Raw genomic sequence first — 57,671 nt, forward strand, 5'->3', positions numbered from 1 at the left:
AATGAATGGTTTATTTTATTGGTTATATACATATTTTAGAATTTCAACAGTCTGATAACAAAAAGCCGCTCAGCGGCTTTTTGTTATTTTTCCAGGAATCGAAACAGCCTTTTAGCATTCCTGCTAATTTTAAAGTAATATAGAGAAAGATGATTAAAGACAAGGAGGAGCATGATGGAGCCTGTCAAAATTGATGAAGTACAAAAACTGATTAACAGCTTTGCCAACAAGGAAGTATATATCCATTTAGAAACAACAAACGGGTCGTACGCTTCTCATTTCGACGAAAAATTCTTTAACGCAGGAGCATTTATCAGAAATGCAAAAGTCGAGTATGAACTCGGAAAGATTATTGGAGATCCACCATCAAGAGTCGGGTTAAAGCTTGGCAACCTTGGGTGGATTTATGCACAGGGTATTACACATTATGAAATGGACGATAATGGCCGCCTGCTGATGGCAGGTCACGACCACCAGGGGAAGCTCGCTGTATCGTTACAAATAAGCGAAACACCTTTTGAATAACAGAAAGGAGTCAGGAGTATGATTGAAAAAGAAAATCACGTCCTAGTCGTGTTCCCTCACCCGGACGACGAAGCTTTTGGCGTTTCCGGCACGATTGCATCACATATCAAAAAAGGTACTGATGTCACGTATGCATGCCTGACACTTGGCCAAATGGGAAGGAACCTTGGTAATCCCCCATTTGCAACAAGAGAGTCGCTGCCTGACATTCGTAAAAAAGAATTAAAGGCTTCTGCCACAGCAATGGGACTCTCTGACCTGCGCATGATGGGACTGCGTGATAAGACTGTAGAATTTGAAGACGATGAATATATGGTCAGCATGATGCAGTCATTGATCGATGAAACAAATCCATCGCTTGTGATCACTTTTTATCCGGACTATTGTGTTCACCCGGATCATGAAGCGACAGCAAGAGCAGTTGTCAGAGCTGTTCACCGTATGAAAGAAAGCGAGCGTCCGAAGCTTCACTGTGTAGCCTTTGCCAATGATACTGGCGATGCACTCGGGGAGCCTGACGTCATCAATGATGTGACTGAAGTGATGGATATTAAACTAAACGCCATGCGTGCGCACATCTCTCAAACAGCATGGATGCTTGAAGACCTTGAAAAAAGACTAGGAGAAAATGACCCGGAAGCGATCCAGTGGGTCACGAAGGAAAGATTTTTCAACTATCGTTTTGATCAGGGATATGAATGAAATAATGCGCTCGTTCAATCATGAACGAGCGCATTATTTTTTAACCCTTTAACTCTTCTATTGTAGGCAGTGCAGTCATTGCACCTTTCACAGAAGCTGCCAGTGCACCTGAACGGCTTGCCAGCTGAACCATTTCTACTGCTTTTTCAAGCTTCAAATCATGTACTTCACCTTCATATTCATGAAGTGAATAAAGCATTCCTGAAACAAACGCATCACCCGCACCAGTCGTATCAATTGCCTGAACCTTATTTGCAGGGACGTGCCGGCGGTCACTCTGAGTGAAAACCCAGCTTCCTTCAGCTCCCATTGTAATCAATAGCAGTGGTATACCGAACTGTTTCATCACCTCTGCACCTTTCTCAATGTCATCAGTTCCAGTTAAAAATTCCAACTCTTCTTCTGAAATTTTAACGACGTCAGCCTGATCGAGCATGGAAGAAATGGCACTTCTCGCTTCTTCTTCATTTGACCAAAGTGACATACGCAGGTTCGGATCATATGAAATGATCATCCCTTTTTCGCGTGCAAGCTCGACAGCTTTTTTAGTCGCTGTTTTAGCAGGCTCACTGATCATGGAAATTGAACCGAAATGAAATACTCTTGCTTCTTCAAACAACGCCGTGTTAAGTTCATCAGCTGTCAGAAAGCGGTCTGCACTCGGATCTATGTAAAAATCAAAGCTGCGTTCTCCGTTATCGAGCGTGACAAATACGACACCCGTGCGATGTTCCTGATCAAACAGCATATAGTCTGTATTCACACCATAATTCTTTAAAGTGCGCTCCAGGAACCTTCCCAGTACATCTTCTCCAACTTTACCCGCAAAATAAGACGGCAGACCAAGACGCGCAACGCCAACAGCTACGTTAGCAGGCGCTCCGCCCGGACTTTTATAATAAAAATCATTTGTTTCATCTGTCGGAATAAAATCAATTAACGCTTCTCCCAATGAGATTACGCCTTGTTTCATATATAGCACTCCTCTATACTTTTAAAAAAGTGTATCACATCGCTTAAAAAAGCGTAAGACGCACATACTGCTCCGAAAACGATTAGACGCAGAACAAAAAACAGTTTCTTCCTTTTCACTGATATCTGAAAACCGGACAAAAAATAAGCCGCTTCCATTAGAGGAAACGACCAACCCTTATACTCTTGCTTCTGTTTCAGTTAACTTACGGATCGCTTTTGCGACACCTTCTTCACGATTTGTCGCAGTCACATAGCGGCAGATTTGCTGAATATCCTCCGGCGCATTTCCCATTGCAACAGACCAGCCGGCAAGTTTCATCATAGAAACATCATTGTAGTTATCTCCAATTGCCATCACATCTTCAGTATTGATACCTCGTTCTTTTACATACCATTCAAGCGCGATGCCTTTTTGCGCTTCAACGCTTGTAATTTCCAGGTTCTCTTTACCAGAAGAACTGATCGCCAGACCACCCATTTCACTTAAAATTTCTTTTGCCTGTTTTAATTTTTCAGGTTTTGAAGAAAACGCAAGAAATTTATAGACCGTTTCTGAAGAATTAAATACTGCATGATAGTCGTCTACTACATTCACATGACCATCGTCATAACGGCTTTCTGCTTCTTCTCTTACGTTTGGAAGAGGGGTATCAGGATTTGACGTCAGAAAGATATCAATCAGAAGCTGAACACCGTGTTCTTTATGGTTGGTGTATGTCCCATTTTCAGTGTAAATCTCGAAATAGATATCGAGCTTTTCAAGCGCATCTGCAGCCTCTTCAGCTTTCTCAGCGCTCAGACCCCTTTTAAAAAGCTGCTCTCCAGCTGCATTCCGCACCTCAGCACCGTTAACGACAATTAAAGGAAGGGAAAGACCGGCAGCTTTTAGTGGTACAATCGCTTCATTATAAGCTCTTCCTGTGGCGATAATGACCTCAATTCCTGCTTCTTTCGCTTCTCTAATTGCTTCAATTGTATCTTTACCTATTTCATGGCTGCCGTTCAGCAGCGTGCCATCCATATCAGATGCAATTAATTTAATCATCTTTTCACCTACTTATTTTTAATTTCTTTATTGTATCACAGGGGATTAACTGGAAACCTTTTCACTGCTCAGCCTTTACAAACACTATACAATCTCTAAATGAATAAATTGATTTTTGACAAAAATAAAAACAGCAGATACCTGCTGTCATGAACACATCTGCGCGCGTAATCCCCGCTTTTCAACTTCTTCCTCTAAAAGCTGTACAAAATCCTCCGCTAGATTTTTCCTTTTTGCAGTTTTAAGTGCCTCGAGTAATTTTTCATCTGTTAAATGGCTAAGTGTATTCACTCAGCATCACCTCAATTTTTTATTTATAACTCCATTTTTCCCAAATTTACGTTCTGATAAACCTGCACCCCCGGGAATTAAGTATTTTTAAACGTTGTGAATATTGAAATAATAGAATGAAAGTGTTTAAATTAGAATGCAACCGCTTACTTTATTATTTATCACTAAATCATTGATTTAACAGGAGGTGTGAATTAAAATTAACTGTGTCTTATTTTTATTCATTTTAGTCGATTAAAGTACATAGAAAAAAAGGAGAAAAACGATGAATACTTTTACAACCAAAGATTATTTGCGCTTTATTATCCCTTCAGTTATCGGGATTTTCCTATTCATGATGCCTCTTCCTTCCGGAGATGCAGTAACCATTCCAATAGCGATCCTTTCAGATTGGCTCCAGGGACTAATTGGTGGTTTAATTCCCGCTATCATGACATTTATTATTGTGATTACCGCCGTGTTATCTTTATGGGCACGCGCAGCAAAGCCGGCTTACATCATTGAACATGACTTCAGACATAACCTTTTTAACGTGACATGGTTCTGGGTCATCGTAAGACTCCTGGCAGCAGTTTTCGCACTCATTACTTTCTTTCAAATTGGCGGAAGTTCAACAGAGTTAATCTGGTCTGAATATACGGGTGGACTGCTGCTTGGAGAAGGCGGACTGATTACGCTATTATTCTCGCTATTCCTGTTTGCAGGACTATTCCTGCCACTACTGCTTAATTTCGGTTTACTTGAATGGTTTGGTACGCTGATGGCGAAAATCATGCGTCCTTTATTCAAACTGCCGGGACGCGCTTCGATTGATTCTCTGGCTTCATGGCTTGGAGATGGAACGATTGGGGTTATGCTGACGAACAAACAGTATGAAGAAGGTCATTATTCCAAGCGTGAAGCTGCAATCATTGGTACAACGTTCTCAGTTGTATCGATCACTTTCAGTATTGTCGTCATTGAAACTGTTAATCTTTCAGCATACTTTGTTCCATTCTATTTAACCGTAGCACTGGCAGGATTTATCGCAGCGATCATTATGCCGCGTATCCCGCCGCTGTCATTAAAAAAGAAAACTTATATTTCTGAAGCGGAAGAAGAAGATACACTTGAAGATGTTCCGGATAATAAGTCACGCTTACAACACGGAACTGAAATGGCAATTGCTACTGCAAGAAAAAATAATAGTGTCAGTCACTTTTTCAAAAGTGGAATGAAGAACGTGCTGGATATGTGGCTTGGTGTTGCACCAGTTGTCATGGCATTCGGTACAATTGCACTGATCCTTGCAGAGGAAACCAGCTTCTTCGTGATCCTTGGCACACCGTTTGTGCCAATTTTAGAGCTGTTACAGCTTCCTGAAGCTGCAGATGCTGCTCAGACAATGGTAGTCGGATTTGCGGATATGTTCCTGCCAGCTTTGATTGGTGCGGATATTTCATCAGAAATGACGCGTTTTGTGATTGCGGCTGTTTCCGTAACTCAGCTGATTTATATGTCAGAAGTCGGTGGCGTACTGCTCGGTTCAAAGGTTCCGGTAAACTTCCTGGATCTTGTTCTGATCTTCTTATTGCGTACACTCATTACACTCCCAATCATCGCAGGAGTAGCACATATCATATTCTAAATCATACAAAAAGACACTTACGAAGTTGTAAGTGTCTTTTCTTGTGAGTATAACGGCAACTTCACAATCGCGTTTGTTCCTCCCTCAGGAAGATTTTCAAACACCAGCGTTCCGCCATGTGCCTGCACGATCCGATGACAGATTGTAAGACCGAGTCCCATCCCCTTCTCTTTCGTCGTATAAAAAGGCTCAGATATTTTTTCAAACATTTCTTCAGGGATACCGGGACCTGTATCACAAAGTTCTATTTGAATCGTACGTTCATGGACAGAAGGTTTAATCGAGATCTCACCGTCTTTATCGATTGCTTCGATACTGTTCTTTATTAAATTGATAAACACCTGAACAATCTGGTTACGGTCTCCGTGTATGTACCGATTGTCAGTAGTTAATCTGTTCACTTTTATTTCAATATCTCTTGAAGCTGCCTGATGCTTCATAAAATTAATCACATATTCTACAGATTCGCAGATTGAAAATTGCTCCTGCTTCTTAATTTCCGGCTTTGAAAGGACCAACAGCTCTTCTGTAATCGCATGTATTCGATCAATTTCCGACGCCATCAATTCCACACGCTCTTCAGAAAGGGTTCCGTTTTCCTTCATTAACTGAACGTACCCCTTTAAGCTTGTAAGCGGATTTTTTATTTCGTGTGCAATGCCTGATGCAAGTTCTCCTGCAACCGACAGTTTTTCACGACGCAAAAGCTGTTCTTCGGCAGCTTTTTGCTGTGAAATATCCCGCCCAATCGTAATGAGTGCTTTCCGACTGCCGTCTTTGTGAAAAATCGGCACTTTTATCACATCAAATGATTTGTACTCACCGGACTCTACGTAAAACGATTCCTCACTGCGGTCAGTTTCTCCTTTTTGCCATGTCTGTTCGTCAGTCAGCACACAATAATCGAACGCTTCCTTGAAAAAGGGGTTAACATCGCCAAGTTCCCCATCTGTTTTTCCAATATAGTGCTTTCCCTTCAGACCATACAGTTCAAGTCCAAAATCATTCGTTCTGATCCACCTGCCCTGACCATCTTTAAAGCACACAAAATCAGGCATTGACTGAATCATCGCAGACATTTTAAATTCTTCTTCTTCCATTTCTTTAAATAAGTTGCGTAAAGAGGCAGCACGTCTGTAGATCATAACCGCCAGCCACAGCAATATAATCGCCACTGCAATTTCAATCATGATATAGGTTGAAGTCGAAAACCACGCATTTATTCCTGATACAATAAAGATGATTTGGACGAAAAATACAATTCCAATAATACCAACCAGGCCTTTAATTTGTGAAAACGTGTAGGATTGGAGCATTTTCTCACCTGCCAATCTTTAAAATTAGTTCGAACACAGTCCATATGTATATGGTTAATAAATCCTTAAAAATGCCCTAAAAAGAACCATTCAATACTATCATCATACCATGTCGAATTTTGAAGGAAAAGGTCGAACCAAATAAAGGCTAATTTTTTCTTCTGAAAAACTTGTAGAACATAGATTTTTCGATTTACCCGTTAAAAAAAGCTGCTTCAGCAGTCTCCTAGAGAACACTGAAACAGCTATTTATGAGCTTAGTTTGTAATCGTGGTTTTAAGTTTTGAAAGCATGTCTGTCGTCATTGAAGCTAGGTCATGCTGCGCTTTGAATCCCCACTCTGCTTTTGCTGCAGAGGCATCAATTGCATCCGGCCAGCTGTCGGCGATTGCCTGACGGACAGGGTCCGGCTTGTAAATCATTTCAAATGACGGAATGTGCTTCTTGATTTCAGCAGCGACCATTTCCGGCTCGATGCTCATTGCTGTTACGTTAAAAGCATTGCGGTGCTCTAATTTCACAGGATCTGCTTCCATCAGGTCCACAATCGCCTGCAACGCATCAGGCATGTACATCATATCCATAAAAGTGCCCTTATCAATATAAGAAGTATAACGGCCTGATTTCAGTGCTTCATAGTATACTTCCACTGCATAGTCTGTTGTTCCGCCACCAGGTGGTGTTACATAAGAGATCAGTCCCGGAAAACGAACACCTCGTGTGTCCACTCCAAAGCGCTTGAAATAGTAGTCGCAAAGAAGTTCTCCTGACACTTTGTTCACGCCATACATTGTTGTAGGACGCTGCACTGTATCCTGCGGAGTATTGGTTTTAGGTGTATCAGGTCCAAATGCACCGATTGAGCTTGGCGTAAAGAACTGAAGCTTGTGTTCACGCGCTGCTTCGAGACCGTTCATTAGTCCTCCCATGTTCAAGTTCCAGGCCATTTGTGGAAATTGTTCAGCTTTAGCAGATAGTAGCGCAGCCATATGCATCATTGTATCTACTTTGTATTTAGATACGATTTCATTCATTTTCTCTCCATCAGTTACATCCAGGATTTCGAATGGACCTCCCGTTACAGCTTCTGTATCTGCTGTACGGATATCTGATGCGATCACATTATCTGCACCATATTCTGAACGAAGCTTTGTGATCAGCTCTGAACCAATCTGTCCAAGCGCCCCAGTTACTAATATACGTTTCATTTAAAACCCTCCATTGCTATTGAATATTAAAAGAACATTTGTCCATATGAGAAAAACAATTAAAGTTGATATTTAGTTAATCCTTTATTAATTTAACATAAAACGCTTGAAATGTTTATACCGGAAGGACATTTTATTTGTTTTTGCAAAAGTTTGCGCTCGTGACATCGGGGAAAGGTTCGTAGAATTTTGAGTGGTGTTCGCAGAATAGACTGAAGTGTTCGGAGAATAAACGTGGTCGTTCATAGAATCATATGCATGGATCGCAGAATACTGGTCATAGTTCGTAGAAAAGTGAAATTTGACCTATCCCTTTAACTGGTCTACACCACAAAAAAACCAGCCCGCAGGCTGGTTTTTTCAGTCAATCTATTATACTTCCTGTCCTTTTCCAACAATCGCTTCAGCAGAGTAGTCTTTCGCCTTATGTTCACCTGATTCTATTTCTTCAATATAGTGACATGCAGCCTGGTGACCATCTTTCATAATATCAACTGTTCGCAGTTCAGGAACATCTGTTTTACACTTATCAGTCGCAAATGGGCAACGCGTGTGGAAACGGCAGCCTTCTGGCGGATTGATTGGAGATGGTACATCCCCTCTCAGTGTAATACGGTCTTTTTTGTGGTCAGGATCCGGAACTGGGATCGCTGATAATAATGCTTTTGTATAAGGGTGCTTAGGGTTATCAAACAATGAATGTTTGTCCCCGATTTCAACAATTTTACCAAGATACATGACGATAATACGATCAGAGATATGACGTACAACCCCAAGGTCATGGGAAATGAATAGGTACGTCAGACCGAACTCTTCCTGTAATTCTTCAAGCAGGTTCAATACCTGTGCCTGAATGGATACATCCAGTGCCGATACTGCTTCATCACAAATAATAAGCTTTGGATCAACAGACAGCGCGCGTGCAATGCCGATACGCTGACGCTGTCCGCCAGAGAATTCGTGTGGATAACGGTCAGCCTGGAATTTCTGAAGACCTACTGTTTGAAGTAAATCTTCAATTCTTTTGCGGCGATCTTTCTTAGGAACCGCATTTTGAATATCCATCGCTTCTTCAATCACGGCAGAGACAATCTGACGCGGATTAATTGATGCATATGGATCTTGGAAAATAATCTGAAGATCTTTACGCATTGCACGCATTTCTTTGCGGCTCAGCTCAGTAAGATCTTTTCCTTCAAATGAAACCACGCCTTCTGTTGGCTCGTCCAGTCGCAGAATTGCACGGCCGGTTGTAGATTTACCACAACCCGACTCTCCTACAATACTGACTGTTTCACCTTCATAAACTGTAAAGCTGATATCATCAACAGCTTTAACATGGTTTACTGTACGACCGAAAAATCCGCCTTTAATCGGAAAATATTGTTTTAATCCCTCAACCTTTAGCAGTTCTTTCTTCGCTGTCATGGACATTCACCTCCGGATCGCCGTCCCACTCATCTGAGTAGATCCAACAGCGAATCTGATTATTATTTTCATCGGCTACAAGCTCTGGCAGACTTTCGCGGCACAATTCTGTCGCAAATGGACATCTTGGTGCAAAACGGCAGCCTTTTGGCATGTTATGCGGACTTGGTACTGTGCCATTAATTGGCTTTAATTTTTCCTGTTCAATGTCATGTCGCGGCAGAGAGTTAAGAAGTCCAACTGTGTATGGATGCCTTGGATTTTTAAATAGTGTGCGGACATCTGAAAATTCCACTACCTGTCCTGCATACATAACTGCAACATAATCACATGTTTCAGCTACTACACCCAGATCGTGTGTAATCATCATGACGGACATATTTAGTTTATTCTGAAGCTCACGGATCAGGTCAAGAATCTGCGCCTGAATCGTTACGTCAAGTGCTGTTGTCGGTTCATCGGCAATCAGCATATCCGGGTTACATGACAGTGCGATTGCGATCATCACACGCTGTCTCATACCGCCTGAAAGTTCGAATGGATACTGATCCACACGTTTTTCAGGTGAAGGAATGCCAACCAGCTTCAGCATTTCGATTGCTTTCAGCTTTGCTTCACGTTTATTCAGTCCCTGGTGAATACGAATTGATTCCATAATCTGCTGACCGACTGTGTATACAGGATTTAAAGATGTCATTGGCTCCTGGAAGATCATCGAAATGTCATTACCACGGATTTCACGCATCTGCTTTTCTGAATATGTGAGAATGTTTTCCCCTTTAAAACGGATTTCTCCGCCTTTAATTTCACCTGGCTTGGCCAGAAGGTTCAGAATCGATAAAGCTGTAATACTTTTACCTGATCCTGATTCACCAACAATACCGATTGTTTTACCGCGTGGCAGTTCAAAGCTTACACCGTCAACTGCTTTCACTTCACCTTCATCTGTAAAGAATGATGTCCGAAGTTCGCGGATCTCTAAAATATTTTCTGATGAGTTCATATTGTCACCCCTCATTTCTTTTAAAAATCTTTAGTTCAGATCTATACGTTTATTCAGGAATCTGTAAGAAATATCCACTAATAAGTTTACCATTACGAACAGAACGGATATAACAAGTACTGTACCCTGTACAACCGGGAAGTCACGCTGTCTGATCGCATCGATTGTCAGACGGCCCATTCCGTTAATTGCAAAGATTGTTTCAGTCAGTACTGTTCCGCCAAGAAGTGCACCGAATTCAAGACCTACTACCGTTACAACCGGAATCAGTGCATTTTTAAGTGCATGCTGATAAACAACTACGCGCTCTTTTACACCTTTTGCACGGGCAGTACGAATGTAATCCTGACTGATGACTTCAAGCATACTCGATCTTGTCATACGGGCGATAATTGCTGCCCCGGCAGTTCCGAGTGTAATAACTGGAAGAATAACCTGTCTCCAGTCGTCTCCCCAGCCGGATGCACGCATCTGGAGGAACGGCTGCAGCGACTCCGGAATCCAGTTACCAATAGCAAACCACTGAATCAGCATCAGACCGAGCCAGAAGTTCGGCATTGAAAGTCCAAAGAGTGCAACGACCATAATGGCAACATCAGTTAATGTATAGTGGCGTACTGCAGATACGATTCCTGCAATCAGACCCATGAACACACTTAAAATCGTACTATAGACTGCGAGTTCAACCGTTACCCAGAAACGGGCGCCAATCTCATCGGCTACAGGACGGCTGCTTCGTACTGAGGTTCCTAAGTCACCAGTGACTACGTTACCGAGGAATGTTCCATATTGAACATGTAGCGGATCATTTAATCCAAGCCTTTCACGAATCTGTTCAACCTGACGTTCAGGTGCTGCTTCCCCGGCAATAATCTGCGCAGGGTCACCAGGAATCAGGTGCATCAGAGAAAATACAAGTATCGTAACCCCTAACAAAACGGGGATCGTCTGTAGTAAACGACGGATAATAAATTTCGTCATGTCAAAGCACCTCCAGTTATTGTTTCATTTTCGGATCTAGTGCGTCGCGGATTCCATCTCCAAAGATGTTAAATGCCAATACGACAAACACAATCATCATGCCAGGGAAAAACGCCACGTGCCATGCATCATAGATGTATGCACGACCTTCAGACAGCATCGCTCCCCATTCAGGCATTGGCGGCTGTGCACCAAGTCCAAGGAAGGAAAGTCCTGCTGCTGTCAGTACAGCAGTTGCAATACGAAGCGTCGCCTGAACAATAATAGGAGACATAACATTTGGCAGTATGTGACGAAAGATAATTCTGAAATCTGTAGCGCCAAGTGCACGAACCGCGTCTATGTATTCAAGCTTCTTAACAGAAAGCGTTGACCCACGGACAATACGTGCAAATGCAGGAATAGAGAAAATACCTACAGCAATGATTACGTTTTGAAGACTTCCTCCAAGTACACTTACGATTGCAAGTGCAAGCAGGATACCTGGGAAAGCAAGAAGAACGTCCATGACACGCATGATAAGGTTATCAATACGCCCTCCATAGTAACCGGATATAATGCCGAGCGGCACCCCGACCACAAGACCAATGACGACTGATGTAAAACCTACATATAAGGTAATACTCATTCCGTGTATGATCCGAACAAAAATATCTCTTCCGAAGTTATCTGTTCCAAACCAAAATTCAGCTGACGGTCCTGCAAGTTTATTTGCAATGTCAGTTTCGTTTGGGCTCTTAGATAAAAACATTGGTCCAAAGATCGCAACCACTATGAAAAAGACAATTAAATAACCTCCAACCAGTGCTGCTTTATTCTTTTTTAGTCTTTTCCAGATCATTTTATAATTTTCAATTCTGGGATTGACTTTTTTAGCAGTTACCGGATGGTTAACCGTATTTTCACTCATTTTTTACACCCTCTCTTTTACGTATGGATCGTTTTGTAAAGTAATAGGAAAGAACTTTACGCACCTCAACAATATTACCGCATTTTCAACAAAAATGAAACTATTCTAATATCTTTTTTTATGAAATAATTTGCATAAAATTCAACGTGAAAACTTTCGTAAGGATAATACTTCCTGCACTATTAATATTAGAATAATTTTATACGAATGTAGTATTTGAGTTACATGTTTTGTTTGGTTAAAAACACTTTGTTATCAAGTGTAGAATAGTAATGTCAGAATTTTAACTACATAGTCTGGTGCAGATTATTTCAGCTGTGTAATCGCTTTAAATATGCATTTCATTTGGAATAAACTCTCGTATAAACGTTTGAGTGATTCGTTATTTTAGCAGAGTAACGCTTTAAAGCTAAAATAATTTGTATAAACTATATTAATATAATTAAAGGTTTTTCCAATATCGTGAACATGCCGTCATAATCTGTTAAATATTACTGCAACTATTTTTACACACTTGTAATATTTCAGAATTTGCGATATATTATTTTTTGAATATTGCGCTATATGAGGCAATTTCAGAGACAATTTATGGGGGGTAATTTATTTGACAAGTAAAAAAACGCTTTGGGCATTTTTACTGACGCTTGTACTGGCTATGTTCCTTGCAGCATGTGCTGGCGGAAGCGACGATGCAGATTCAGGCGACGGCGGTTCTACTGACGACGGCGGTTCGGAAGAAACAGAAGATGGCGCTACTGCTGACGGCGGTTCTGGCGGCGACTTAATGCTGAATGTACTATCTGATGCTTCATCACTTGATCCACACGGTTCAAACGATGTTCCTTCATCAAACATTCAGGCTAACATCTACGAAACACTTGTATTCCAAAATGCAGACAACGAAATTGAGCCACTGTTGGCTGAATCTTGGGAATCTGTAGACGAACTTACTTGGGAATTCAAGCTTCGTGAAGACGTAACTTTCCACGACGGTTCAGCTTTCAACGCTGATGTTGTGAAAGCTAACCTTGATCGCGTTCTTGATCCGGACGTAGCATCACCACGTGGTTTCCTTTATGAAATGATTACTGAAGTTAATGTAATTGATGAGTATAATGTACAAATCAAAACTGAATTCCCATTTGCTCCTTTACTTGCCCACCTTTCTCACAGCGGTGGCGGTATGATTTCTATGGATGCAATTGAAGAAGATTATGCAGCAATGGAAGGCGGCTCTGAGCCAGGTTCTGTTATTGCTCAACAGCCAGTTGGTACTGGATTCTTCAAGTTTGAAAGCTGGACTCCAGGTGAAGAAGTTGTTCTTGCTAACAACGAAGAGCACTGGGATGGCGGCGCACAGGTTGATACTGTAACGTTCCGCGTAGTTCCTGAATCAGGTACTCGTGTAGCTGAACTTGAAACTGGTAATGCACACATTATCGATCCACTACAGCCAAACGAAGTTTCACGTGTTGACAGCCTTCCTGATGCATCTGCACAGATCCAGGGTTCAACATCACTTTCATACCTAGGATTTAACACAGAAAAAGAACCTTTCAATAATGAACAGGTTCGTCAGGCAATCTCTATGGCAGTTGATAAAGCATCAATCATCGAAGGAATCTACGATGGATATGGTGTTGAAGCTGTAGGTCCAATCCCTCCAGGTGTATTCGGTTACGACGATAGCGTTGAACCACTTGAATACAACATGGAAGAAGCAAAAGCTCTTCTTGAAGAAGCTGGTTTTGCAGATGGATTCTCTACTTCTATCTGGACAAACGACAATCCACAGCGTATGGATACTGCTGTACTAGTTCAGGAAGCACTTGCTGAACTTAATATCGAAGTTGAAATTGAAGTAATGGAATTTGGTTCATTCCTTGATGAAACTGCTGCGGGTAACCACGACATGTTCATCCTTGGATGGTCAACTCCAACAGCTGACGCTGACTATGCAACTTATGCACTGTTCCACTCTTCACAGGTTGGAGCACCGGGTAACCGTTCATTCCTAGCGGATGACGAAGTTGACCAGTTGCTTGATCAGGGTCGTCAGGAAACTGACCAGGACGCTCGTTCTGAGATCTATGCTCAGCTTCAGGAACGTCTTGTAGAAGTAGCACCAATGGTTTACATTCACCACCAGGAATACCTGACTGGTGTAAGCGATAAGGTTTCTGGATTCTCTACACTTCCAAACGGCCTTTACCAGCTTAAAGATGTAACAATCTCTGAGTAATCAGATATGATAAACCCCCCATCCGGAGCGATCCGGATGGGGGGTTTTTATTATTGTCTTCAAATTTAAAATCACTTTAAGAGATGGTTGATGTTCTCCGCCTCATTGAGACGCTTTCCGCGGTCGGGCGCTGGAGTCGCCCCCCTTATGCTCCGATCATCAGCCTTACAGAAGCAACATTTACCTTTAGTATGTCAGTAAAGTAAGTAAAAATAACATTAAAAAAAGAAGATGTAACTTAATTTCTTAAGTTTCACCTTCTTTTTCAGTAGAATAAATTTTAGTAATTACAGGTTCATTGTAGTGGAAGGCGTGGACTCCGGGACGATTAGCCTGTCAGCAGAGACCCCGCAGTCGAAGACGAGGAGGCCATATCGGACCACAAAGCGGTCCACCGATCCGGAAAGCCTACGTCTGAAGCGTAAATGAACCGGCTTTTTCAGTGGCCTCGTCAAGACCCGGGGTGGACTGTATAGAAATACTTATACTTATTTAATAATCTCTAATTCCTTACCAACCTTCTCATACACTGCAATTGCTTCATCAAGCATCTCTTTCGTATGCGCTGCGGTTGGCATATTTCTTACACGTCCTGTACCGCGTGGAACGGTTGGGAATACGATTGATTTTGCGTATACACCCTCTTCAAACAAACGTTTGCTGAATTGCTGAGTCAGCTTTTCTTCACCAATAATACAAGGTGTGATTGGTGTTTCACTTTCCCCGATATCAAAGCCCAGCTTTTTCAGGCCATCTTTAAGGTAACGTCCGTTTTCCCACAGTTTATCGTGGAGTTCAGTGCTGTCAATTAAGATTTGAAGTGCTTCAGTAATTGCAACGGTATCTCCTGGTGTTAATGCAGTAGAAAATAGGAATGGACGTGAACGGACTTTCAGTAAGTCAATCAGATCCTGTGTGCCGGCTACATAACCCCCAACAACTCCGATTGCCTTGGATAGTGTCCCCATCTGGAAATCCACTTCTTTTTCAAGTCCGAAATGTTTAACCGTTCCTTTACCTTTCCCCATTACACCTGAACCGTGTGCATCGTCTACATATGTGATCAGGTCGAACTCTTTTGCAATTTCAACGATTTTAGGAAGTTTTGCAACGTCTCCATCCATTGAAAATACGCCGTCAGTAATAACCATCACTTTGTTGTACTGACCTGATTCTGTTGCTTCTTTCGCTTTTGCACGAAGATCTTCCATATCTGAATGTTTCACACGGATAATTTTTGCTTTAGAGAGGCGGCAGCCGTCAATGATAGAAGCGTGATTCAGTTCATCTGATAGAATCGCATCATTTTTATCCATAACTGCTGAGATCGCAGCCATATTGCAGTTGAAGCCTGACTGGTATGCAATTGCAGCTTCCGTACCTTTGAATTCAGCCAGCTTTTCTTCAAGTTTCACGTGCACATCCAGTGTACCGTTGATTGTACGGACTGCTCCGGCACCTACACCATAATGATCAATTGCTTTTTTTGCAACTTCTTTTAAATGGTCATTGGTCGCAAGTCCAAGGTAGTTATTTGACGACAGATTAATCAGTTTCTGGCCGCCAATCGTGATCTTTGCACCGTTTGGACCTTCCACCGGATCAATTTCATTATATAGTCCCTTTTCTTTTAAATCGTTCAGGTTGTCCTGTAAAAACTGATGAAGTACTTTAGACATTACATTTCCTCCTCGTTTACATTTGTCCTTCTGAAAAGAACATATTTTGTTGTTTTAAAAGTATTTAACACAGTTTTTATTTTAACATGTTTATGTATTGCGGACAAAGTAATGATGTTGTACATTCTATCATTTACCGACTTTCACTATTTGTATACACGGATCAAAAAAGAGACTGGGACAAATTAAATATGTCTCAGTCTCTGCTGTAATCGGTTCACTGCGCTGCAGGCGGATGCTTTTCGCGTGGCGTGCGCTAAGCCTCTTCGCGCTGCGGGGTCTTAGCTGTCACGCTTCTCACGCTGGAGTCACCGCCTTCCGCTTCGTTCACCTTTGATTATACTTATAATTCTGATGTATCCATGGTATTTTTGTTGTTTTCTCAATCTCTCTTAACTATCTGTTATTCTTATTCCCTTTCGTCAAAAGCTCATAAGTGAATTCAATCGGACTTGTGATACCTTCCGGCGCTGCATATGTCGTAATCATTTTAACGTTGTTGTTTTTAAACAGCTGATTCAGTTTGAGTGCATCCTCATCTGTTACGTTAAATGGATCGACGTGCCACACTTTCGGGTGCGCATTCCCTTTTCCGCGTTCTTGAATGAATGTAACTGTGTATTCAACAAATTCTTCATTTATTTCAGCGAGTGAAGTAAATGGGTCAACAGTTGATCCATCAGCTTCGAAGTCTGCTGCTTCAACCTGAATGTTATCAACATACCACCCCTCATTGCTGTATGCCCAGTCTTCCATGTAGCGGAATGAGACAAGGACTTCTTGACCTGCATATTCACTTAGGTCGAATGATTCGTTTGTCCACTCATCTACTTTACCAGTGAATCCTGGTACGTTTTCTATAATTGTTGGGTATCCACCTTCAGCAACCTCTGTACGTGTATTTTCGTTTGCTAGTGAAGTCCATGTTTCTCCGTTATCAGTTGATACCTGAACAACGCCATAGTCCCATGTTTCTTCAATGTCATACAGGTGATCAAATGTGAGCGTTGCTGAATCAGTCCCTGTTAGATCAGCTGTGAAAATCAGCTCGCTGTCATCTTCAGCACCATTCTGGCTGTAAAGCACCTGGTTGTCCGGGTTTAATGGATCTTCAACTGTCTGCCACTTCTGGAGGAAATCTTCTCCGTTAAACTTGAAATCTTTCACTTTGTTTGTGAAATCAATTGATTTAAAGTCTCCGCCCCATGCAGGTACTCCTTCTTTTTCTACTGCCAGTGCATTTTCATAGCTGACAGTTGTTCCACGCTTAGTTCCTTCGTTATCTACTGGAAGGTCACGCAGGTTAATACTGTCAAATTCGTAAAGCCCTTTATTTCCTTTTCCATCATCAAGAGCAAGTGCTGTCATGAAATTTTGATATACTTCTTTAAATGTCATATCAATTCCGTTAGAAGCAAATACTTCATTCACTGAGGCAATCCCCTGGGACTCTGCAGTCGCAAGTTCACGGATTAATTCCTGGCCATACTTATCATATAGGTAAAGAGTGAAAAGATAGACCTGACCATAATCTGCAATGGTTTCCGGTCCAGTAGAGGCACTATTATGTTCATCCCAGTTTACAAGTGAGTTCTCAGGGTGATCAAGGAAGAAGTTAATTGATCCTTCGCCGTGACCATATCCACCAAGATATTCAGAGAATGTTGACATTCCTTCATTCAACCATGTTTCCTCAGCTGCATCATTATCTGCGTGTATTAAATGCTGAAGTTCATGAATTGTTGTTGCATAGAAGGTTGACTCAAGACGCTCTCCCCAGTTATTAGTATCAATTGTAATCATATTTCGATCCGTATAGTTTTCTAGTGTCTGCCAGAAGAATCCGGCTACGAAGAACGGATATTCAGAATCATAATAAGCATCATCTTTTACGTTATCGATCATCATCATCACTTTGTCGCTGCCTTCATAATAGTCGTCAGGCAGCCCGACCATCCCGGGAACCGTAGCGTTTGATCCATCAAGCTGGTCAGGTGATCCAAAGAAGTCTGTTGCGACCGGGTACATATTGGAATCGAATTCATCCTTCAGTTTATCTACCTGCTCCTGTGTAACAATGTCAGTTCCACGAGGGTCTCCTTCTGGGTAACTGAGATCATTTGCTACCCAAACTTCTACGTTTTCACCGACGCTTCGCAGAGTGAATTCTTTAAAGGCTAAATCACGATCAAGAAACAGCTTCGTTCCACCGTTATAAGTAAAGTTCTCTTCTGATTGACCAGCAGAACCTGCAGTTTCCTGGTCAGCCTGCAGCTTGTCTGCCTGCTCTTTAATTTTCTTTTCCGCCTGCTTTAAAAAGTCCTCATCTTCAGTCAGACTTTGAAGATATGTATCAATATCCTGCTGGTCACCGTATCGTTCTGTATCCCAGTTTTTTGTATCTGCAGGTGCAGCTGATGCTGTTCCTGGTACCATCGCGGCCGGTGCTAACAGAGACAGTGCAAGTGCACTTGAAGATAGTACTTTTAATACCGGTTTCTTCTTCATATTATTTCCCCTTTCGAACTATATTTCCATGCGTTTACAGCTTAACATGCAAAATTTTCAGAAAAAAGTGAAATTTCACACGGTAATTTTTTCCTATATGGTGACAATTATGCGTTAATTCATTTATTTCGATACCCAAATAAACTTTAGTCCTGATCCAAATGGATTAGTCTGAATTCTGAAAAGTATGATATACTTGTACTGAACTTGAGAGGAGGAACGAGAATGATGAGTCAAACCTTTTATTTAAAAGAAAAAGATCAGTCGTTAACCGTCCTGACACCAGTCCGTCTGGCTATTCACGTTCCGTGTACGATTCTTGAAGCACACGATGAGCATCATCATTTATATCACCTATATTTTGAAGACCAGCAATTCCTTGCCGCTAAAAAAGTGAGCCGCTCCAAAAGGCGCAGCTACACTGAAGAAGCGTTCACACAGGGAATTGTTTTTTTATGCCCGCATCCTCTTGCAGAGCAGCTTGCAGAACCTGAAAGTACGCTAACTAATAGGACATTTACAGCACTGCTGAAAAAAATAGAAGACAATCCTTTAAAAGCAGTCGAGATTTTCAGCTGTTTTGATGGCTTAATTAAAGAAGAAAAATTATTTAAAGTCCTCAGAGATCATTACTATACTTATAAACGCGATGGCAAATTCCAAAAAGCAACGATTATATACGAAAGAATTAAAGCCATTTACCCTGATCATGAATGGGTTCAGTCGATCAGACCGGATAAAATGGATTTCAGCAAAGATAGAAGAAAACTATGGGAGGAACGTAAGCTGACGGACAACTTTTCAGTACAGTATCAGCTTGCTGCTGCGGAGGAGGAATACAGAAGTAAGCCAAGTCCCGGCACCTTCCAAACTTTATCAGCTTTTACAGGCAGCCATTACTCTTCTTCTCAGGCACAATTACTGTTTGAGCGACTGCTCGCAGATGGCTTTGATGAGCCTGCAAGAAACTCTTTTAAAGAATTCATCAGAAATGAACAACCTGCAGAAGCGCTTCAAATACTTGTAACGCATCCCTTCAAACTGAAGGCTTCAGATGTACGGGATGTGAGAGCTTTACTCCAGGACCAGGACAACCTTGCAGAATTATCTCTTGAAGATCTGTGTAAGAAGCTTTCACCACTGCTGTCTGATCATCCTGAAGAGCTCAATCAGATCATACTATCTGCACTGAAAAATACTGCAAATCGTGACATTCACGATTTGGAAAAACAATTAAAACCAGTGGCCCACCTTCCTGTTTTTAAAATCGTCAGTCAGCTGACTGAGATCGCAGAGGATCCGGAACAGCAGGCGAAAGCAGGCTTCCTGTATAAAGAAATCGGATTTTATCATGAGGCGATTGACTGCTTCTCTTATGAAATGGAACTGAATCCGGAATCGAGAGAACCTGTCGAACAGCTTTCCCAGACTTATCTTGCAGCGGGACTGACACATGAATCCAAAACATACCAGCAGCTGCTGAAAACGATGGTCTCATAGTAAAAGGACATTCCAATGCGGAATGTCCTTTTTATTTACCTGTTACCCTTTCCACGGCCTGCAACTTCTGGTTAATCCATTCCCGGTCCATAGCAGGCATTTGTTCAAGTTCTGCTTTTTCAATGACATATTTCGCAATATCTCTCAGTGAAGTAAGATGCTGGTGCGGAGCGTTCTCTCCTGCAAATGCAATCGCTTCAAGCATCGCAGTGAGTACAGACACATCCTCTTTGCCATAGTGACGCAGCTGAAAAAACGTTTTGTACAGTATATCTCTAAATGACGGCAGGCTGACTTTCACGATGCCATCTCCGTATTGATCTGTCATAAGAATTGCACGCACGGGAAGCTGCGCCATGTTTCCAAGCAGCCTTCCAATATGTCTGATGCTGTCATTGGCAGTATTCGGATCGTTAATTCCCGGTGAAATCGCACGCAGCGCAACCTCCACCATCTTTTGAATAGCAAATACCGGATCCTGCCTTACGTCTCTTTCATTTCCGATCAAAAAGCTATCAGCAAGCGGCAGGTCTCTAACCTCAGGAAGTCTTTCAGGACGGACGAATACGGTCAGCAATGGTGTTGCTTTATGAACATACTCACCGATTGGTACATTAACTTCAATTTTCACTTCATGCGCCGCTGCTTTTTTAGCAAGCTGGTCTAAATCTATATACTGAACGTAGCCGTAATCCTGTGCCTGAACCTGAAAATACGTCTGACCAACATTCCAGTTTTCACCCGAGTGTTCCAGTGAGACGTTTGGTTTTTGCATCAATTGAAAATAATAGTCTGTTACATCATCCGTGTCATTTGCCAAACGTTCAATTAAACGGCTTGCCTGAATATCATTCGCTACGTGGTGAATAAAGATCGCAAAAAACACGAGACACATGATGGCGATAAAGACACCGACTACACCCGCAATGACCGGTTCATCCGAGAAGCTGTCTCTCATAAACAGCATCGAAAGCGTAGAATAAATAAATCCACCCATAAAGATACCCAACACTCTGAGTGTAAATGGATCTGTAATAAAATTCTTAATTGTTTTTGGTGAGTAAAGTGAAGCATATGTTGTCAGCACAACCATTATTGTTGAAAATGTAAATGTAGTCATCGTTAGAAGTGCAGTAATAAGTGCAGTCAGGATTGCCTGCGCAAGCTCGACTTCAGTATAAAAGATCATCGGTAAATCCGAAACGGTTCCCCCGTAATTGATATCAATGTATCCAACAGCTGCTGCCAGCAGTACAGCCAGCAAACTATATCCAGCGGGTCTGAGCCAAACTTTGTCTTTTAAACTGATCCACCATTTCTTCATTTGGCATTACCCCTTTTTCATACTTATTTCTCCTAGCCTGACGCTTGTATATCATCACTGTGAGTCTTACATTCAGTATAATTTACATACTATGTTTTGTCCTGCTCTTTCTGCTGATGCAAGCCTTGTTCCCATCGGCTATAATAGACTGTATAAGCAACATTCAGGAGGAAATAATGGATATTTTTGATATAGCAAAACTCGCCGGCGTTTCTAGAAAAACGGTCCAACGGGTGTTGAATGATTCACCCCAGGTAAAAAAAGAAACGCGTGAACGCATTCTTCAAATCATGAATGAACACAACTACCACCCCAACGTCTCTGCAAGACGATTAACAAAAAAGAAAACGCAGACGCTCGGGTTATTTATTATTCAGGATCCTGAAAAACATAACATTTATGCAGATGACCTGTTTTACAGCACAGTCATCAGCAGTATGATCAGCTCCTGCGCGGATCGCGGCTATAATGTACTTGTCACAACTTCTACCATTGATGACACTTCCCCTATCTTAAAGCTGTACAGGGAGAAAAGCATTGATGCAGGAATGATCATCAGCTGGTCAAGTGTACAGAAAACGGTAAACGAAATCAGACAGGCCGGCTTTTTAGTCGGTGTGTTTGATCAGAACAACCTCGATGCGGACCAGCAGGATATACCTGTTCCAATTCTTTTAAATGAGGAGTCCTCACTTCATGCAACTAGCCACCTTATAAAGCTTGGGCACCAGCGGATCGGGATCATTACCGGTGAACAGGAAAACCGTGCAGCAGTTGAACGTCTGGATGGTTACAAGCAGGCTATGCAACAAGCAAAACTTGAAGAAGGTCCTGTTTATTTCGGGAGCTTCGTTGAACAGGCTGGCTACGAAGCAATTACAGACTGGATTGGAAAAGGCACCCTGCCGACAGCTGTTGTCTGTTCAAATGACCTGATTGCAATCGGAGCATTGAAGGCATTGGGTGAACACGGTATTTCCGTCCCAAAGCAGATCTCATTGATTGGTTTTGATAATATCCGTCTCACAGAATACACAAACCCCTCTCTCACAACCATGCAGCTTCCGAGAGTGGAAATGGCTGAATATCTGGTGGAGCAATTAATCAGTCATGTTGAATACGGTGTTCCTGCGCCTGTAAAACCTTTTACGGCAGCATTAATTGAGCGGGATTCGTGTACTGAACCCTTTTCTTGATATACACCTTTAAATAAACTGATTTTTCACACTAGATCAATAGTACCTTTTTACACATAAAGCATTCATTATCGCAAAAACATGTTGTCAAAGATGATGAATGCTTTTATAGTTAATATCAAATGTCCCACGTAGGACAAAAATAAAGGAGGCAATTGAATGTTAAAAAAGAGTAGTGCACTGCTGTTAGTCTTCTCGCTATCTATGTCCAGTTTCGCAGGCACAGGTTTTGCCAAGAAAGACAACGTTAACCTGAAAAACGATGTGCTGAGTAATGAAGTCATTAAAGGTGATCTTCATATTACACCAGCTGCCGGAAAAAATATTACACTTGATAACGTCACAGTTGAAGGAACCGTCTACATAAAGGGTAAAGCACCTGAAAGTTTAACGATCAATGACTCTTCCCTGCAAACTCTTTTTGTAAAAACGTCTCCACATGATTCAACTTTTACAGTGTCCGGTGATTCAACTATAGAAGAAACGCTGTTTGATGGAAACGGTTCTCTTATAGAAACTGAGCTTACCGCTGATGGTTTTAAGGAAGTTTCGCTACTGAATGGTTCATCGCTGGATCTGTCAGGAGAATTCACTTCAGTTACTGCTGAAGGTAAGAATAAGGGTCAATCTAAACAACTGAATGAACTATCAATTGATGGTGTGATTGAAACCTTATTTTTGAATGCGCTTACAGATGTGGAGCACCCGCTCGACAGCCTGATTAAGTCACTTGAAGTATCACAACTTGCTGCCGGTTCATCTTTAACCGGTGAGGGATTAATTGAAAATGCTGAACTTGAAACGGCATTTGAACTCAATGGTATTTCGACACAAAACCCGGAGGATTTCGTATCACCCTGGTCATTGATCTGGCATGACGAATTCAACGGCAATGAAATCGATCGCTCTAAATGGACGTTTGAGATCGGCAACGGATTTTATGATGCAAACGGAACATTCGTGCCTGGATGGGGAAATAACGAAAAGCAGTATTATACTGACCGTCCTGAAAATGCACGAACTGAAGATGGAAACCTTGTCATCACAGCGCTTGAAGAGGAATATGAAGGCTTTTCATATACATCTGCGCGTCTGAATACAAAAGGTAACTTTTCGAAAACATACGGAAAGTTTGAAATGAAGGCTTCCCTTCCAACAGGAAAAGGTTATTGGCCTGCATTCTGGATGCTTCCTGAAGAAGACCGTTACGGCGGCTGGGCAGCTTCAGGAGAGATTGATATTTTAGAAGCACAGGGAAGCCAGCCTCATCACGCAATTGGCACGATTCACTATGGTGAAACATGGCCGAACAATAAATATACTGGCGCTGAATACACGTTCCCGGATGGTTCAACGATTGCTGATGAGCACGTCTATTCAGTTGAATGGGAGCCTGGTGAGATCCGTTGGTATGTAGACGGCGTACTGACACAGACGCAGAATAACTGGTACAGCAAAGAGCAAAACGCAGCTGCAAACCATACTTATCCTGCTCCGTTTGACCAGCCTTTCCATATGCTATTAAACCTTGCGATTGGCGGAAACTTTGATGGAGATCCGACAGAAGACACCATGTTCCCACAGTCAATGAACGTTGACTATGTTCGTGTGTATGACCTGACAGGACGCGAATACCAGTCACCTGAACTGCCTGTCGTTGAAGCAGAGCCGCTTCCTGAAAATGCGAAGCTGCCGCTTGAAGACGGTAACCTTGTCTATAACAATGACTTCACTGAAGATACGGGCACTGTAAAAGGTGTTGAAGGTGTTCCAGGAACTGATCACTGGTATTTCCTTGCACTGCCTGACTTTGGCGGACAGGCATCACTGTCACTTGATGAGCTGAATGGACAGACATTTGCCAAAGCCGATATTCAAAACGGCGGCAGTCAGCCTTATGCTATTCAGCTGATTCAGGATGTAACGATTGGCAAAGGCCGATATTACAAAGTGAGCTTTGACGCAAAGTCTACGAACAATCGTGATATTAATGTAAAAGTAAGTGGAGATGCTGACAGAGATTATGCCACTTACTCAAGCAGTGAATCCTTCTCACTGACAAATGAAGTTCAGACCTATGAAACTGTCTTCCAGATGACAGAAGAAACAGACCTGAAAGCACGCCTTGAGTTCAACCTTGGTCTTTCAACACTTCCTGTCTGGATTGGCAATGTAAGAATTGAAGAAACAACAGCACCTGAAATTGATCCGGATGCTTCAAAGGCACCTCTTAAAAACGGAAACTTAATCTATAACGGAACATTTGATCAGGGCTTCCCTGACAGACTTCTTTATTGGCATGTGACAGACGGAGCTGTATCAGTAGACCCTGAAAACCGCGTCCTGACAGCAAACGATTCAGACGCTCAGCTTGTTCAAAAAGGCATTCAGCTGCAAAGTGAAAGCCCTTATGAACTGACGATGGATGTAAAAGCCGATGAGACGCGCGACCTTCGAGTTGAATTGATCAGCGAAGACGGCTCGACTGTTTATGCAAGCGAAACCGTATCAGCTGACACAGAATGGTCAATAGAAAATGTACAATTCACCATGCCGGCAGTCACTGACCTGAATGCACAATTCGTCCTTTCATTTGGCGGTGAAGGCAATGTGGAACTTGATAATGTTTCACTGAAAAGAGTTGGTGGACCTGCAAGTGATGCACCAATTCAGAACGGGTCGTTTGATGGAGGATTAGATCCTTGGGTGACGTATTCACACTTTGACACTGATGCGGATGTGCTGCACGTTGATGACCATGCATTGATTCAGATTGGTCAACAGAGCCAGGAGCCTTGGGGAGTCCAGCTTTACCAGGAAAACCTGTCACTGCTTCCTGGAAAAACGTATACTCTTTCGTTTGATGCAAGTTCGACTGTTGACCGTAAGATTGAGGTAACACTTGAAACTGCTAATTACGCACGATCACTATCTGAAATCGTCGAACTTACAGGCGATCAGCAGACTTATGAATTTACATTTACTGCAGCGACTCAGGATTCACTTAGCCTGAAGTTTCTGATGGGAACAATTGCTGGTGAAGCAAATGAAGCGCATGAAATTAAGATTGATAATGTAACTCTGGAATAGAAAAAAGCCGAGACACGGGGGAATGTTCCCGTATCTCGGTTTTTTTGTGTGGTGCGTTCAATTACGTCTGGCGGTGATTCGATTAAGCCTGGAGGTGAACCAATTATGACTGCTGGTGTATCAATTCCTACGGCTCAAATAGACAAACGTTCAATTAACGAAAGAAGTGATTCAATTAAATCCAGGGCTGAACCATATATCCAGACAGATAAGCCAATTAATAACGCACGCCCAACAGTTTCCACCTCACTGGTCCACCATCATCTTACCAAACTGTCCTTTCACCATATCCTCCATCGGCGGGTTATGCAGCCCCATCCGTACATCGCGGTAATAACGCTGCATTGGACTTGATGCAGACATGCTCTGCGGTCCGACAATTCGCATTGATTTTTCCACAATTTCTATCGCTGCATTTGTAATATTCACTTTTGCTGAACTTAAAAGCACAAGTACATCCTCTTTATTTTCCGCACGCTCATAGGCTTCTGCGGTATGATAAAGTACCTGTCTCGCACTGAGCAGCTTAACCTGCAAATCGCCCAGCTTTTCCTGAACATTCGGCAGCGTACCAATCGGTTTTCCGAGTGAAGCAGGTTCATAGGAGGCTGCGAAATTCGCTGCATCTTCAAGTGCTGCTCCGGCAATTCCGATATAGCATGCAGGTATGTGCAGAAGCCAGCTCATTGGCGGTTTGGCACCTGCTTCTTTGCCGTCTTTCAGTATATAGGTCTCAGGAATCTCGACTTTATCTAATACGAGGTCGTGGCTGGCAGTGCCGTGCATCCCAATACTGTCCCATGATTCCCTGATTGAAACACCTTTTGAATTACCGGGAATGATGAAGGTTGCCACCTGTTCCGTTCCTTCTACGACTGCTGTGACAAAAATATAGTCCAGCATTGGCGCAAGTGACGTATAAGATTTCTCCCCTGTTATCTCCCATCCTGCAGCTGTTTTGACTGCAGTTGTGGCAGGCAGTGCGCCTCTCGCAGGACTCCCCGCTCCTTTTTCAGTCGCAGCTGTATTTACGATTGCACCACTTTTTATTTTATCTAAAATAAACGCTGCCGCTTCCTTTTTCCAATGGCGTCTTTCACTGAATTCAAGGAGAGTGCCAGTATGCCATCCGATCGACAGCGCTGTAGCACCGCTCCCTCTGGCAATAGCTTCCTGAAAGATCACAAGCTCATATAATCCCAACCCCTGACCACCGAATTCTGTTGGCAGTGTCAGTTTTGAATAACCAAGATCAATTAGTTCTTTTATATTTTCTTCAGGATAAGCATTTGGTTCATCAAGTGAATGTTCGCGCTTTTTAAATGAAGGAATGAGCCTGTTCAAATCAACCAGCATTCTCTTCTGCGCATCTGTTTTTGTAAAATCGTACACAAAACCCACTCCTGCTTTTTCATATAAGTTTACAGGACGTTCTTTCTATAACCAACCGATTTGCTCGGATAATCAGGCGTGATGTGCTGCAGCTTTACTATCTTTCTCGATCATCTTTTGAAGGGCCATTCTGCTCTGGGGAAGAGACATATTGACAATGGTCCCTGTGAAAAATGCGATCAGAATCGTCCCAACGCCTACGGGTCCGCCCAGCATCCAGCCAATTATCAGCGCAACAACTTCAATTCCTCTACGGACCTTCGACAGATTCCAACCAGTCCTGCGCACAATCATCATCATCACCGTATCTCTCGGCCCTTCACCGAGATCTGCAGATACATAAATTCCGATTCCGTAACCCATCACAACAATGCCAAATAATAAAATCGCTGTTGCACCAATCAGCGTCTGAGGCTCAGGAATCAGCCAGATGAAAAGATCAATAAATACTCCGATTAACAGCATATTCAGAATTGCGCCGATTCGTGGCGGCTTTTTTGTCACTAATACAGTGATCGCAATGATGAATGCTCCGACCAGAATAGCCCATGTTCCTACCGTTAACCCCAGCTGCTGGAACAATCCAACATGCAGTACATCCCACGGACCAATTCCAAGCCGCTGTCCTTTAATTGTCAACGAGATGCCCAGTCCAAGAATGACAAGCCCAACGAGGAAAAAGCTCCAGCGCAATGTTTTTTCTTTTTTATTCATCAGTCATACCTCTTTCAAAAGGGTTAAAAAAACCCATTACCGTATTTTCACTTAGACTACTGTAACATATTTGAGCGGGGTTTTGGATGAGGAGGATTGAATGTGGATAGATTCGCTTAATAAGGCGTGATGTTCGGCGAATAGGGGTTTAGGTTCGATGGGAAATCATGAATGTTCGCCATAACATCACAATGGTTCAACGTATCGTGTAAATATACCTACCCCTCTCTCTATACTACCGATCTACCAAAAAAATCTGCCCTGCTAAGAGGACAGATTTTCTAATTGTTTTATAATGTAAAGCCTGCTGGCGCGTCTTTTACGACTACGATTACTTTACCTTCGTCCAGTCTTTCTTCAAGGTTTTCTGCTTCAGTTGCTGTGAAGCCAAGACCCTTGAACTGGTCACGAAGCTCATCGCCTTTTTTATTGAAAATATTTTTTGCTTTCGATGCAAATCCGCCTGGCGTATTCGCATCAGCATTATCTGCAATTCGTTTCGTACGGTCATCATCATGTGTCACGACATAAATTGTGTCCTCGTTGACACCTTTTGCTTTAATGGAGCCAATTGCATTTACTACTTCTTCGTCGTTTGTAAACTCTTTGTAAAATAGACTCATGCTTATCTCCTCCTGATTAATTGCTTTAAATTGCTGTACAGGAGAATTTTACCCGTCAGGCGAAATCATTAAACGTCCCAATACGTATTATGTCAGTTCCGCATAAGCACCAGCCGTGATATGACTGAGGTCAGCGGGTTTTATTTCAATTTGTTTACCAATCTGCCCGGCGCTCACTAAGATCGTTTTGTGCCCGTCAGCCGACTGATCGATAAAGGTGGGAAACTGTTTCTTCATTCCGATTGGAGAACAGCCTCCCTTTATGTAACCTGTAACCTGATGAAGAATCTTCATTGGGATCATCTCCACTTTCTTTTCCCCTGCAGCGGATGCCGCTTTTTTGAGATTCAGTTCCCGATCCACTGGCACAACATAGACGTAGTATTGTTTTGAATGTCCCTGTGTAACAAGCGTTTTAAATACTTCTTCTGAGTCACGACCAACCTTCTCCGCTACTGAAATACCATCATTCAAACCGTCTTTTGTGCTGTAATCCATTGTTTTATATGAGAGGCCGGCAGCATCCAATATACGCATAGCATTTGTTTTTCCTCTTCCCAATTTGTAACGCCCCTTTGCATTTTCTGATTATTTTTATTTTACACGATTAGCGCTAAACTGTTTTACATTCTTCAGTGGAGGCTCTATGATTATTTTGGATAGCGAAATAAAAAAGTTTATGATAAACGCAGATGATTTCCGCTTCAGGGGGACGCTTTCCATGGCCGGGCGCTGAGCCATCAGGCTGCGCCGTGATCGTCTCACCTGTCCCTTCCTGCCATAGGAGTCGCCCCCTTACGCTCCAAACATCTGCTGATCAAGAACTTTATCCTTTTAAAATAACTAGAATTTTCAAAGATGCTTCGTGCATAAGCAATATCCAGCTGACTCTTGGAGTATTGGACGGAGACTCCCGCCCCAGAAAGGGACAGGTGAGACCCCGCAAGCGAAGCTGAGGAGGCTCACCGCCCGGGGGCAGGAAAGCGCAGTCCCCCACGGAAAGAGGCAGCGGTTCCCGGAAGACAGCTTTATAAAACAGAAAGTAAGAGGTTTTAACATGACAGATATAATAGAAGTTGCTGATAGTCAGAAGAAAAAGCTGACTTTTTTAATTTGTTTAATACTGGCTTTCACTGTGATGAACGGGACAATGTTCAATGTTGCGATACCGGATATTGCAGCAGATTTTGATTTATCTCCGTCCCAGGTCAGCTGGGTACTGACGGGATATATTCTGGTCTTCGCAATTGGTTCTTTGATGTACGGTAAGCTTGCTGATTTATTTGCGATCCGTACTCTATTTACGATCGGGATTTCTTTATTTGCAATTGGTTCTCTGATCGGATTTTTATCCCCCAATTTTACTACGCTAATCGTAGCGAGAATTTTTCAGGCAATGGGCGGCGCAAGTATTCCTGCGCTTTCATTTATTATTCCTGCCAGGTTCATGCCTTCCAGCCGTGGTAAAGTATTCGGTTATGTGGCATCAACTGTTGCGTTCGCATCAGGAGTCGGACCTATCGTTGGCGGCTTAGTCGGTGGTGTGCTGGACTGGCGTTTTCTTTTTGTGATTTCAATGATGTCTGCGCTCTCTATCCCCCTCTTCAGAAAATGGCTTCCTATTGAGGAACGCCGAAAAGGGAGTGTGGATATCCCAGGGGCCATTCTGATTGCGATTACTGTTGCCAGTCTGCTGTTTGTAATCACAACCTACACACTGTGGATACTTGCGATTACAGCAATTGCGGGCGGAATGTTTATCTGGTGGACGATAAAGGCAAAAAATCCTTTTATCCAGCCGGCGATTTTGAAAAATAAACGTTATACCGTTACAGTACTGACAAGCTTTTTCGGGACATCGTGTCTATTTGGACTGATTTTCATTATTCCGATTATGCTTCGTGATCTGAATACGCTGTCGACAATCGGCATTGGACTCGTGCTGTTTCCAGGTGCAATTATTTCAGGTTTTCTCGGTCAGGTGGGCGGACGCGTCATTGATAAGCGAGGCGGTGTCCCAGTGGTTATCACTGCGCTCCTTTTGATTGCAGGAGGCTGTCTGCTGATTTCAACTTTCGCAGGAAGTGAAGCATGGATCATCTCAATCTGTATGCTGGTGGCATATATTGGCTTCCCGCTTGTTCAGAGCTCAACTGCCGACATTTTATCATCCACGCTCAGCCGCGAGGAAAATGGCGTCGGGATTGGATTATTCAATCTGCTGAACTTTATGGGCGGTGCATTTGCCAGCGCAATATTCGGCGCAGTGCTTGAGATTCAGGGTGTAACGCTGCGTTTGAATCCGCTCTCTTCAAGCGGGGACAACGTGATTTACAGTAACCTGTTTATTGTACTGACGCTCCTTGCTGTTGCAAGCGTGACATTCTTTATGATTTTCTATAAAAGAGCTGCCGCTAGACATGCGGAAGTGGGTTAGATATTTTTTAGGCGGCACAGCGGGGACGGAGTTGAGTGATTCATTTTTAGAATGGTTCTAAAAGTAGCGCAGACAATTTCGTCCCCTCTGTGCCTCACCCCTACTAAAAAAGCGTTTCCCTCCAACTAATGGAGAGAAACGCTTTTTTCTTACAGCTTCAGGTTTTTCAGTGCATCGGCAAGTGCCGTATTCACAGGTTCGTCCTGATCCTGTTTTTTCATGTATTTCTTCACGTCCTGTTTGCCTGCTTTGTTTTTCTGATTTTCTTTGCGGCGCTTTTGGAAAGCATCCATTTTTTCACGGTAGCCGCAGACGCAGCTGAATGTCTGCGCATCTCCTTCACCACGGAGGTCCATTTTCTTTTTACATTTTGGACAGCGGGCGTTTGTTTTCTTCGCGATATTTTTACGATGGCCGCAGTCACGGTCCTGACAGACAAGCATTTTTCCATTTTTGCCGTTCACTTCAAGCATGAGTTTGCCGCAGTCCGGGCAGTGCGTGCCTGTCATATTATCGTGCTTGTATTGCGCTTTACTGTTTTTGATTGAGCGAACGACGTCTTTTGAAAACTGCGTCATTTCAGCCATGAATGCCTGTTGTGTCAGTTTTCCATTCGCAATTGCAGAAAGTTTTTGTTCCCATTGTGCAGTCAGTGCTGGCGATCTTAATTCCTCAGGAACCAAATCCAGCAGCTGACGGCCTTTAGAAGTTAGGAAAATATCGTTGCCCCGCTTTTCGATTAAAAAGCTATTAAATAACTTTTCAATAATATCAGCACGTGTTGCTACCGTACCAAGACCACCTGTTTCCCCAAGCTTTTCAATCAGCTCTTTTTTCTCACCCTGCATGTAAGCTTTCGGATTTTCCATTGCCGATAACAGTGTTGCTTCATTAAATCTTGCCGGCGGCTGTGTCTCACCAGTTGTCATGCTGACATTCTGCACGCTCAGACGACTTCCTTTTTCAATACCAGGAAGTGCTGCATGCTGCTCTTCTTCACTCTGATCAAGCTCTTTAAATCCAAGTTTTATAGGAATGTTTCCTTTAGCAGTAAATGTTTCACCACCAATTTCCGCGGTGATCACGGTTTGTTCATATTCATAAGGAGGCATGAGGACAGCCAGGAAACGTTCAGCAATTAAGCTGTAAAGTTTCCATTCCTTATCATTCAACTTCTCTGTCCGGAGCGTTTCCTCTGTCGGAATGATCGCATGATGGTCAGTTACTTTTGCATCATTAATAAAACTTCCTGCTTTAATCGGTTTACGCAACAGCTTTACGACGTGCTGTGCATAAGGTGGTACCTTCATGCCTTTTAAACGGTCAGACAGGGTTTCAGTCATATCAGACGTCAAAAACCTTGAATCTGTTCTTGGATACGTTACAAGCTTGTGCTGTTCATATAGCTTTTGCAATACAGACAGCGTTTCTTTTGCCGAGAAATGATAGCGATTATGCGCGTCCCGCTGTAATTCGGTCAAGTCATACAAAGGCTTGGGAAATGTTTTCTTAGGCGTCTTTTTAACATCCTTAATCACCGCTTCATGCCCTTTAGTCTTCTCTAAAAGGTTATCCACTTTTTGCTGGTCAAACGTTTGATTGGTTTTTCCATCTGTCCATTTCAGCGTTAAACCGTCTGCTTTCGCCTGCAGTCCATAATACTTTTTCGATTTGAATTGCTGAATTTCCTGTTCGCGCATGGCAATCATTGCAATCGTTGGTGTCTGCACACGACCTGTTGAGAGCTGAGCATTAAACTTGGTTGTAAGCGCACGGGTCGCGTTAATGCCGACAATCCAATCAGCTTCTGCCCGGGCTACAGCTGAAAAATATAGTGGTTCATAACTTTTTCCGTCTTTCAGGTTTTTGAAGCCTTCCTGAATCGCTTTGTCGGTGACAGAAGAAATCCATAGACGTCTAACCGGCTTACTCACTTTTGCTTTTTCAAGGATCCAGCGTGCAACGAGTTCACCTTCCCGTCCTGCATCTGTGGCAATAACAATTTCTCCAACATCACCACGTGTAAGCTGACTTTTCACACTTTGAAACTGCTTTCCTGTCTTTTTAATCACAACCAGCTTCATTTCTTCAGGAAGGATCGGTAAATCTTCCAGGCGCCACGACTGATACTGGTCTCCATAATGATCAGGGTCTGCGTGTGTCACCAAATGACCAAGTGCCCACGTAACAATATATTTGTCTCCTTCAAGATATCCATTTCCTTTTTTATGGCAGTCAAGCACTCTGGCAATATCCCGGCCAACTGAAGGCTTTTCTGCCAATACAACTGTTTTTTTCATCGTTGAACCCATCCTTTTTAGTTCGATTTTTTTAGCATATCACAAATGACTATTTGACGCGTGTGTTCTTAACTGAACGGCTGAACGGCCTTTTGAGGTTATTGACGGTTGTATGTTGAGCTGTGACGGTCCGACACACCAGGCCCGACGGTTGTATGAGCACTGTTGATGGTCGTATCGCACGCCAAGACGGTCATAACCGGTAACTTGAACGTGCTACCTGCACGTCCCGCGCTTCCAAAAGTTCTCCATAAAAAAATCCGGAAAGTGCATATCACACTCTCCGGACGGGGATACCTTTACTCATTTCCATTCATTTTCTGCTTTACTTTTTCCGCTTCTTTCGTTGAAGAAGTAAGGCGGATCAGCGTATCTCCTGGATTAATCACTTCTTCCCAGTCTTTTACAAACGGTTCAAAATGTCCTGTTTTATTCAGTACACCAATCAGAAGATCATCTCCATTGATTTCTTCTTTATACTGTTCATATGTGTATTGTTCAGTAACTTGTGTACGTCTGAATGCATGTCCATTTTCCACCCGGCGAATCAGTTCCTGCAATGTTGCTTTCTCATTAAACAGTACTCTTCCTCCAACCGTATGACGCAAACCTGCAAGGTCAGCATCATGGTTCTTCTCCATTGAAACCTGGAACAGATGCTTGCGTCCAATAGATGGTGTGAACGTTGAACAGACAAGTGCATTGTATGAATCCAGAGAAGTTGCAGCAATAATTGATTCATATGGAGTCATATCAAGTCTGTACTCGGTCTGCTCAGAAAGCAGTTCGCCGTGAAAAGTTGGAACCCCTCTCTGCCTTGCCGGAGCAAGGTTACGCCAAGTCGAGTCAACGAGAATAACAGGTACTTTCACTTCCTGCAACACGGTAGCCAAACCTCTTGTAAATGAGTTCCCGCCTACAATAATCATCCCTGGGCGGTCATCATTCGCAAGCTTCAGTTTTTTTGCTACCAGACCAATTGAAAAACCATGAACAACTACTGTCGCGAATACTAACGCAAACGTTAATGCCGTCAGAATTTCAGCGTCTTCAAAACCAGTATCCAATAGAACGGATGCAAAATAACCAGATACAGTTAGTGCGACAATTCCACGTGGTGCAATCCATCCGACAAGTGTTCTTTCCTGCCAGGACAGATCTGTTCCAATAGTCGACAGCCAGATTGAAAGCGGTCTGACAACGATCAGCATCAGTACAACGTATCCGATGATTCTCAAGTTAAAGATCTCAAGCAGCGTTTCCATCTGAAGAGACGCTGTCAGCATAATAAAGATCGTAGAGATCAGCAGGACTGAAATGTTCTCCTTAAAATGACGCATATCACTAATTGATGAAATATGCATATTCGCCATTGTCATTCCCATTGCAGTAACGGAAAGCAGGCCTGTCTCATGCATCACTTCATCTGCAACACTGAAACAGAACAGGACAACGGCAAACAGTACAGGTGATTTCAGAAATTCAGGGATATACCCTTTTTCAAACATCCAGCCCATACCACGGCCGAGCACCCACCCGAGTATCGTTGCAAATGCAGCAGCACCGAAAAACAGAAGAAGGTTCGCAAATGTAACTGACTCATCTACAAAAAATAAGATAATCTGAAAAGCAAACAATGCCAGCAATACACCGAAAGGATCAACAATGATCCCTTCCCATTTTAAAATTTTAGCAGGCCGCGGTTTCAGCTTTGCCTGCCTGAGCAGCGGAAGAATGACCGTTGGACCTGTCACGATGAACAGACCCCCGATTACAAATGCTACCGGCAGAGAAAGTCCAGCTATGTAATGCGCAGTTAATGAACCGAGTATCCAGGCAAGAAACGCACCAATGGTAACAATACGAAATACCGGCCTTCCAAGATCCCTGATTTCCCGGAAATCCAGCTGCAGGCTCCCTTCAAATAGTATGATTGCTACGGCCATTGAAATGATCGGCCCGTACAGATCACCGAATTCCTGTTCCGGATTAATAAACCCTAGTAAAGGCCCTACAATAATCCCTGCCACCGACATGACCACAATTGCCGGCATACGGATTCTCCATGAAAGCCACTGGGATAAGATCCCTAAAAAGACGACAAGCATCGCCGTGAATAATAAAGAATTAAACAATACCGTGACACCACCTTTTACTTCAATCTCATATGTTTATACTTTATCAGTATTATTGTTTTTAAAGAAGAATTAAGTCTCTGTTTCTCTTCTTTTTGTATTTTCAATTTCTCCTGATTTATATATCACTATTTCAGGAGATCTTCCATTGAGTGCTTTTTCAGTCATGGCAAGTGCCAGTTGAGAAGCCCTGATGCCTTTGTATGTTTTAAAAGGTCCCATCATTGCCCATCCTGTAAATGCAATGAATTTTGCAGCTGCTGATTCTTTCACACGAAATTCTCCCGGATCTGTCAGTAGAATAGAAGGACGAAAAATGTGAAGGGAAGGAAGATTGAGCGTTTTTAACTGTTTTTCATAGACACCATAAAGCCTGTTCAGTTTTAACACAGATTGGGGATCGGCACCCATCGAGGAAACGGCAAGATATTGTGAAGCATTGCTCTTTTTAGCTGCAGCAGCTGTTTGAAGCGGATCAAACCAATGGTTTTTCCTGTCAGGCTGCACACAGCAAAAAACATCATCAACAAGACCAAAATGGCTGGCTTCAATATATCTGAAATCTATTATACGTTCTGATATTTTATGATGAATAAGATTTGTTTTACGGTCAGAGAGTACAATAACTTCTCCATATATACTGCGTGAACATAATTCTTTAATCAGTTCATGTCCGGTTGCTGTATTTGATCCGATTACTGCCGCGGTTCGTGTTCTCATCCATGTCACCGCCTTTATACTTATATCGACATTTATTTTGAATTCTAAACAATTCCGGCGGTGTGGATGTGCTCTTTAGCATAGATTCGGTTAAAGTTGGGACTAGCTGCTGGCGGACGATTTCCGCGCCATTACGCTCCGGCTACGGAAAACTGCTTTGGGTTTTTTAGCCTTAGCATACAGAAAAACAGGCCTGGTGTCCGACTTTAAAGAAACGGTCGAACATCAAACCTGCTTTTAATAAAATTTTTTCAGATGTTGAATCTTATTGGTCCAGCAGTTTCACACTTACCTTCACATCAAGCTCCTGGTCGCCGCCGCGATAGACGCCCTGCAGAGGACTAACATCTGCATAATCACGGCCAACTCCGATTCTGATATGATTTTCAAGTGCTTCTACATTATTTGTAGGGTCAAGTCCAACCCATCCGATTCCAGGTACCATTACTTCCACCCATGCGTGAGTGGCTGCATCACCAACAAGCGCCGAATCTTCACCAACGTAAAGATAACCGCTGATATATCTCGCAGGAATATTATGTGCACGCAGCAACCCGATCATTACGTGAGCATAATCCTGACATACCCCGTTTCGACCTTCAATCGATTCCGAAGCTTTTGTATTAACGTCTGTAGCTTCAGGATGATAAGTAAACAGGTCATAAACGTACTTCATAATGTCCAGAGAGAATCTTACTGGGTTTTCTGTGTTACCGATCTCATTTACTACACGATTTACCTGTTCAGGCGTTACGTAGGTATAAGCTGTCTGATTCAAAAACGGCAAATATTGCTGTCTGAAAATATTAGAGTGAAAAATTGACTTCATTTCCTTTGAATAATCAATTCGCTCAATAAAAGGACTTCGCTGAATGCTGATTGTTGAAATCGTTTTTACTTCCAAAGAACGATGAATTTCTGCGATAAAAAATGACTCAACATTGTTTCCCCAAATATCCTGATATTCTTTCGTCAGGGCTTCAGGCGTCAGTTCAGTTCTGTAAGCAAGCAGTCTCTGACACTCATCTGTTCTTGGCTTCAGTCTGATTTCGTTCATGCTCTGGTCAACTGCAGTTGAGTAATTAAATGTATTGGTGTGTGTAATTTCAAATTTCATCGGTCGCCCGCTCCCTCGTGTTGTAAGTTGCTCCTCTTGATTCTTACCCTTTCAAGGAGTTTGTGAAGGTTCGACGAGATAGTATGTTTCAGAAAAAATACGTCCAATATCATTGCACTTGTTCTGAAAATCGTCCAGGAAAGCACTGATTCTTTCTACTTTTAACGATCTGATCTTCTGTTCGTCGAACTCATCAATAATTAAATCAAGTGCCGCGTACATTCTCCATGAATAATGCGAAACGCGTCCGCCTTCAAGGGAGATAACCGACTCTCTGATATGATCTATACAGTATTGTATAGATCTTGGGAATGAGAAATCTGAGATAAGGAATGTCAGCACATCCCTTTCATTCATTCTAGGCGGGTACTTCTTCAAGTATTCCTCATAGCCGTTTACGAGCTGTAACGCTGAACGCCAGTAATAATAATTTGTACCTTCAGCTTTCTGTTTATCAGCTGTTGCACGATCATTTAAAATATTTAGGATACGTGCTGTTTTTTCTCCACGTTCAAGCCATTTTGCAACATTAAAGAAGCGGTAGGGTACACCGCGTGACATCATTGAATCCACAATTCCGTGAGATGTCAGTGCTGCAATTTTGACCTTGTTTAAAAAGTGCTGAACATCTCTCAGAGAGCCCTCAGAAATCTTTAATTCAGTCATTTCAAGGTACAGGTTATTCCATACCTCAAACAGGTCATTTGGAATATTATCACGTGTTGTCCTGGCATTTTCCCGTGCATATTTGATACAGCTCAAAATTGAATTTGAGTTATCCTCTGAAAAAGCCAGGTAATCAATCAGGTGATTAGTAGTCATTTTAGGATACACCCGATTAAAATCTTCTACTGAACCGCATATTTCAAGCACTGTTTCCCAGTCGTGACGTGCAAGTGTTTCTTCTGAAGAGGCTTCCAGCATTTGAATCAGCTGAACGCCAAGTACCCGTGCATTATTTTCTGCCCGCTCGATATTCCGTGACATCCAGTAAAGTGAATCAGCTACTCTGCTCAGCATGATTGTCTTCGCCTCCTTTTAGCACCCATGTATCTTTGCCTCCGCCGCCCTGTGAGGAGTTCACAACAAGTGAACCTTCTTTCAATGCCACCCTAGAAAGGCCGCCTGGCAGGACGTGAGTTTTCTTACCTCTCATCACGAATACGCGAAGGTCTACGTGACATGGATAGAAACGCCCATCCTGGAAAGCAGGTGCCCTTGAGAGCTGTATGGTCGGCTGAGCAATATATTGGTGTGGCTCTTCTTCTATTTTTTTTCTGAAACGATCAATTTCTTCATTCGTTGCGTGTGGACCGATCAGCATATCGTAGCCGCCTGAAGCACCAACGTTTTTCACAACAAGCTGATCCAGATTTTCAAGGGCCCACTTTCGCTGTTCAACGTTTCGCATGAAATACGTCTCTACATTCGGAATGATCGGGTCTTCATTTAAATAATAACGGATCATTTCGGGCACAAATGCGTACATCGCTTTATCATCAGCAACGCCATTACCGACTCCATTCAAAATAGAAACGTTTCCTTTTTTATATGCGCTCATCAAGCCTGGCACACCGAGTGCTGAGTCTTTATTGAATACTTGCGGATCAAGAAAATCATCATCGATACGGCGGTAGATAATATCTACCCGCTGCATACCTCTGATTGTTTTGACATAGACAATGTTGTCCCTGACATGAAGATCGCGTCCTTCAACAAGCTCGATACCCATTTGCTGAGCCAGAAATACATGATCATAATATGCTGAATTGTACATCCCCGGTGTCAGGAGTACTGCTCTAGGTTCGTGAAGACAGTTAATGGGGCAATGGTCCAGCACCGCTTCATGCATATGGGAGATTTGATGTTCCAGTGAATGGATACTATGGCGATTAAAAAACTCAGGATATGCCTGACGCATCACATAGCGGTTTTGGTAAACATATGACATACCTGAAGGATTTCGCAGATTATCTTCAAGGACGCGATAAGTACCTTCCTGGTCACGGATCAGGTCAATGCCTGCAAGAAAAATATGATTTTTAAGCGGCACATCTATCCCTGTCACCTGTTTTTTTAAATAATAGGGATTTTGTTCAACAAATTCGCGCGGGATGATGCCGTCTTTGACGATCTCGGCACTATGATAAATATCATCAAGGAATCGGTTAAGCGCCTCAACCCGCTGTTTCATTCCCTTTTCAATCATCGTCCATGTGTCAGGCGGCATGATGATCGGGATAAAATCAAAAGGCATGGTTCTTTCAGTTCCTACATTGTCACTGTATACCGTAAATGTAATGCCCTGCCGCAGAAAACTCAGCTGGGCAGTTTCATGTTTTTCCCGCAGTTCGGATTCACTGAACTGATCCATGATTTTATGAAAGTCCTGATAGTGACTTCTCGTGGTACCGTCCTGTTCTAACATCTCATCATAGTTTCTGTCTGATTGATACGGTTTGAACATGTATCTGTCCCCCTTTTAAATTGACTCTGTAAGCTGGTGGCTTTTTATGCACAGGTGTGTATGTGTGAAGAATTACAAGATTATTCATAGTAAACCTTAGGTTATATTTCAACAAAGCAGGACAAAAATCCTCTAAATTTTCTGAAAACACTTTAACCTTTACCCTTCTTCTTACTTTCTTAAGCAAATGATGGTCAACTTTTGATTTGATTATATCGGATTTGGTAGAATTTAAAGGTGGAGGGATCAATATGACACAAAATGAAATTAAAGAACGGATTGCTGAATTGAAGATGGACTACATTCGTGCCCAGGATGACCTTGAGAAGCTTGAGTCAGTTGGTCGCGATGGTGCTTCTGCGGAGAAGAGACTGACAAGAATTGAAGATGAACTTTCTGAGCTCAGGAAGCTTGAAGAGTAAACAACCACCTGATTGTATATACAATCAGGTGGTTGTTTATTCCCTATTAAAAGAATTTCATATATAATTTGATGATCGAAGATTGAATGAAAGCAGGTAAATCTATGACACTACCTTTTCAGGAACCGGTTCTTGTCTTCGGACTTGCCGTAATTATTTTTTTAATTTCTCCATTCATTATGAGCAAGCTGCGTATTCCAGGTATCATCGGACCAATTATCGCTGGTGTAATTGTCGGTCCGAATGGGTTTGGTTTATTAGAACGCGGAGAAACAATCCAGCTGTTAGGTACTGTAGGACTATTATTTATCATTTTCATAGCCGGGCTTGAGCTTGATATCGAGGGTTTTAAAAAGTACCGGTCAAGAAGCATTCTGTTTGGGTTACTTTCCTTTTTTATACCACTTCTATTCGGGACTGCTCTGGCTTTTTATCTTGGGTTTTCAATTAGTGCTTCAATTCTGCTGGGCTCAATTGTCGGGTCACATACGCTACTCGCATACCCGATTGCATCAAGACTTGGCATTGCAAAAAATAAAGCAGTTACGACAGCCATCGGCGGAACGTTGCTTACAGATACATTCGCCATGCTGGTGCTGGCGGCAGTTGTCGGACTCGCCGGCGGAGATACAAGTGCCGAATTCTGGTTCCGTTTGATCATCTCTACTATTATATTTGGTGTTGTGGTGCTGATAGGAGCACCCCTGACCGCTAAATGGTTTTTCCGTAACTCGAATAATGATGGGCAGATGGAATTCAACTTTGTTCTGGCCGTCATGTTTGTTGCAGGTGCACTGGCATTGGTAGCTGGACTTGAACCGATTATCGGGGCGTTCCTGGCAGGCCTTGCTCTCAACCGGTATATTTATGATCACGGTACTTTAATGAACCGGATCAGATTCACAGGGAACGCATTGTTTATACCTTTTTTCCTGCTGTCAGTCGGAATGCTGATGGATTTATCCGTGCTGGTTTCAAGCATTGATGCATGGATCATGCTTGGCGTTGTACTTGGCTCTGTTCTGCTGGGAAAAGCAATCGCGAGCTTACTTACCAGTAAAATTTATCAATATAACCGACTTGAAAATCTCGTGATCATCGGGCTGACTACACCTCAGGCAGCTGCCACACTTGCAGCAACACTGGTAGGCTTTGAAATTGGTCTTTTGAACGTAGCGACTGTTAACGCAGTCATTGTAATGATTTTACTCACCTGTATCACAGGCCCCTATCTTACTGAAAAATTTGGACGAAAACTGGCTGAAAGCGAAACAGTTGATGCTGCAATGTTAACGGATCAGCGTCCTGAGCGCATTTTGATTCCTGTTGCCAACCCTAAGACAACTGAAACATTGCTAGACCTCAGCTTTGTTGTGAGAAAAGCGAAGGCTTCAACCGAACCCATTTATCCGTTAAGTGTTGTACAGCGCGATGTGAAATCTGTTGAAAATGCCGTGGCAAATGCCGAAAAGATGCTGACTCAGGCAATCGCTTATTCAGCAGGGGCCGAAATTCCGGCAAGATCACTGATTAAGATTGACCGCAATGCAGGTCGTGGAATTGAGCGCGCCGTTGCAGAGGAACGGATCACAACTGTCATCGCAGGCTGGAACGGCAAGAAATCGACAAAGACAAAGCTTTTTGGGAGTGTCATTGATAACTTCCTGGATCACACCAATGAACGCGCAATGATTGTTAAACTTGGGCATCCACTTAATACGACAGACCGAATTGTGCTGTTGATCCCAAGCGGCTCTGACCATAAACCCGGTTTTTCAGATGCACTAGCTATAGTAAAGGGAATGGCTGCACAGCTGAACACTGTACTCGAAGTATTAATAATCCGGGATAAAGCCGAGCCTTATGAAAAGCTGTTATCAGCTATCAAACCAAGTGTCACAACTTATATTCACAGGCTCACCTCCTGGCAGGAACTTTACCGCCAGCCGGTTGAATCATTGCGAAAAAATGATTTGGTTATCGTGATGAGTGCGAGAAAAGGAACAATTGCCTGGCATCCTCAGCTCGATCAGCTGCCAAGCCGTCTGGCAGTTGCAAATCCTGAAAGCTTTATCATCTTTTACCCGACTGAAACTGGCGAAACAGACGTTCGCGGTGCACGCGGGACAGATGTGCCGAAAGAAGTATTATTTAAACGTGATTACGACTAACTTTTTAACCCCCCACTGCAGTCGCAATGAGGGGTTAAGTTTAACTTTGCGCTTCAGCCTGTCTCAGCTTTGTGACAGGCGTTTTTTGGAACAGATTGTGGCGGTCTCTCCACACAAAGAAAAGTGAGAGCAAAAACGCCAGACCATCTGCGATCGGGAAGGCCAGCCATACACCTGTTAATCCTAAGAAGGTTGGAAGGATTAGGACAAGCGGAATTAAAAAGATCAGCTGTCTTGCCATAGACAGGATAAACGATATTTTTGCTTTTCCAAGTGCCTGATACAGTCCGCCTGTGACCATTTGAAAACCAATGATTGGCACGATCAGGAAGATAAAGCGCATCGCCTCTTCCCCCCCTGAAATGACTTCAGGATCTGTAGAAAACACAGACATCATCGCACCCGGGAACAGCATCGTGACAACCCACACGAAGAATGCAAGCGCGGTTGATATACCGATCCCAAGCTTTAAGGTTTCACTGACTCTGTGATGCAGTTTGGCGCCATAATTATATCCGATAATCGGCTGCATGCCCTGCACGATGCCAAACATCGGCAGAATGGCAAACATCATGATGCGGTTAATAATGCCGAAAATCGCCACTGCAGACTCACCGCCATAAATGACAAGCATCCAGTTGACCGCAATAAACATCAGACTTCCTGCAGTCTGGCGTACAAAAGTAGCCGAGCCGATCTGGGTGATTTCACGCACCACACGCCAATCCGGAACAAAGCCGATCCACCTGAATTCAAGCGAACTTTTACCTGCACGGAAGTACAGATAAATCCAGATTGCACCGACAGCCTGTGAAATCACAGTGGCGATCGCAGCCCCTGCCATTCCCATATCCAATACAAAAATAAAAATCGGATCAAGTACAATGTTCAGTCCCGCTGAAATGATCATGGTCATCATCGCCATTTTTGCGTTTCCTTCTGAACGGACCACGTTATTCATCGACATCGCAAAAGCCTGGAATATCGCACCATAGAGAATGATTGATAAATATTCAGCTGCATAAGGTAAGATTTCAGATGTCGCGCCGAATGCGATTAGAATCGGTTCCAAAAACACCAGTGCAGCAACGACCATGATGACACTCAGAAAGCCTACTAGCCAGATGACGTTGCCAAAAATTTTATTGGCTTCATCCATTCGATTCTCACCAAGTCGCCTTGAAATGATAGAAGCTCCGCCGATTCCAATCGCCGCAGCAAAAGCCGTAATGATCAGCTGTAATGGAAATGCAATAGAAAGTGCTGCTACACCGACTGTTCCAACTCCGCGTGCTATAAAGAACGTATCAGCAATGTTATAAAATGCCATGACGAACATTCCGATAAACGCCGGTACAGAAAAACGAACCATCAATGACGGAATTTTTTCAGTTCCTAATCTTTCACTTTGCTGCTTCATTCGTTTTCACCTCTTCCAGACCTTCAACTTCTTTCACTGCGTTCCCAGCCATACGCTTCAGAAGATCAATTGCCGTCTGCTTTTCTTTTTCGCTAAAGCCCTCTGTTAGAATTTCAGTCCAGTGATTCATTTCTTTTTTTATCACTGATTCAATCCCTTTTGCCTTCTCAGTTAAGTAGATCAGATTCGAACGTCTGTCTGATTCATGCGGTATCCGGTCTACATACCCAGCCGTTTCGAGCTTACGAATCGCACGGGCAACAGTCGCTTTATCAATGTTCAGTTCACCTGCCATATGCTCCTGCGTCAGACCATCATGTTCAAAAAGCATCAAGAGAAATTTAATTTGTCCCTGACCGATGCCGTATTCTGCAAATGTTTTGCTTAAAAATATATAGCTGTACCGATGTACGGTTGAAAGCCAGCGTCCCGCTGTATTTGGCGTTTGCATATGTCCATCCCATTTCTTTTAAATATCTCAAATGATTATAATGCCATTTAGTTGCATACGCAACTTTTCACTCTCCGAAATTTTTTGAGTGGCATGAATAGTTCACATCCTATATGATGAAGGAAGACTTTTTATTTTTGGAGGACGAATCACACAATGAGTGTACTAACTGTAAGTAAACTGTCCCATTCATTTGGAGACAAAACGCTTTTTAAAGACGTTTCTTTCCGGCTGTTAGCTGGTGAACATATTGGACTTGTCGGTGCAAATGGCGTTGGTAAATCTACGCTGATGAATATATTAACCGGGGAACTTATTCACGATGAAGGAAAAGTGGAGTGGCTGCCCGGCACGCATTTTGGTTACCTGGATCAGCACACACAGCTGACACCCGGGCGCACCATGCGGGAAACACTTGGAGATGCCTACCTTCCCCTTTTTAAAAAAGAAGAGGAACTGAACGAAATCACAGGTAAAATGGCAGACGCCTCTCCAGAAGAACTTGAAACACTTTTAGAAGACATGGCTGAAATTCAGGATGCACTGGATGCCGGTGATTTCTATACGCTGGATATTAAGATCGAAGAAGTTGCCCGTGGACTTGGCCTCGATGCGATCGGTCTCGACCGTGATGTCGCTGCACTGAGCGGTGGTCAGCGTACGAAGGTTCTTTTGGCTAAACTTTTACTGGAAAAGCCGAAAGTACTGCTGCTGGATGAGCCGACGAACTATCTTGATGTTGAGCACATCCGCTGGCTGTCAATGTATCTGAAGGATTATCCGCATGCATTCCTGCTGATCTCACATGATACGCACTTTATGAATGATACGGTTGATATTATTCTCCATCTGGAGTTTGCCCGTATGAATCGTTACACGGCAAGCTATGATAAATTCATTGAACTTGCTGAACTTCATAAAAACCAGCATGTACAGGCATATGAAAAACAGCAGGAATTTATTAAGAAACAGGAAAACTTTATTGCAAAAAACAAAGCGAGATATTCAACGACCGGCCGCGCAAAAAGCCGTCAGAAGCAGCTTGATCGGATTGAACGGATTGACCGTCCCGAAACTGCTGCAAAACCAACATTCGAATTCAAGGAATCACGCGGAAGCAGCCGCTATGTGATTGAAGCTGAGGATCTTGAAATCGGCTATGACCAGCCGCTTCTCCCGAAAATGACGCTTGATATTGAACGCGGTGAAAAAATTGCGGTTGTCGGCTGTAACGGTGTTGGTAAATCTACGCTGCTGAAAACGATTATGGGAAAAATTGATCCTTTAGGCGGTAAAGTCATTCACGGCGATTTCCTGTTTCCTTCTTATTTCGAACAGGAAATGAAAGCAAAAGCAATCACGCCGATTGAAGATGTGTGGAGCGAGTTTCCTGGTATGGACCAGAACCAGGTGCGTTCTGCCCTGGCGAGATGCGGATTAAAAAATGAACATATTACACGTCAGATGAACCAGCTTTCAGGAGGCGAACAGGCAAAGGTCCGTTTGTGTAAACTGATGATGCATGAAAGTAACTGGCTGCTGTTCGATGAGCCTACAAATCATTTGGATGTGACGGCGAAGGAAGAACTGAAGCGTGCGCTGAAAGCTTATAATGGTACGATTGTGCTTGTTTGCCACGAACCTGATTTTTATGAGGATTGGGCGACGAGAACGTGGAATGTTGAAGAGTGGAGCGAGAAGGTTAACGCATAGGAATTTGCTTCTGAGAAACCGCTGGTCCTTTCCGTGGGGAACTGCGCTTTCCTGCCCCCGGGCGGGAGTCTCCGTCCCCCACTCCAAGGACCAGCTGGATGAGTTTTAACACCTTTCTCACTATTTTTAGTTAGAAAAAAGGGTTTGCTCTGGAAATCTGTCAGCATGACTATATATGTTTAAAAAATAAGCAGAGCCGCGGCTCTGCTTATTTTTTGTTGCCTAATTCTTTTACTTTTGTAGTACAGCTGTCCATGGCTTCTAAGATTGCGCCTCTGAAGCGGTGTTTTTCGAGGGCTTCTGTGGCTGCGATGGTTGCACCGCCGGGTGATGTGACCTGGTCTTTGAGTTCACCGGGGTGTTTGCCGGTGTCGAGGACCATTTTGGCTGCACCGAGTACGGCCTGTGCAGCGAGCCGGTAAGCCTGATCACGTTTCAATCCCTGTCGTACGCCGCCGTCAGCCATGGCTTCGATCATCATGTAGACGTAGGCTGGGGATGAGCCGCTGATAGCCGGGATGCTATCCATGAGGTCTTCTGAGATCACTTCTGTCTTGCCGAATGAACGGAACAATTTCAGCACAGTCTGAAGCTCTTCTTCTGTTACTTCATCATTTACACAGATGGCTGACATCCCTTCTCCCGCAAGTGATGGGGTATTTGGCATCGTTCTGATGACTTTCAACTTTTTGCCGGCAAATGCTGAAATATCTGCTGTTGTGAGCCCGGCTGCAATGGTGATGATGACTGTCGTTTCAGGTAAATGTGCTTTGATTTCCTGCAATATCTGCTTGTGCAAACCAGGGACGATTCCTAAAAATAACAGGTCAGCTTCAGCAGCTACTTTACTGTTGTCGCCGGTTACTTCAATACCAAATTGATCTGATACTTTTACTCTTGTTTCTTTTGTAGTCGCGCTCGCAATAATGGAAGACGCTTTGACTGTTTTAGAACGGATCATTCCGCCAATCATCGCCTGAGCCATTTTTCCGCACCCGATAAAACCGATTTGTGTCATGTGATCCTCCTATTTTTTTGCCCTTGAGCTAATGTATAAAATGCCAGCCGTAACGACCGCAATCGTAACAACAGTTAAAATCAGCGATGTGCTGAATAACGGAAACCCCTCCATTGTCCATCTCCCTTTCAACCCGGTTTTGTTTACTTACTATCTCACATTTTCCCTGAAAGAACTATCTAAAACGCTGTCATTTTATCGCTTTTAAAAGGCATGAAGAGCGATTGGAGCTGCCAGACCCGGGACGAATCTGACATCAAATTAGCCGGGTTGCTACCGGCCGCCCGTGTGATTGCTACAAGTTCCCAGGTATATCATCGCTACCTCACAGATGTCGAATGCTACCTTCCCGGCAGGAACAGTGACCCGGGAAGCGACTGTCATATAAAATTTACAAAAAAACTAATCTTCAAGGGTTGCGCATATAAGTATATGCCTATATACTAATCAGCGGATGAACAATATATTATAAAATAAGGAGGTGCAGCCATGCTCGCAAAAGAAGCCATTTCAATTGATAAAGCTTCAACCGCTTTAAAACTGATGGGCGATAAAACACGTCTGACCATGCTTCGAATTCTTGCCGATCACGATTGCTGCGTGTGTGAATTCGTTGAAATCTTCCAGATGAGTCAACCATCGGTCAGTCAACATGTCCGAAAAATGAAGGATATCGGCATGATCAAGGAGCAGCGAAAAGGACAATGGATTGTATACTCGTTAGATGAATCCTTTGAAGGCTATGATATGATCCGCAGCATTTTAGAACAGCTGCCTGCACAGGATCATCATCTTGAACAGCTGATCGAAAAAGGGAAACGTGTTTCCTGTAACTAAAACTAAAGGAGCCTCGTCATGGATGTATTTTTAGCAATATTAATTTTTCTTATTACACTGACCCTGGTTATCTGGCAGCCTAAGGGACTCGGCATTGGCTATTCTGCAATGGGTGGTGCGATTATTGCTCTGATTATCGGAGTTGTATCCATGCAGGATGTAGCTGACGTGACGGCGATTGTATGGAACGCTACACTGACATTCGTCGCACTCATCATTATTTCACTCATTTTAGATGAGATCGGATTTTTCGAATGGGCTGCGCTTCACATGGCACGTTTTGCTAAAGGCAGCGGGATCAGAATGTTTATTTATGTGACATTACTTGGCGCAGTAGTTGCAGCCTTCTTCGCAAATGATGGTGCTGCACTGATATTAACGCCAATTGTACTCGCAATGGTGCGAAACCTGAACTTCAAAGAAGCGATGATCTTACCATTCATTATGGCCAGCGGATTTATCGCTGATACAGCTTCCCTTCCGCTGATCGTCAGTAACCTGGTCAATATCGTTTCTGCTGATGTGTTTGGTATCGGTTTTGCAGAGTATGCGAGCCGGATGATCATACCAAACTTCTTCAGTATCGGAGCAAGTATCCTGGTGCTTTGGCTGTTTTTCCGTAAAAGCATCCCGGAAAATTATGATTTATCACAGCTTCGAAAGCCGCAGGAAGCACTCAAGGATCCAAAGATGTTCCGCCTTTCATGGGGCGTTCTGGCGATTCTGCTTGTTGGATATTTTACAAGCGAATTTGCTGAAATTCCGGTCTCTATTATCGCTGGTATCATTGCGATTATCTTTCTATTAATTGCAAGAAAAAGTCCCGCAGTGAATACTACAACTGTTGTAAAAGATGCTCCATGGGCAATTGTATTTTTCTCAATCGGAATGTACGTTGTCGTTTATGGACTCAGAAATGTGGGCTTGACCAGCCTGCTTGCTGATGTGCTTGATGCAACAGCTGATCACGGTCTGCTTGCCGCAACAATGGGAATGGGTTTCATTGCTGCATTTCTGTCTTCCATCATGAATAACATGCCGACCGTCATGATTGACGCGCTGGCGATTCAGGAAACGTCGACAACCGGGGCAGTAAGAGAAGCATTGATTTATGCAAACGTCATTGGTTCTGACCTTGGACCGAAGATTACACCAATCGGTTCACTCGCTACACTATTATGGCTGCATGTATTAAGCAAAAAAGGCTTCAACATCAGCTGGGGCTACTACTTCAAAGTCGGAATTATCCTGACCATCCCAACACTGTTTATCACATTGTTCGGACTGTACTTGTGGCTGCTGATTATTTTATAAGAAGATATTTTAATAAACCGCTGCCCCTCTCCGTGGAGGACTGCGCTTTCCTGCCCCCGGGCGGTGAGCCTCCTCGAGCTTCGCTCTGCGGGGTCTCACCTGTCCCTTCCTGGGGCGGGAGTCTCCGTCCTCCACTCCGAGGGGTCAGCTGGATTTATCTTAATTAAAGCAACAATTTTATTAAAAAGTATATAAAATTTCCACAGCGGTGATCGCAGTGGAAGGCGGCGACTCCAGCGCGATAAGCGTGACAGCTGAGACCCCACAGGCGCAGGGCGCCGAGGAGGCTCAGCGCACGCCGCGCGGAAAGCGTCCGCCTGAAACGGAGATCAACCGCCCACTTATTAAAAAACAATCAAAGAGGAGTGTTTTTCATGTCTAAAAAAACGTTATATTTTCTATGTACAGGTAATTCCTGCCGAAGCCAGATGGCTGAGGGTTGGGGGAAGAAATATTTAAGCGATGAGTGGAATGTACTTAGCGCAGGTCTTGAAGCACACGGGCTGAATCCAAATGCCGTGAAAGCAATGAATGAAGCAGGAATAGATATTTCAAACCAATCTTCTGACACAATTGACCCTGAAATCCTGAACAGTGCAGATCTGGTGGTTACACTTTGCGGCCATGCTGCAGACCACTGTCCTGTTACACCACCGCACGTAACACGCGAGCACTGGGGCTTTGATGACCCTGCTAAAGCTGAAGGCACAGAAGAAGAGAAATGGGCGTTCTTCCAGCGTGTTCGTGATGAGATTGGTTCAAGAATTAAAGAATTTGCTGAGACTGGCAAGTAAGCTTCAGCTAAACGTTTACAATTAAAGCAGCCCTCTTATATAGAGGGTTTTTGCTTATCACAAGGAGGGCTTTTCATGAAAAGTATCACGATATTTGATCCGGCGATGTGCTGTTCAACTGGTGTGTGCGGACCGAGTGTGGATCCTGAATTGACTCGTGTAGCAAATGCACTGTTCAAGCTTGAGCAAAATGGTGTGGAAGTTAACCGCTACAATCTTGCAAATGATCCTGCAGCTTTCGTTGAAAATCACGAGGCTAAATCATTTTTAGAAGATAAAGGGATTGATTCACTTCCGCTTATTTATATAAATGGTGAGCAGTTTGCTGAAGGGACTTATCCTTCAAACAGCGAACTTGCAGATGCATTCGGCCTGGAAGAAGACCAGCTTGTAAAGAAAAAGCCGAAGCTGACGATTGACCTGAAACAGATTTAACAGGAGGTCCTGATGATGTATTCACGATTCGACCCTTTAGAACAGGCATTTTCAAGATATTTGTTTTTCACCGGAAAAGGCGGCGTCGGCAAAACTTCCACTGCTTCAGCCACTGCGATCGCTCTTGCAGAAGCAGGTAAGAAAGTGCTGATCGTCAGTACAGATCCGGCGTCAAATCTGCAGGATGTGCTTGAGCAGGAAATCCCTTCTGAGCCGGTAGCGGTTAAAGTTGCCAACCTTTTTGCATGCAATATCAACCCTGAAGAAGCAGCACGGCAATATCGCGAGCGTGTCATCGGACCATATCGCGGCGTTTTACCTGATGATGCAGTTGCCTCGATGGAAGAGCAGCTGTCGGGTGCATGTACGGTTGAAATGGCAGCATTTGACGAGTTCACCTCACTGCTCGTAAATGATGAATATTCAAGCTTCGATCATATCGTGTTCGACACAGCCCCAACCGGACATACACTCAGACTGCTGGCATTGCCTGCAGCGTGGAGCGGATTCCTTGAAACAAGCACACACGGCGTTTCATGCCTTGGTCCTTTATCCGGTCTGAGTGAAAAGAAGCAGTCTTATGAAAAGAGCTTAAGCGTTCTTTCTGATGTTTCGCAAACATCTTTATTTCTCGTAACCCGCCCTGACAGCAGTGCAATTAAAGAGGCAATGAGAGCTTCTGAAGAGTTAAAAGCAACTGGCATGGATCATCAGCATTTAATCATTAACGGCTTTGCTGATTTTAATACGAATGATTCTGTTGCACAGCAGTTTCAGGAGCGTCAGCAGGACGCTTTAAAGAATCTTTCATTTCCTGTTGAAAAAACGTTCATGCTGCCTTATACAAGCAGATCTCTTACAGGTTTTTCATCACTCAGCTCGTGGATAAAGAGTCTCCCGGAAACCGAAACTTTTACTGCTTCAGCCGAATCGGACACCCATTCACTTGATCAGTACGTACAGCACTTAGTCAAAGGGAACAAAAAGTTAGTGATGACAATGGGTAAAGGCGGCGTCGGTAAAACAACTGTTGCAGCTTCTGTTGCACTCAAGCTTGCGGAAAAAGGATTTACTGTTCATTTAACAACAACTGATCCCGCTGACCATTTGACAAACCTATTTAAGGACCATAAACTGGAATCGCTGACAGTTTCAAATATAAACCCAAAAGAAGTGACAGCTGCATATACTGAAAAAGTACTGTCGGATGCAGGTGAACTTTCAGCAGAGGAACGCGAATATCTTGAAGAAGACCTGCGTTCACCGTGCACAGAAGAAATTGCAGTTTTCAGGGCGTTTGCAGATACAGTTGCGGATGAACAATATGATTTCATCGTGATGGATACTGCACCAACAGGTCATACGCTGTTATTACTTGATGCAGCTGAGTCTTATCATAAAGAAGTGGAACGCACTTCCGCAGACGTACCAAACGTCAAAAAACTGCTGCCTGCTTTGAGAAATCCGGATCACACGAGCATTGCCATTGTGACGCTTGCAGAAGCAACACCGGTACTGGAAGCAGCCCGCCTGTCAGAAGATCTGCAGCGCGCTGACATTCAACCTGACTGGTGGATTGTGAATCAATCCTTACTTGCTTCCGGAACGAATGAACCTATTCTGAAAAACCGGTCTGCTGTTGAAGCAAAATGGATTAACAAAGTATGCGCCATGAGTGCGGACACGGCTTTACTACCCTGGACAGCAAATCCCCTGAGCGAACAGCTGCCAGTTTAAAGATTGAAAGGAGCAAATTTCATCATGATTATTACTGATATTGCAAAAGAAGCGTTCAAAGAATTATTTCACCAGCACGAAGCAGAAAACGTGCGTGTTTTCTTTGCGGGACAAGGATGCGGTGCACCACAACTCGGAATCGCACTGGACCAGCCGGAAGAAAATGACGTGATTCAGACAGTCAATGGCATCAAAGTCGCCATCGACCCGCAAATCCTCTTCATCACAGAAGACATCACACTCGACGTCCAGGACACACCCGAAGGCAGAGGCATAGTGATGTCAGGAATGCCAGAAAGTGATTGCTGTTAATTAGAAAAGTGGATGGCGCTCGTTCAGCTCCGACAGGCATAAGACGCGGACCGGAAAACGGGTGAACTTTCCCGTTTACCGATGCGTGGCTTATGACCCGAGGAGTTAGCGCCTGGAACTGGACAAATAGAAAAGCGGAGGCGAGCGTTTAGGGGCGTACACGTTGGACTGAAGCGCCGGAGATAAAGGAAACACGGTGAACGCAGTGAACCGATGTTGACTTCTCGGACAGAGCTGAAGGAAACGTGCCAGCCCCTGCGAGCCGGAGCTGGAATATTGAAAAAGATCCAAAGCCGTATGGGTTTTGGATCTTTTTTGATGTCCCGATTAATCGAAACGCCTGACTCCGATTCTCATGGTGTTCAGCTTTCGCTCGAAGGGGCTTTCCTATTAACAGCACTTCTCCTTTTTCACTTCAACAATCTTCACTTTACAGCAATCATCTTTCTTAACCGGTTTTACAATAGAAAGCAATTTTTTCAACATGATCTGTCACCTCCTTTAAATGAAATAAAAGATAAATCCTGATAAAGATGCCATGGTCAGTACCGATAAGATAAAAACAACAACGAGTTGTATATTAAATATTGATTTTAACAGCACAACTTCCGGCAGACTGGCACCTGCTGAACTGATAAGGAGCGCCATAATCGGTCCAAGTGCCATTCCTTTTAAAAGGAGAACCTGAGAAATCGGAATCATGCTTGAGAGCCTGATGTATAAAGGAATTCCGAGGAGTGCTGCTAGCGGAATCAGCCACCATGCCCGATGTCCAAAGTTTGCAGCGATCCATTCGGCCGGCACAAGTCCGTGTATGCCTGCGCCAATCGCAGCACCGACCATTAAAAAAGGAAAAACTGATTTCATCATATCTCCCGTTTCCTTTAACGCCCGCTTTACATCCCATTTCTTCTGTACTGATTCATACCCTTCCACCATGACCGGCTTTACGTACTTTTCAAAGCCGAACCGCTCCAGTGTAAAACCGAGTACGATAGAGAAAACCATCGTCACAACCGTGTAAATTGCAGCGGTTTGCCATCCGAGTATGACACCCATCACAGTCAAAATTGTGGGATCAAGCAATGGTGATGCAAACAGAAAAACCATTGTTAATCCGAATGGCACTTTATTACGCAGCATGTTCACAACGACCGGTATGGTTGAGCATGAACAAAATGGCGTGATAAATGCAAACACAATAGCGAACATCCCCGCCTTCCATTTCGAACGTGTACGCAGATAGTGCTCTACTTTTTCATATGGAATGAATGACTGCAGCAGTGAAAGTACGAATGAAATAACAACAAACAATACAGTCAGTTCCAACGCAATCCATAAAAATGATTCTAACAATTGACTCACTCCTTATATCAACTTTTTTTGATTAATAAATCAAATTTATTTGATGTTAAATACACACTCCCGGGCTCATAGCCTGCATGTTTCGGGAGCATAACTTTTCAACTGCAGCAATCATCATTTCTGAATAGACAGCACAATGCGGGTGATAACACTTCATTGATCCCCTCATCATTTATTGAATAGTAATTCCACGTACCCTTCTTCTCCACATTCAAAAACCCGGCATCAAGCAGCTGTTTTAAATGATAAGACAGTTTTGACTGAGGCATATCAATATACTCTGCAAGATCACACACACACAGTGAACGGTGCTGTTGAATCAGGTGCAAAATTTCCAATCGTTTCTGATCGGCCAATGCTTTAAATTTTTTTTCATACTTCATAAATGTTTCTTCATTTGGAGCAATGACTGGTGCTGACATATGAACACTCCTTTTTAAATCAAATTTATTTGATGTATAATCTATCATATGCTTGCGTTTTGACATTGTCAATCACTAAATCAAATTTTTTTGATTTATATTTTGATTAAATTTTATACTCTAGGAAATTAACGGACAGACTGAGACAATAGTCTAAAAATCAACTATGTTTAGCGCAATATTTTAAGCTCTACTCTCGAAGGTGAACGGAGCGGAAGTCGATGACTCCGGCATGAGAAGACGGACAGGTGAGACCCCGCAGTGCAAAGCACGAGGAGGCTCACCGCCGTCCATGCGGAAAGCTTCCGACTGGAGCGCAGTGAACCGGTTACTGAAAATGAATCTATGAATTTACCACTGTATACTCACGCTCAAGCTTCTTCTTCAAAAACTTCGCAAGTTCGAGCATACCATAAGTGCCGTGCACTGCTTCAGCATCAGCGTTGTAATTGGTATTCGTATTTATGTCATACACATAAATCTCGCCATCAGCATCCTTGATAAACTCGATACCGGCAACTGCGATATCGTTTTTAGATAAGAAATATTCAAGCTGCGTGATCAGCAGTGGCTCGTTAAAATCTTTTACCACTTGGAACTTTGGCTTCTCCTCTGTTTCTTCTCCAACAGGACAGAACAGATCATCAATTTGGCAGGCATCTGCCGGGCAAAGCTCGAAACCTTCTGAAGTATCCACGCGGACTGCATAGACAAACTTCCCGCCAACAAACTCACAGCGTGTAATATAAGATTCCGGTGACACAATATAATCCTGAATCAGCGTAACCCCATCAATCGGCAGTTCAAAATCATCACTGTTCACATATTGCTTCAATGCGTCGATTGAATGAAAAAGCTGAACACCCAGTCCTTTACCTGCACGGTTATGCTTTGTAATAAACGAATTTTTACCGAGTTTTTCTGCAGCTTCAATAATCTGTTCACGTCCCACTGCCGCAATCGTATCCGGCGTTTTAATGCCATTTAGCTGAAGTGCAGTATATTGATTTACTTTACTTACTTCAAGACGCAGTGCACGCGATCCATTCAACACTGTTCGGCCGTGCTGTTCAAGCCAGGCGAGTACAGATTCAGTTAATTCCGGTGCAAAACGGTGGCCGCGTGTGTGCGAAGAAGCACTCATTCTGCTGTAAAAAATCCCTTCCGGCGGCTCTTCAGTTAAATCTACGATACCCTGATCCAAATGCCATACTTCATAAGGTACATTCAGTTCATCCAGCCTCTTTGTCAGATGAACGGTCCACTCATCATTCTCGTGCAGTATATAAGCTTTACTCATAATGTTTCCCTCCTAAATGTTGAGCTCATGCTGAAGCTTTCTCTTTTTCTCCACCAGTGGCATTACTTTCTCAGAAAAACGTTTCATCTCTTCAAGCTGTGGAGAGAATTGAAGCAGCAATAGATCCAGTCCCACATTTTCAAATGCAACAATACGTTCTGCAATCTGCTCAGGTGTACCGATCAGGTTTGGTCTGAGACCCCGGTTTGAAACGGAATAATCCATCAGCTTCACCTGCTGCTCCAGCTGAGATTTGCTCACGAAATCGTTGTAGCCTGCATATCCGCTGACATCCTTTACATCGGTAATTCTTTCAAGTTCAGCCTGCACTTCTTCCTCCGTGTCACGGCAAATGATGAATGCTGCCATCCCGAATGAACCAAATGACTCTTTATCAGCTGCGGCTCTGCGTGTCTTCATATCGGAAATTTTCGCTTCAATTTCTTCAAGTGTCCCGCCGTGCATGACGTATGAATCACAGTTTTCGACAATCGACTGCTTGCCACGCGGACTTTCACCACCTGCATATAAGATAGGGTTCGGCCGCTGAACCGGTTTCGGCTCAAGTTTTGTATTTTCGATATCATAATATTTACCTTTGAAGCTGAATGTGTCTTCTGACCACAATCCTTTTAAAACCGTTAAAAATTCATCTGTACGTTCATAGCGTTCGTCATGCTCGGTGAATGCACCGCCATACTGTTTCGCTTCCTCAGCCCACCAGGCAGATACAACATTCAGTGTAAAACGTCCATTAGAAATATGATCAATATTTGAAGCCATTTTAGCTGCAATCGCCGGATTATGAAAGCCCGGACGAACTGCTGTCATAATTTCAATTTTTTCTGTTACTGCTGCCAGCGCAGCGGCTGTTGACCAGGCTTCAATTGAGTCACGCTCAGGTCCTTTTATATCGTTCAGGTACAGTTCAGCAATGAGTGTCGTGTCGTATCCCCACATCTCTGCTGACTGAGTCACTTTTTTCGCATAATCAAATGTCGGGGGCATATTCTCATCTTCCACATTACGCAGCCAACCGCCGAATATCGGAAGCCAAAAACCATATTTCATACAGATACACTCTCCTTGTCTCATACTTAAAATAAAAGCTATGTTAAAGTGGGCTGTTGATTTCCGCTTCAGGCGGATGCTTTCCGCGGCCGGGCGCAGGAGTCACCGCCTTACGCTCCAATCACAGCTGTGCAGAAACAACACTGGACTTTAACATAGATAAAATAAAAAAACTCCCTCTGCGACAGACAGAAGAAGAAACCTTTTACTCCTGTCTTATCTTTCAGGCAAAAACGCCTGATGGATGTAGCACCTTTCTGACAAAGTCAGCGGTTGCCGGGCTTCACAGGGCCATGTCCCTCCACCACTCTCGATAAGAGCTATTCACTTTAATACGCTAATCCTATAACATCACTTGGTATTAGTCAAGACCCAATGTGTGAATTTTCAAATCTATTCGCCGGGCGAAATACAAACGACCTGCTTGAGTCAGATCGGGAGCTGAGATAGTGAATTTAGAGAAGTTTAATGATAAGTCGTGTTGAGCCAATTATTCCTGAAGACGAGCTAAATTAGCCTGGATGATACAAATACCACAGCATGTGATTCAATAAGACCGGCCATGCCATCCCATAGCCACAAACCTTTAACCATATGTGAATGCTGTATTTTAACAGAAAAAAACTGACGGAATCTCCCGTCAGCTTTCAATATCTTCATCATCTTTTATGCCATCTATCATCCGCTTTTCAATACGGACTTTTGTAATTTTGTTCTTTTCCATCTCGAGCACTGAAATGCGCAAATGCTGATAATCGAATTCATCGCCTTCTTCAGGAAGGTGCCCGATTTCTTTTAACACAAATCCGGCAAGTACATCCTGTTCTTCAGGAATTTTAGTAGAAAACACTTCATTCAGTCGATGAATATTCAGTTTACCATGACAAACAATGGTTCTTTCTGTCAGTTCATCAATCCACGACTCTTCTTCATCATCATTTTCATCAGCAATTTCCTGACCGATCATTGCCTCGATAATATCTTCATGCGTGATAATTCCGAGTGTCCCGCCATATTCATCCAGCACGATCGCAAAATGTTTTTTTGCCTGGAGCATGCGTTTGAAAATGCGTTCAATAGAAGTTGACTCTACCGTGAACAATGGATCATCATCCATAAAATCCGTTAACGGACGTTCCGGAGATAGCGACCACTCAATGACCAGCTTGGAGTGGAACACACCAACAATGTTGTCCATATTTTCTTTGTATACAGGATAGCGTGTATACGGATTATCGATCACATAGTCACGTACTTCCTCGTATGTTGTTTCAAGCGGAATGCCAATCACATCGACACGCGGCGTTTTCATTGCATCGCCTACGTCTTTTTTCTGAAAGTCGAGCACACCTTTAATACGAAGTGATTCATCACCCATGAAGGTTCCTTCGGTTGAAGCGATATCAACCATGGTACGCAGTTCTTCTTTCGTAA

General features: G+C 43.2%; 47 protein-coding genes and 1 riboswitch (1 of these 48 running past the window's edge). Of the genes, 17 read left to right on the top strand and 30 right to left on the bottom strand.

The features are described 5' to 3' along the window. Nucleotides 1-174: 174 nt before the first annotated feature. Both E2626_RS13000 and bshB2 read left to right on the top strand, forming a co-directional pair. On the top strand, nucleotides 175-525 hold the full coding sequence (locus E2626_RS13000; protein ID WP_134382213.1) for a YojF family protein: 351 nt from the start codon (nucleotides 175-177) through the stop codon (nucleotides 523-525). Between the two features lie 18 nt (nucleotides 526-543). Continuing rightward, a complete protein-coding gene (gene bshB2, locus E2626_RS13005; RefSeq protein ID WP_134382214.1) occupies nucleotides 544-1,227 on the top strand; it encodes a bacillithiol biosynthesis deacetylase BshB2 in 684 nt (227 codons plus the stop codon). Between the two features lie 40 nt (nucleotides 1,228-1,267). Here bshB2 and E2626_RS13010 read toward each other — a convergent pair whose 3' ends face one another. From E2626_RS13010 to sda, 3 genes are all read right to left on the bottom strand, one after another. Further along, complete coding sequence (locus E2626_RS13010; RefSeq protein WP_134382215.1) at nucleotides 1,268-2,200, bottom strand: aminoimidazole riboside kinase; 933 nt, start codon at nucleotides 2,198-2,200, stop codon at nucleotides 1,268-1,270. Between the two features lie 177 nt (nucleotides 2,201-2,377). Continuing rightward, on the bottom strand, nucleotides 2,378-3,247 hold the full coding sequence (locus E2626_RS13015; protein ID WP_134382216.1) for a Cof-type HAD-IIB family hydrolase: 870 nt from the start codon (nucleotides 3,245-3,247) through the stop codon (nucleotides 2,378-2,380). 147 nt (nucleotides 3,248-3,394) lie between these two features. Then, the gene (sda, locus tag E2626_RS13020) at nucleotides 3,395-3,538 is read right to left on the bottom strand and encodes a sporulation histidine kinase inhibitor Sda (RefSeq protein WP_134382217.1); all 144 of its coding nucleotides are present in this window, start codon (nucleotides 3,536-3,538) and stop codon (nucleotides 3,395-3,397) included. Nucleotides 3,539-3,803: 265 nt separating this feature from the next. Here sda and E2626_RS13025 point away from each other — a divergent pair, with 265 nt between their 5' ends. Continuing rightward, nucleotides 3,804-5,165 carry a YjiH family protein gene (locus tag E2626_RS13025; protein WP_134382218.1) on the top strand — a complete coding sequence of 454 codons (1,362 nt, stop codon included), beginning with the start codon at nucleotides 3,804-3,806 and terminating at the stop codon, nucleotides 5,163-5,165. A 17-nt stretch (nucleotides 5,166-5,182) separates the two neighbouring features. Here the strand turns inward: E2626_RS13025 and E2626_RS13030 are convergent, their stop codons facing one another. The 6 genes from E2626_RS13030 to nikC form a co-directional block, all read right to left on the bottom strand. Next, nucleotides 5,183-6,481 carry an ATP-binding protein gene (locus tag E2626_RS13030; protein WP_134382219.1) on the bottom strand — a complete coding sequence of 433 codons (1,299 nt, stop codon included), beginning with the start codon at nucleotides 6,479-6,481 and terminating at the stop codon, nucleotides 5,183-5,185. A 257-nt stretch (nucleotides 6,482-6,738) separates the two neighbouring features. Next, the gene (locus tag E2626_RS13035; RefSeq protein ID WP_134382220.1) at nucleotides 6,739-7,689 is read right to left on the bottom strand and encodes an L-threonine 3-dehydrogenase; all 951 of its coding nucleotides are present in this window, start codon (nucleotides 7,687-7,689) and stop codon (nucleotides 6,739-6,741) included. A gap of 372 nt (nucleotides 7,690-8,061) precedes the next feature. Next, a complete protein-coding gene (locus E2626_RS13040) occupies nucleotides 8,062-9,117 on the bottom strand; it encodes an ABC transporter ATP-binding protein (RefSeq protein ID WP_134382221.1) in 1,056 nt (351 codons plus the stop codon). After that, entirely contained in the window at nucleotides 9,086-10,120 is a 1,035-nt protein-coding gene (locus tag E2626_RS13045) for an ABC transporter ATP-binding protein (protein WP_134382222.1), read from the bottom strand. The genes E2626_RS13040 and E2626_RS13045 overlap by 32 nt, the downstream gene beginning before the upstream one ends. 30 nt (nucleotides 10,121-10,150) lie before the next feature. After that, nucleotides 10,151-11,101, bottom strand: a complete 951-nt coding sequence (locus E2626_RS13050; protein ID WP_134382223.1) for an ABC transporter permease — start codon at nucleotides 11,099-11,101, stop codon at nucleotides 10,151-10,153. Nucleotides 11,102-11,117: 16 nt separating this feature from the next. Next, nucleotides 11,118-12,011: a nickel transporter permease gene (nikC, locus tag E2626_RS13055; protein ID WP_134382224.1), complete on the bottom strand. Its 894-nt coding sequence runs from the start codon at nucleotides 12,009-12,011 to the stop codon at nucleotides 11,118-11,120. A 604-nt stretch (nucleotides 12,012-12,615) separates the two neighbouring features. On the opposite strand from nikC, the gene E2626_RS13060 reads away from it, so the two are divergent. After that, complete coding sequence (locus E2626_RS13060) at nucleotides 12,616-14,253, top strand: glutathione ABC transporter substrate-binding protein (protein WP_341785744.1); 1,638 nt, start codon at nucleotides 12,616-12,618, stop codon at nucleotides 14,251-14,253. Between the two features lie 488 nt (nucleotides 14,254-14,741). Here E2626_RS13060 and E2626_RS13065 read toward each other — a convergent pair whose 3' ends face one another. Further along, nucleotides 14,742-15,932: a glycine C-acetyltransferase gene (locus tag E2626_RS13065; protein WP_134382225.1), complete on the bottom strand. Its 1,191-nt coding sequence runs from the start codon at nucleotides 15,930-15,932 to the stop codon at nucleotides 14,742-14,744. 396 nt (nucleotides 15,933-16,328) lie between these two features. Next, nucleotides 16,329-18,440: an immune inhibitor A domain-containing protein gene (locus tag E2626_RS13070; protein ID WP_134382226.1), complete on the bottom strand. Its 2,112-nt coding sequence runs from the start codon at nucleotides 18,438-18,440 to the stop codon at nucleotides 16,329-16,331. 225 nt (nucleotides 18,441-18,665) lie between these two features. Here E2626_RS13070 and E2626_RS13075 point away from each other — a divergent pair, with 225 nt between their 5' ends. Next, nucleotides 18,666-19,940: a hypothetical protein gene (locus tag E2626_RS13075; protein ID WP_166786824.1), complete on the top strand. Its 1,275-nt coding sequence runs from the start codon at nucleotides 18,666-18,668 to the stop codon at nucleotides 19,938-19,940. Between the two features lie 31 nt (nucleotides 19,941-19,971). On the opposite strand, the gene E2626_RS13080 is transcribed toward E2626_RS13075, so the two are convergent. Then, nucleotides 19,972-21,264 carry a DUF2254 domain-containing protein gene (locus tag E2626_RS13080; RefSeq protein WP_134382228.1) on the bottom strand — a complete coding sequence of 431 codons (1,293 nt, stop codon included), beginning with the start codon at nucleotides 21,262-21,264 and terminating at the stop codon, nucleotides 19,972-19,974. Nucleotides 21,265-21,440: 176 nt separating this feature from the next. Here E2626_RS13080 and E2626_RS13085 point away from each other — a divergent pair, with 176 nt between their 5' ends. Together E2626_RS13085 and E2626_RS13090 are read left to right on the top strand one after the other, a co-directional pair. Beyond that, nucleotides 21,441-22,460: a LacI family DNA-binding transcriptional regulator gene (locus tag E2626_RS13085; protein WP_166786825.1), complete on the top strand. Its 1,020-nt coding sequence runs from the start codon at nucleotides 21,441-21,443 to the stop codon at nucleotides 22,458-22,460. Between the two features lie 159 nt (nucleotides 22,461-22,619). Continuing rightward, the gene (locus E2626_RS13090; RefSeq protein WP_134382230.1) at nucleotides 22,620-25,550 is read left to right on the top strand and encodes a carbohydrate binding domain-containing protein; all 2,931 of its coding nucleotides are present in this window, start codon (nucleotides 22,620-22,622) and stop codon (nucleotides 25,548-25,550) included. A 246-nt stretch (nucleotides 25,551-25,796) separates the two neighbouring features. Here the strand turns inward: E2626_RS13090 and E2626_RS13095 are convergent, their stop codons facing one another. From E2626_RS13095 to ybaK, 4 genes are all read right to left on the bottom strand, one after another. Next, the gene (locus E2626_RS13095) at nucleotides 25,797-26,906 is read right to left on the bottom strand and encodes an acyl-CoA dehydrogenase family protein (RefSeq protein ID WP_134382347.1); all 1,110 of its coding nucleotides are present in this window, start codon (nucleotides 26,904-26,906) and stop codon (nucleotides 25,797-25,799) included. A gap of 108 nt (nucleotides 26,907-27,014) precedes the next feature. Further along, the gene (locus E2626_RS13100; protein WP_134382231.1) at nucleotides 27,015-27,656 is read right to left on the bottom strand and encodes a YczE/YyaS/YitT family protein; all 642 of its coding nucleotides are present in this window, start codon (nucleotides 27,654-27,656) and stop codon (nucleotides 27,015-27,017) included. Nucleotides 27,657-27,946: 290 nt separating this feature from the next. Further along, a complete protein-coding gene (locus E2626_RS13105; protein WP_134382232.1) occupies nucleotides 27,947-28,279 on the bottom strand; it encodes a YflT domain-containing protein in 333 nt (110 codons plus the stop codon). Between the two features lie 87 nt (nucleotides 28,280-28,366). Next, complete coding sequence (ybaK, locus tag E2626_RS13110; protein WP_134382233.1) at nucleotides 28,367-28,840, bottom strand: Cys-tRNA(Pro) deacylase; 474 nt, start codon at nucleotides 28,838-28,840, stop codon at nucleotides 28,367-28,369. 496 nt (nucleotides 28,841-29,336) lie between these two features. Between ybaK and E2626_RS13115 the strand changes: the two genes are divergently transcribed. Next, the gene (locus tag E2626_RS13115; RefSeq protein ID WP_134382234.1) at nucleotides 29,337-30,716 is read left to right on the top strand and encodes an MFS transporter; all 1,380 of its coding nucleotides are present in this window, start codon (nucleotides 29,337-29,339) and stop codon (nucleotides 30,714-30,716) included. A 149-nt stretch (nucleotides 30,717-30,865) separates the two neighbouring features. Here the strand turns inward: E2626_RS13115 and E2626_RS13120 are convergent, their stop codons facing one another. The 6 genes from E2626_RS13120 to E2626_RS13140 all read right to left on the bottom strand — a co-directional run bounded on the left by E2626_RS13120 (nucleotide 30,866) and on the right by E2626_RS13140 (nucleotide 39,455). Continuing rightward, nucleotides 30,866-33,016 (bottom strand): DNA topoisomerase III, encoded by a 2,151-nt coding sequence (locus tag E2626_RS13120; protein WP_134382235.1) that lies wholly within the window; start codon nucleotides 33,014-33,016, stop codon nucleotides 30,866-30,868. A 299-nt stretch (nucleotides 33,017-33,315) separates the two neighbouring features. Continuing rightward, entirely contained in the window at nucleotides 33,316-35,151 is a 1,836-nt protein-coding gene (locus E2626_RS13125) for a cation:proton antiporter (protein ID WP_134382236.1), read from the bottom strand. A gap of 72 nt (nucleotides 35,152-35,223) precedes the next feature. Beyond that, complete coding sequence (locus E2626_RS13130; RefSeq protein ID WP_134382237.1) at nucleotides 35,224-35,871, bottom strand: Rossmann-fold NAD(P)-binding domain-containing protein; 648 nt, start codon at nucleotides 35,869-35,871, stop codon at nucleotides 35,224-35,226. A 265-nt stretch (nucleotides 35,872-36,136) separates the two neighbouring features. Further along, nucleotides 36,137-36,988 (bottom strand): transglutaminase family protein, encoded by an 852-nt coding sequence (locus tag E2626_RS17355; protein WP_244094329.1) that lies wholly within the window; start codon nucleotides 36,986-36,988, stop codon nucleotides 36,137-36,139. A 51-nt stretch (nucleotides 36,989-37,039) separates the two neighbouring features. Beyond that, the gene (locus tag E2626_RS17360; RefSeq protein ID WP_244094330.1) at nucleotides 37,040-38,008 is read right to left on the bottom strand and encodes an alpha-E domain-containing protein; all 969 of its coding nucleotides are present in this window, start codon (nucleotides 38,006-38,008) and stop codon (nucleotides 37,040-37,042) included. Further along, entirely contained in the window at nucleotides 37,989-39,455 is a 1,467-nt protein-coding gene (locus tag E2626_RS13140; RefSeq protein ID WP_134382238.1) for a circularly permuted type 2 ATP-grasp protein, read from the bottom strand. Before E2626_RS13140 ends, E2626_RS17360 begins: the two co-directional genes overlap by 20 nt. A 251-nt stretch (nucleotides 39,456-39,706) precedes the next feature. On the opposite strand from E2626_RS13140, the gene E2626_RS17245 reads away from it, so the two are divergent. Both E2626_RS17245 and E2626_RS13145 read left to right on the top strand, forming a co-directional pair. Further along, the gene (locus tag E2626_RS17245; protein WP_166786826.1) at nucleotides 39,707-39,877 is read left to right on the top strand and encodes an SE1832 family protein; all 171 of its coding nucleotides are present in this window, start codon (nucleotides 39,707-39,709) and stop codon (nucleotides 39,875-39,877) included. 104 nt (nucleotides 39,878-39,981) lie between these two features. Further along, nucleotides 39,982-42,048: a cation:proton antiporter gene (locus tag E2626_RS13145; protein WP_134382239.1), complete on the top strand. Its 2,067-nt coding sequence runs from the start codon at nucleotides 39,982-39,984 to the stop codon at nucleotides 42,046-42,048. A gap of 40 nt (nucleotides 42,049-42,088) precedes the next feature. Here E2626_RS13145 and E2626_RS13150 read toward each other — a convergent pair whose 3' ends face one another. Together E2626_RS13150 and E2626_RS13155 are read right to left on the bottom strand one after the other, a co-directional pair. After that, a complete protein-coding gene (locus tag E2626_RS13150) occupies nucleotides 42,089-43,468 on the bottom strand; it encodes an MATE family efflux transporter (protein WP_134382240.1) in 1,380 nt (459 codons plus the stop codon). Beyond that, nucleotides 43,452-43,919 (bottom strand): MarR family winged helix-turn-helix transcriptional regulator, encoded by a 468-nt coding sequence (locus E2626_RS13155; protein ID WP_134382241.1) that lies wholly within the window; start codon nucleotides 43,917-43,919, stop codon nucleotides 43,452-43,454. Before E2626_RS13155 ends, E2626_RS13150 begins: the two co-directional genes overlap by 17 nt. 156 nt (nucleotides 43,920-44,075) lie before the next feature. On the opposite strand from E2626_RS13155, the gene E2626_RS13160 reads away from it, so the two are divergent. Further along, a complete protein-coding gene (locus E2626_RS13160) occupies nucleotides 44,076-45,632 on the top strand; it encodes an ABC-F family ATP-binding cassette domain-containing protein (RefSeq protein ID WP_134382242.1) in 1,557 nt (518 codons plus the stop codon). A gap of 208 nt (nucleotides 45,633-45,840) precedes the next feature. Here the strand turns inward: E2626_RS13160 and proC are convergent, their stop codons facing one another. Continuing rightward, a complete protein-coding gene (gene proC / locus E2626_RS13165) occupies nucleotides 45,841-46,650 on the bottom strand; it encodes a pyrroline-5-carboxylate reductase (protein WP_134382243.1) in 810 nt (269 codons plus the stop codon). 489 nt (nucleotides 46,651-47,139) lie between these two features. Here proC and E2626_RS13170 point away from each other — a divergent pair, with 489 nt between their 5' ends. From E2626_RS13170 to E2626_RS13195, 6 genes are all read left to right on the top strand, one after another. Beyond that, nucleotides 47,140-47,487 (top strand): ArsR/SmtB family transcription factor, encoded by a 348-nt coding sequence (locus tag E2626_RS13170; RefSeq protein ID WP_134382244.1) that lies wholly within the window; start codon nucleotides 47,140-47,142, stop codon nucleotides 47,485-47,487. Between the two features lie 18 nt (nucleotides 47,488-47,505). Then, nucleotides 47,506-48,801 (top strand): arsenic transporter, encoded by a 1,296-nt coding sequence (locus tag E2626_RS13175; RefSeq protein WP_134382245.1) that lies wholly within the window; start codon nucleotides 47,506-47,508, stop codon nucleotides 48,799-48,801. Between the two features lie 374 nt (nucleotides 48,802-49,175). Further along, nucleotides 49,176-49,595 carry an arsenate reductase (thioredoxin) gene (arsC, locus tag E2626_RS13180; RefSeq protein ID WP_134382246.1) on the top strand — a complete coding sequence of 140 codons (420 nt, stop codon included), beginning with the start codon at nucleotides 49,176-49,178 and terminating at the stop codon, nucleotides 49,593-49,595. Nucleotides 49,596-49,670: 75 nt separating this feature from the next. Next, complete coding sequence (gene arsD, locus E2626_RS13185; RefSeq protein WP_134382247.1) at nucleotides 49,671-50,030, top strand: arsenite efflux transporter metallochaperone ArsD; 360 nt, start codon at nucleotides 49,671-49,673, stop codon at nucleotides 50,028-50,030. A 15-nt stretch (nucleotides 50,031-50,045) separates the two neighbouring features. Next, complete coding sequence (arsA, locus tag E2626_RS13190) at nucleotides 50,046-51,767, top strand: arsenical pump-driving ATPase (RefSeq protein ID WP_134382248.1); 1,722 nt, start codon at nucleotides 50,046-50,048, stop codon at nucleotides 51,765-51,767. Between the two features lie 24 nt (nucleotides 51,768-51,791). Then, nucleotides 51,792-52,079 (top strand): iron-sulfur cluster assembly accessory protein, encoded by a 288-nt coding sequence (locus tag E2626_RS13195; protein WP_134382249.1) that lies wholly within the window; start codon nucleotides 51,792-51,794, stop codon nucleotides 52,077-52,079. Between the two features lie 501 nt (nucleotides 52,080-52,580). Here E2626_RS13195 and E2626_RS13200 read toward each other — a convergent pair. The 5 genes from E2626_RS13200 to E2626_RS13220 form a co-directional block, all read right to left on the bottom strand. Next, nucleotides 52,581-53,444 (bottom strand): permease, encoded by an 864-nt coding sequence (locus E2626_RS13200; RefSeq protein ID WP_134382250.1) that lies wholly within the window; start codon nucleotides 53,442-53,444, stop codon nucleotides 52,581-52,583. A gap of 98 nt (nucleotides 53,445-53,542) precedes the next feature. Next, nucleotides 53,543-53,866 (bottom strand): ArsR/SmtB family transcription factor, encoded by a 324-nt coding sequence (locus tag E2626_RS13205; protein WP_424955135.1) that lies wholly within the window; start codon nucleotides 53,864-53,866, stop codon nucleotides 53,543-53,545. Between the two features lie 343 nt (nucleotides 53,867-54,209). Then, nucleotides 54,210-55,166 carry an ATP-grasp domain-containing protein gene (locus E2626_RS13210; protein WP_134382251.1) on the bottom strand — a complete coding sequence of 319 codons (957 nt, stop codon included), beginning with the start codon at nucleotides 55,164-55,166 and terminating at the stop codon, nucleotides 54,210-54,212. A gap of 12 nt (nucleotides 55,167-55,178) precedes the next feature. Beyond that, on the bottom strand, nucleotides 55,179-56,237 hold the full coding sequence (locus tag E2626_RS13215; protein WP_134382252.1) for an LLM class flavin-dependent oxidoreductase: 1,059 nt from the start codon (nucleotides 56,235-56,237) through the stop codon (nucleotides 55,179-55,181). 213 nt (nucleotides 56,238-56,450) lie between these two features. Next, nucleotides 56,451-56,557: riboswitch (SAM riboswitch) on the bottom strand. Nucleotides 56,558-56,877: 320 nt separating this feature from the next. Then, nucleotides 56,878-57,671 carry the 3' portion of a hemolysin family protein gene (locus tag E2626_RS13220; protein WP_134382253.1) on the bottom strand. Its footprint extends 472 nt past the window's final position, so 794 of the gene's 1,266 nt are visible here — the last part of the coding sequence; its start codon lies off the right edge, out of view; its stop codon occupies nucleotides 56,878-56,880.

The sequence above is a fragment of the Jeotgalibacillus salarius genome (assembly GCF_004405125.1).
Taxonomy (GTDB): domain Bacteria; phylum Bacillota; class Bacilli; order Bacillales; family Jeotgalibacillaceae; genus Jeotgalibacillus; species Jeotgalibacillus salarius.

Coding starts and splice junctions, on each gene's coding strand:
- E2626_RS13000 (WP_134382213.1), top strand. CDS start 175: ATGGAGCCTGTCAAAATTGATGAAGTACAAAAACTGATTAACAGCTTT.
- bshB2 (WP_134382214.1), top strand. CDS start 544: ATGATTGAAAAAGAAAATCACGTCCTAGTCGTGTTCCCTCACCCGGAC.
- E2626_RS13010 (WP_134382215.1), bottom strand. CDS start 2,200: ATGAAACAAGGCGTAATCTCATTGGGAGAAGCGTTAATTGATTTTATT.
- E2626_RS13015 (WP_134382216.1), bottom strand. CDS start 3,247: ATGATTAAATTAATTGCATCTGATATGGATGGCACGCTGCTGAACGGC.
- E2626_RS13025 (WP_134382218.1), top strand. CDS start 3,804: ATGAATACTTTTACAACCAAAGATTATTTGCGCTTTATTATCCCTTCA.
- E2626_RS13030 (WP_134382219.1), bottom strand. CDS start 6,481: ATGCTCCAATCCTACACGTTTTCACAAATTAAAGGCCTGGTTGGTATT.
- E2626_RS13035 (WP_134382220.1), bottom strand. CDS start 7,689: ATGAAACGTATATTAGTAACTGGGGCGCTTGGACAGATTGGTTCAGAG.
- E2626_RS13040 (WP_134382221.1), bottom strand. CDS start 9,117: ATGACAGCGAAGAAAGAACTGCTAAAGGTTGAGGGATTAAAACAATAT.
- E2626_RS13045 (WP_134382222.1), bottom strand. CDS start 10,120: ATGAACTCATCAGAAAATATTTTAGAGATCCGCGAACTTCGGACATCA.
- E2626_RS13050 (WP_134382223.1), bottom strand. CDS start 11,101: ATGACGAAATTTATTATCCGTCGTTTACTACAGACGATCCCCGTTTTG.
- nikC (WP_134382224.1), bottom strand. CDS start 12,011: ATGAGTGAAAATACGGTTAACCATCCGGTAACTGCTAAAAAAGTCAAT.
- E2626_RS13065 (WP_134382225.1), bottom strand. CDS start 15,932: ATGTCTAAAGTACTTCATCAGTTTTTACAGGACAACCTGAACGATTTA.
- E2626_RS13070 (WP_134382226.1), bottom strand. CDS start 18,440: ATGAAGAAGAAACCGGTATTAAAAGTACTATCTTCAAGTGCACTTGCA.
- E2626_RS13075 (WP_166786824.1), top strand. CDS start 18,666: ATGATGAGTCAAACCTTTTATTTAAAAGAAAAAGATCAGTCGTTAACC.
- E2626_RS13080 (WP_134382228.1), bottom strand. CDS start 21,264: ATGAAGAAATGGTGGATCAGTTTAAAAGACAAAGTTTGGCTCAGACCC.
- E2626_RS13085 (WP_166786825.1), top strand. CDS start 21,441: ATGGATATTTTTGATATAGCAAAACTCGCCGGCGTTTCTAGAAAAACG.
- E2626_RS13090 (WP_134382230.1), top strand. CDS start 22,620: ATGTTAAAAAAGAGTAGTGCACTGCTGTTAGTCTTCTCGCTATCTATG.
- E2626_RS13095 (WP_134382347.1), bottom strand. CDS start 26,906: ATGCTGGTTGATTTGAACAGGCTCATTCCTTCATTTAAAAAGCGCGAA.
- E2626_RS13100 (WP_134382231.1), bottom strand. CDS start 27,656: ATGAATAAAAAAGAAAAAACATTGCGCTGGAGCTTTTTCCTCGTTGGG.
- E2626_RS13105 (WP_134382232.1), bottom strand. CDS start 28,279: ATGAGTCTATTTTACAAAGAGTTTACAAACGACGAAGAAGTAGTAAAT.
- E2626_RS13115 (WP_134382234.1), top strand. CDS start 29,337: ATGACAGATATAATAGAAGTTGCTGATAGTCAGAAGAAAAAGCTGACT.
- E2626_RS13120 (WP_134382235.1), bottom strand. CDS start 33,016: ATGAAAAAAACAGTTGTATTGGCAGAAAAGCCTTCAGTTGGCCGGGAT.
- E2626_RS13130 (WP_134382237.1), bottom strand. CDS start 35,871: ATGAGAACACGAACCGCGGCAGTAATCGGATCAAATACAGCAACCGGA.
- E2626_RS17355 (WP_244094329.1), bottom strand. CDS start 36,988: ATGAAATTTGAAATTACACACACCAATACATTTAATTACTCAACTGCA.
- E2626_RS17360 (WP_244094330.1), bottom strand. CDS start 38,008: ATGCTGAGCAGAGTAGCTGATTCACTTTACTGGATGTCACGGAATATC.
- E2626_RS13140 (WP_134382238.1), bottom strand. CDS start 39,455: ATGTTCAAACCGTATCAATCAGACAGAAACTATGATGAGATGTTAGAA.
- E2626_RS17245 (WP_166786826.1), top strand. CDS start 39,707: ATGACACAAAATGAAATTAAAGAACGGATTGCTGAATTGAAGATGGAC.
- E2626_RS13145 (WP_134382239.1), top strand. CDS start 39,982: ATGACACTACCTTTTCAGGAACCGGTTCTTGTCTTCGGACTTGCCGTA.
- E2626_RS13150 (WP_134382240.1), bottom strand. CDS start 43,468: ATGAAGCAGCAAAGTGAAAGATTAGGAACTGAAAAAATTCCGTCATTG.
- E2626_RS13155 (WP_134382241.1), bottom strand. CDS start 43,919: ATGCAAACGCCAAATACAGCGGGACGCTGGCTTTCAACCGTACATCGG.
- E2626_RS13160 (WP_134382242.1), top strand. CDS start 44,076: ATGAGTGTACTAACTGTAAGTAAACTGTCCCATTCATTTGGAGACAAA.
- proC (WP_134382243.1), bottom strand. CDS start 46,650: ATGACACAAATCGGTTTTATCGGGTGCGGAAAAATGGCTCAGGCGATG.
- E2626_RS13170 (WP_134382244.1), top strand. CDS start 47,140: ATGCTCGCAAAAGAAGCCATTTCAATTGATAAAGCTTCAACCGCTTTA.
- E2626_RS13175 (WP_134382245.1), top strand. CDS start 47,506: ATGGATGTATTTTTAGCAATATTAATTTTTCTTATTACACTGACCCTG.
- arsC (WP_134382246.1), top strand. CDS start 49,176: ATGTCTAAAAAAACGTTATATTTTCTATGTACAGGTAATTCCTGCCGA.
- arsD (WP_134382247.1), top strand. CDS start 49,671: ATGAAAAGTATCACGATATTTGATCCGGCGATGTGCTGTTCAACTGGT.
- arsA (WP_134382248.1), top strand. CDS start 50,046: ATGTATTCACGATTCGACCCTTTAGAACAGGCATTTTCAAGATATTTG.
- E2626_RS13195 (WP_134382249.1), top strand. CDS start 51,792: ATGATTATTACTGATATTGCAAAAGAAGCGTTCAAAGAATTATTTCAC.
- E2626_RS13205 (WP_424955135.1), bottom strand. CDS start 53,866: ATGTCAGCACCAGTCATTGCTCCAAATGAAGAAACATTTATGAAGTAT.
- E2626_RS13210 (WP_134382251.1), bottom strand. CDS start 55,166: ATGAGTAAAGCTTATATACTGCACGAGAATGATGAGTGGACCGTTCAT.
- E2626_RS13215 (WP_134382252.1), bottom strand. CDS start 56,237: ATGAAATATGGTTTTTGGCTTCCGATATTCGGCGGTTGGCTGCGTAAT.